Origin of the sequence: Ravibacter arvi (genome assembly GCF_039540405.1) — a bacterium.
Lineage (GTDB): Bacteria > Bacteroidota > Bacteroidia > Cytophagales > Spirosomataceae > Ravibacter > Ravibacter arvi.
In genome coordinates, this window is record NZ_BAABEY010000036.1 from 576,715 (window position 1) to 634,385 (window position 57,671).

Genomic DNA, 57,671 nt, shown 5'->3' on the forward strand with positions numbered 1-57,671 from the left:
TTTTCCGGTATTCTGTTTCACCCTGAATCGGGTAAAGTACCTGCGCGTCTCATCAAGGAGTTCCGCGGGAAAACAAGCGCCGACAAGTTTAACTTGAAAGGAGCTTCAGTTGATTCCTCCGTTTTCGTAGGAGCAGATCAACTCGAGGCTTTGATCGCCCTGAAGTCCAAACAGGAACTTTTGGGAGAAGTTATCGGTCTCCTCCAATCTCCGGCTCAGAATGTTATTTCTGCGTTGAAAGGTGGTGGAAACAAAATCGCTGGTATCTTGAAGACTTTGTCCGAGAAAGAGGAAGCATAACACAATTATTATTTTAAAAATTTCGTAATCAATTTAATCAAGAATAAAAATGGCAGATTTAAAAGCTTTCGCAGAGCAGCTTGTTAATCTTACAGTTAAAGAGGTAAATGAACTTGCTGGTATCCTGAAGGATGAGTATGGTATCGAGCCTGCTGCTGCTGGTGCTGTTGTAGTAGCTGGACCTGCTGGCGGTGGAGCTGGTGATGCTCCTGCTGCTGCTGCTGAGCAAACTTCTTTTGATGTAATTCTTAAATCAGCTGGTGCAGGTAAACTTGCTGTTGTGAAACTGGTGAAAGACCTGACTGGTTTGGGATTGAAAGAAGCTAAAGAACTTGTTGACGGAGCTCCGAAACCATTGAAAGAAGGAGTTGCTAAAGACGAAGCTGAAGCGCTGAAAAAGCAGCTTGAAGAAGCTGGTGCTGAAGTAGAAGTTAAGTAATTTTAGCTTTATACACCGTTTTTAGGGAATAGATCCTTCTTTTGGATCTATTCCTTATTGTGTTTTCAGCTAAAAACGTGTGTTTTTCCGGGAGTTCAGCTCCGCTTTCTGAAAACACTTTTCTTCATCGGGCCCATCCGAAACACTGCCTTGCTCGTAGAAAAGGACAGTAAAGGGGTGAGGTTCGATCCACTACGAGGCAAATTAGTATTCGGCGCCCTGCAAGCTGCGCGGGTCCGGATCATTTCTTTCAACCAAAAGCAATTTGGCCTTGGCTACAAAAACTTCACCCAGAAAAAATTTTGCCCGGATTAGGCCGGTCATTGATTATCCTGATTTTTTAGCCGTTCAAGTACAGTCTTTCAGGGATTTCTTCAGTTTGGACACGTCGGCGGAAAACCGTACCGACGAAGGTCTCTACAAAGTGTTTGCAGAGAACTTCCCGATCGCTGACTCCCGCGAAAACTTCGTACTCGAATTTGTGGACTACCTTCTGGAGCCACCGAAATATTCAGTTGACGAATCAATCGACAGAGGGCTTACCTACGCAGTGCCGTTAAAAGCCAAGCTGCGACTGATCAACAACGACACCGATAACGAAGACTTTGAAACGATCGAGCAGGAAGTGTTCCTGGGGAATATCCCGTACATGACCGAAAAGGGCTCGTTCGTTATTAATGGCGCCGAGCGTGTAATCGTTTCCCAGCTGCACCGTTCACCGGGTGTGTTCTTCTCCATGAGCAAGCACACCAATGGTACTAAATTGTATTCGGCCCGGATTATCCCGTTCAAAGGGTCCTGGATTGAGTTCTCTACGGACGTTAACAACGTGATGTACGCTTACATCGACCGTAAGAAGAAGTTCCCGGTTACCACGCTTCTGCGTGCCATAGGGTTCGGGTCAGATAAAGATATTTTGGATCTTTTCGGACTTTCGGAAGAGATTGACGCTACCAAGACCAACCTCAAAAAGGCCGTCGGCCGTCGCCTCGCTGCCCGGGTTTTACGTACCTGGACAGAAGACTTCGTTGACGAGGATACCGGCGAGGTGGTTTCCATCCAGCGGAATGAGGTTCTCCTGGAGCGTGACTCCGAGATCTCCGAGGAAGATATCAGCCTGATTTTAGACTCCGGCCACAAATCGATCATTCTTCACAAAGAGGATATGAACGTGGCCGATTACAATATTATATACAACACCCTCCAGAAGGACAGCTCCAACTCGGACAAGGAAGCGGTAGAGCAGATCTATCGTCAGCTCCGGAACGCGGAAGCACCCGACGAGCAGACTGCCCGCGAGGTAATCCAGAGCTTGTTCTTCAGTGACAAGCGTTATGATCTGGGGGATGTTGGCCGTTACAGGATCAACAAAAAGCTCGGTTCCGATACCAGCCTTGACGTGAGGGTTCTGACAACGGAGGACATTGTTTCCATCGTGAAATACCTGATCGGTTTGATCAACGCCAAAGCGGTTGTCGATGATATCGATCACTTGTCCAACCGTCGTGTGCGTACCGTAGGTGAGCAGCTGTACGCCCAGTTCGGCGTAGGTCTGGCCCGTATGGCGCGTACGATCAAAGAACGTATGAACGTTCGCGATAATGAGGACTTCAAGCCTGTGGACCTGATCAACGCGAGAACGCTTTCGTCCGTGATCAATTCATTTTTCGGTACCAACCAGCTCTCGCAATTCATGGACCAGACCAACCCGCTGGCCGAGATTACGCACAAAAGGCGTATGTCGGCACTCGGGCCCGGCGGTCTTTCGAGAGAGCGGGCAGGTTTCGAGGTTCGTGACGTTCACTACACGCACTACGGCCGTCTTTGTACAATCGAAACGCCGGAAGGACCTAATATCGGTTTGATTTCGTCGCTTTGCGTTTACGCGAAAGTGAACGGCATGGGCTTCATCGAAACGCCTTACCGCGTGGTGAAGGAAGGTGGCAAGATCACCAACGATATTGTTTACATGACCGCGGAGGAGGAAGATGGCCGTTACATTGCCCAGGCAGACGCTACGGTAGATGACGGTGGTACTTTCTCCGGAGATAAAGTGAAGGCGCGTTTTGAGGGCGATTTCCCGCTGGTAGAAGGCGAGCAGGTGTCCTTTATGGATATCGCGGCTAACCAGATTGTGTCCGTAGCGGCTTCGCTTATTCCTTTCCTGGAGCACGATGATGCGAACCGGGCCCTGATGGGATCCAACATGCAACGCCAGGCAGTGCCTTTGTTGCGCCCTCAGGCTCCTATTGTAGGTACCGGCCTTGAGAAGAGCGTGGCCATGGATTCACGTGCGCTGATCGTTGCGGAAGGCGAAGGCGTGGTTGACTTTGTCGACGCCTCGAAGATCGTTATCCGTTATGACCGTACCGAGGAAGATGACCTCGTGAACTTCCAAAGCGCAGTTAAAACGTACGACCTTGTGAAATTCCGTCGTACCAACCAGGATACCTGTCTTAACCTTCAGCCGCTTGTTCTGAAAGGTGAGAAAATCAAGGCGGGACAGGTGCTTTGTGAAGGTTATGGTACCCAGGGCGGCGAGCTGGCGCTAGGCCGGAACCTCCTGGTGGCGTTCATGCCGTGGCAGGGATACAACTTTGAGGATGCGATTGTGATTTCCGAAAAAGTGGTTCGGGATGACATCTTTACCTCTATCCATATTGAGGAATTCGAGCTGGAAGTGCGGGATACGAAACGTGGTGAGGAAGAGCTTACCGCTGAGATCCCGAACGTAAGTGAGGAAACCGTAAGAAATCTTGACGAGAACGGTATCGTCCGTGTTGGTACAGAGGTGAAGGAAGGCGATATCCTGATCGGTAAGATTACACCGAAAGGAGAATCGGATCCGACGCCTGAAGAAAAGCTTCTCCGCGCTATTTTCGGCGACAAAGCCGGTGACGTGAAGGATGCTTCGAAGAAAGCGCCGCCTTCTATGAAAGGTGTGGTGATTGATACCAAACTGTTTGCACGTCCTTCCAAAGAGGAGCGTTCCAAGCATAAGGATGAGCTGAAGGCACTCCTGAAGAAGTACAGCCAGGATCTTACTGCGGTAAGAGAGGTGATGATCGAGAAACTGTCGACATTGCTTGACGGCGCTACCAGCCAGGGTGTTAAGCACAAGTTCGGTAACGAGCTTTTGGCGAAAGGCGTGAAGTTCAGCAAGAAGAACATCACCGATGCCATATTCCCGAATGCCAACCCTTACCGGGATGAGAGTCAGTATGCTGTCCCTGAAGAAGTTAATATTCTTGCGGATATTCTTACTGACAACTGGACGGAAGATGCGCATACCAACAACCTTGTATCTGCTTTGGTACGCAACTACCTCGGCAGAAGGAGCGAGCTCATGGGACGTTTCAAACGCGAGCGTTTTGCCCTGGAGGTGGGTGACGAATTGCCGGCCGGTATTGTGAAGCTTGCAAAAGTATACATTGCCAAGAAGCGTAAGCTGAAAGTAGGGGATAAAATGGCGGGCCGCCACGGTAACAAAGGGGTAGTTGCCCGTATTGTTCGTGATGAGGACATGCCATTCCTGGAAGACGGTACGCCTGTTGACATCGTATTGAACCCGCTCGGGGTTCCTTCGCGGATGAACATCGGTCAGATTTACGAAACTATTCTGGCATGGGCCGGTCTGAAACTCGGACGTCGTTATGCGACACCTATTTTTGACGGCGCCTCAGAAGAGGAAGTAGAATCCGAATTGAAAGACGCGGGACTGCCCTCACTGGGCCGTACCCCGCTTTACAACGGTCTGACCGGGGAATTGTTCGATCAGCCGGTAACCGTGGGCGTAATTTACATGTTGAAACTGGGTCACCTTGTAGACGACAAGATGCACGCCCGTTCCATCGGACCGTACTCGCTTATCACGCAGCAACCGCTGGGAGGTAAGGCGCAGTTCGGGGGCCAGCGTTTCGGAGAAATGGAGGTTTGGGCGCTCGAAGCTTTTGGCGCATCACACATCCTCCAGGAGATCCTCACTGTAAAATCAGATGACGTAGTGGGTAGGGCAAAAGCCTATGAGGCCATCGTAAAAGGTGAAAACCTTCCGAAGCCGAGCATTCCTGAATCATTCAACGTATTGGTTCATGAATTGAGAGGTCTGGCACTCGAAATTACTTTGGAATAAGGCAAAGGTCCTTTTGCAAAACTGTAAAAGGACCGGCTTTTTCAACTGGTTTTAGTGATGGGGTGCGGGACGGACCGGCCGCTGGAAAGCGCCGGCCGGCAGGGGCACCCGGGTAAACATTCTTTTCGCAACAATTCAAAAGGATATGTCTTTTAAAAAGAATAAAAAGCTAAATAATGACTTCTCCAGTATCACCATCAGTCTGGCGTCGCCGGAATCGATCCTGGAAAGTTCATATGGCGAAGTAACCCAACCGGAAACCATTAACTACCGTACTTACAAACCCGAAATGGGCGGTTTGTTTTGCGAGCGGATTTTTGGTCCCGTGAAGGATTGGGAATGTCACTGTGGTAAATACAAACGTATCCGCTACAAAGGCATTATTTGCGACCGCTGCGGGGTTGAGGTCACCGAGAAAAAGGTGCGCCGGGAGCGTATGGGACACATCGAATTGGTGGTACCCGTAGCTCATATCTGGTATTTCAGAAGTCTTCCGAACAAAATCGGCTATCTTTTGGGAATGTCAACCAAAAAGCTTGACCAGATCATCTATTACGAACGGTATGTGGTCATCCAGCCGGGCGTGAAAGAGGAAGACGGGGTGAAGCAGCTTGATTTCCTGACTGAGGATGAGTACCTCGAGATTCTCGATAAACTTCCGCGCGACAACCAATTGTTGCCGGATGTTGATCCGAATAAATTTATTGCCAAGATGGGCGCCGAGGCATTGGAAATGTTGTTGGGACGTACGCAGCTCGACCAGTTGTCTTACGACCTGCGCCACCAGGCAGCTACTGACACTTCGCAGCAACGGAAGGCCGATGCGCTGAAGCGTCTGAAAGTAGTAGAGGCTTTCCGCGACGCCAATACCCGTATTGAAAACCGTCCTGAATGGATGGTGATCAAGATGGTGCCGGTAATTCCGCCTGAATTGCGCCCGTTGGTGCCTTTGGACGGCGGACGTTTTGCAACATCCGATCTTAACGACCTTTACCGTCGGGTAATTATCAGGAACAACCGTCTGAAGCGCCTGATCGAAATCAAGGCGCCTGAAGTGATTCTCCGGAACGAAAAGCGGATGCTCCAGGAAGCAGTTGACTCGCTGTTCGATAACAGCCGCAAAGTCAATGCAGTGCGTTCAGAAGGTAACCGTGCCCTGAAATCGCTTTCGGATATGCTGAAAGGTAAGCAGGGACGTTTCCGTCAAAACCTGTTGGGTAAGCGGGTTGACTATTCAGGTCGTTCTGTTATCGTCGTGGGTCCTGAGCTCAAATTGCATGAGTGCGGGTTCCCGAAAGATATGGCGGCCGAGCTGTTCAAGCCGTTCATTATCCGCAAACTTATTGAAAGGGGTATCGTTAAAACCGTTAAATCGGCGAAGAAGATTGTAGACCGCAAGGATCCTGTCATCTGGGATATTCTTGAAAATGTGTTGAAAGGCCACCCGGTATTGCTTAACCGGGCTCCTACACTTCACCGTTTGGGTATCCAGGCATTCCAGCCCAAGCTGATTGAAGGAAAAGCGATCCAGCTTCACCCGTTGGTTTGTACCGCGTTCAACGCTGACTTTGACGGTGACCAGATGGCGGTGCACGTGCCGCTTGGTCAGGAAGCCATCCTGGAAGCTTCTCTTTTGATGCTGTCTTCTCACAATATTCTCAACCCGGCCAACGGAGCGCCCATTACCGTTCCTTCGCAGGACATGGTGCTCGGGCTGTACTACGTGACCAAGGGCAGAAAAGGTTCGCCTGAAATGCCGGTTGCGGGAGAAGGGCACACCTTCTATAGCGGGGAAGAGGTAATTATTGCGATCAACGAAGGTAAAGTTTCCAAACATGCGCACATCAAAGTCCGGGCGGAAGTCCGGAACGAAGACGGTACGTTTGAAACCAAACTGATCGAAACCGTTGCCGGCCGGATCCTGTTTAACCAGGCTGTGCCGAAGGAGGTAGGTTATATCAACGAGCTGCTGACCAAGAAAAAGCTTCAGCAAATCATCGGGCACGTATTTAAACTGGCCGGCGGTGCGCGTACAGCTCAATTCCTTGACGAGATCAAGGAACTTGGTTTCCAGATGGCCTTCCGCGGCGGTTTGTCGATCGGGCTTGGAGATGTGATGATCCCGGCAGAGAAAGAAAAGCTGATTGCCGAAGCAAAAGGCGATGTGGACGTGGTATGGAGCAACTACCTCATGGGTCTCATCACCGAAAACGAACGTTACAACCAGGTGATCGATATCTGGACACGGGTTAACTCACGCATCACCGAAACGCTGATGAAACAGCTGGAAAGTGACCAGGGCGGCTTTAACTCCATTTATATGATGATGCACTCCGGAGCACGGGGTTCTCGCGAGCAGATCCGTCAGTTGGGTGGAATGAGGGGGCTTATGGCCAAACCTCAGAAGAACATCGGCGGCGGTGTTGGTGAAATCATCGAAAACCCGATTCTTTCAAACTTTAAGGAAGGTTTGGACGTATTGGAGTACTTTATCTCTACCCACGGCGCCCGGAAAGGTCTTGCTGATACGGCTTTGAAAACGGCCGATGCAGGTTACCTGACCCGTCGTCTCCACGACGTTGCCCAGGATGTGGTAGTAAACGAGGAAGATTGCCAGACACTCAGAGGTATCCAGATTTCGGCGCTTAAGGACAACGAGGACATCGTGGAGCCTTTGTCTGAAAGGATTCTGGGACGTGTGAGCGTGCACGATATTTTTGATCCGCTTACCAATGAGCTGATCGTAGAGAGCGGTGGAGAAATTACGGAAGAAATTGCGGCTACGATTGATGAAACAAGCATCGACACCGTTGAAATCCGTTCAGTACTTACCTGCGAAACGCGTAACGGGGTTTGCTCCAAATGTTACGGCCGGAGCATGGCAACTGCCAGGATGGTTGACATCGGAGAGGCAGTCGGCGTAATCGCTTCGCAGTCTATTGGTGAACCGGGTACACAGCTGACGCTTCGTACCTTCCACGTAGGGGGTACTGCTTCTAACATTGCAGTAGAAGCCAACATTAAGGCGAAATTCGACGGGTTGATTCACTTCGAAGACCTTCGTTTGGTAAAATCTACCAACGCAGAGGGAGAGGAAGTCGTTATCGTAATGGGCCGTTCGGGCGAGGTAAGGATTCTTCACCCCGAAACCAAGCAGCTGTTGATCGCCAACAACGTGCCTTATGGCGCTGTCCTGGCGGTGAAAGACGGGCAAATGGTTACGAAAGGGCAGGAGCTTTGTACCTGGGATCCTTATAACGCGGTGATTCTTTCTGAATTTGACGGGGATGTTTCTTTCGAAGCCATCGAAGAAGGAATTACTTATCGCGAGGAGTTTGATGAGCAAACCGGCTTCCAGGAGGCGGTAATTATCGAAACCCGGGATAAAACGAAAAACCCTGCCGTAGCGGTTAAAGGAAAGAGCCCGCTTCTGAAAGAGCAGACAGGCAAGTCTTATAACCTGCCGGTAGGCGCTCGTCTTGTTATCAAAAATGGCAGCAAGGTGAAAGCCGGACAGCCGCTGGCGAAAATCCCGCGGGTAGTTGGTAAGACAAGGGATATCACCGGAGGTCTTCCGAGGGTTACCGAGCTTTTCGAAGCGCGTAACCCGTCGAACCCGGCGACTGTCACCGAAATCGACGGCGTGGTATCGTATGGTGGCGTGAAACGCGGTAACCGTGAGATCCTGATCGAGTCGAAAGACGGTACGCAGCGCAGGTACCTGGTACCTTTGTCGAAGCATATCCTGGTTCAGGATGGCGACTTTGTGAAAGCGGGAGATCCGTTGTCAGACGGTGCCATTACGCCGGCCGATATCCTTTCTATCAAAGGGCCTACCGCGGTTCAGGAATACCTGGTGAATGAAATTCAGGAGGTATACCGTCTGCAGGGTGTGAAGATCAACGACAAACATATTGAATGTATCGTTCGCCAGATGATGCAGAAAGTTGAGATTATCGACGCTGGTGATACCAACTTCCTGGAAATGCAGCCGGTTGACCGTTGGGTGTTCCGCGAGGAGAACGATAAGGTTTTCGATCTGAAAGTGGTGGAAGATGCCGGGGATTCCGAAAGTCTTCGCCCGGGTATGATCCTCAACCTTCGCAAGCTGAGAGACGAAAACTCAAGCCTGAAACGTCGCGATCTGAAGATCGTGAAGGCAAGAGACGCCCAGCCTGCAGTTGCCCGCCCCACGCTGATGGGTATTACCCAGGCTTCATTGGGTACCGAGAGCGTTATGTCGGCAGCTTCCTTCCAGGAAACTACCAAGGTGTTGAGCGAAGCCGCTGTTCGTGGCAAGCGTGACGACCTGCTGGGTCTGAAAGAGAACGTGATCGTAGGTCACCTGATCTCGGCCGGTACCGGTATGCGTAAATACACCGAGCTGATCGTAGGCTCAAAAGAAGAGTACGAAAACCTGCAGGAGTCAAAAGAGAAATCTTCCCGCAAGAAGAAAGAAACTGTGTAGAAGCACCGCAGTTTTGAAATAAAATTTAAAGCCGGCTCTCGCAAGAGGGCCGGCTTTAAATTTATAACCGGATTATTTCAGGTCAATCAGCGCCGTTAAGGGCCGGTGGTCCGAGTAATGCACCGCGGGCGCCGAAACACTTTTTACCTGTTGCAACGCAGCGGGGCTAACCAGGATATAATCTATTGTTTTTGCAGGCAGCGTATCGGGGAAGGTCGGTGTTAGGGAGGTGTTTACGGACTGCAGATGCTGCTGCAATTGCTGTATTTCATCCGTATCAGGCGTTGCATTCAGATCTCCGGTAAATATGACCGGCAACCGGACGTCGGAAAGATATTGAAGCGTTTCTTTGACCTGCGACTGCCGGGTAGCTTTGTCGAACGCGGAATAATGCGCCGTTACAAAAAGGATTTTCTTTTCGCCGGGTAATTCAACCGTGGCGAACAACATCGAGACCGATTTCCCGTTCGGGCCTTCCTTTAAGAGCTGCAGCTTTTTGCTTTCCGTTTTTAATATCGGGTATTTTGAAAGTATCCCTAAACCGTAGGCGCCGCCCTGGTACGGAAAGTGCCGGATAAAGGCATAATGCATACCCGTGAGCTCAGCGAGTCTTTTCATCTGGTCTGTTTTCCCGGACCGCTCACACAAGCTGTCCACTTCCTGCAACCCCACTATATCGGGCTTCCTGCTGTTAATGAAGTGGCCCATAGAATCCAATGAACTTCGCTCATGTTTGTCTGCGCCGTGGTGTATATTGTAAGACATCACCTGCAGCTGCTGCGACCACCCTCCCGAAAATGACAGGCAGAACACAGCTATCATCAAATACGGTTGTAATATTCTCATTTTCTATCCCTTAGTTCCCGTTATTGGTTGCGCCATTTTCCCACCCGGGATTTTGAATAAGTTGCGGGTTCAGGTTGATAGCACCAATGGGGATGGGGTACAGGTATTGCTTAGGACCCCACACCTTTTTCGAATCATTGTTGGTATACCAGGCGAGATAGTATCCCTTTTTATCTCCGGCAGGATGGACCTGAATGATTTCCGCCGCAGGATTGGTACTCACCTTTACCTTGTACGGGCTTGCATTATTTGAAGTTGCAACCGCAGCTGCAAGACCCGCGTCATCCGTGTAGTATATTACATCGTGGGTCCCGTTATGATCGACATCCAGCGGCTGGTTAATACCCGGGATATACATACCTGTCCAGCTTTTTTTGAAAAGATCACCGCGTTTCCAGCGCCGGAGATCGTCGAAGCGGAATCCTTCAAACAGCAATTCAATGGCCCGCTCACGACGGATTTCAAGGATGACGGGGTCGGTGACATCCGGGAAATAGTATTCCTTCAAATAGTTGTCGACGACCAAAGGCTTGGACACGATTCCGCCCGTGATTCCGGCCCGCGCCCTGAGTGCGCCAATGGTTGCTGCCCAATCCTGGTCCGTAAGCGTTCCCTGCTCGGCTTTGGCCTCTGCATAATTAAGCAGTACCTCCCCCAACCTGATCAGTTGTATGGCATGTGTGCTCTCTGTCCGGCTGTCTCCGATGGTAGCGTCTACCGACAATTTAATTGGTTGATAGCCTAGCCGGGCATATCCGCTGAATACCGGCAAAGCAATATTTCCTTCCCGTATATAGCCCGGGTAGCGGAGTGACGACTTCAATCGTTCGTCCCTGTTCTGAAATTCTTCATAGAAATCTTCATACTGCCAGTTGGTACGGTTTGTGTAGGGCGTACCGTCTTTCTGGAGGTAGGTACAAACGAACGGTCGTATCAGGTTTATTCCCGAACCATATGTTTCCGAAGTCCAGCGCCAGTTGGCACTGTGCTTCACACCAAGCGAAGCATTGGCAGCAATTGCCAGCAATGTTTCGGAAACGGGGGGGACGTCACTGGTGAACAGTCCGCGGTAATTGCTATGCAGGCGCTTGCCTGATTCTTTCATGACTTTACCGGCGGCTTCCTCTGCGCGTTTCAGCCAGGTGTCTGCCGAAGTAGCGAGACTGAGGTTATGGTATTTCCGGAAAGTCCCTTCGAACAATGCGACACGCGATGCTAATGCATAAGCGGCCCATTTGGTTACCAGGGTACTTTGAGCGGCATCCGACGCCCGCACGATGTGCTCACCGGCAAACATCAGGTCTTCATATACTTTTTCCATGACGAGTTCACGCGAATCGCGGGCGCCATACAGAAGATCTTTTTCGCTGGGATCCAGCGGATGATCTATCCAGGGGACATCTCCGAAACGACGCACTTTTTCGTAGTAAAACCAGGCACGGAAAAAACGGGCCAGGCCGGTGTAGTCGTTTCTTACTTTTTCTGAAATGGCGGGATCCGTGTTGTTTAAAATGAAATAGTTCAGGTTTCTGAGCGGAGACCATTCATTCACATTCCAGCCACTGGAGTTGTTTTCGCTGAAAGAGTTGATGAGCGTGAACCCGGCAAGGGTATTGGTAGCGCCGTAATCAACCAATGATTGCTCTACAATTGCCTGTTCTGTGGCGTCAGGAAATATGTCGTAGAAGGACATGGAGTAAGCTTTCAGCCCTTCTTCGGAACTGAAAATAGCTTTTTTGTCGGTAGAAGTGACAACGGGCTCATCCATGGTACACCCGTAGGGTAGCGCAATCAGAAGTACTATATAGCCAATGTATTTTTTCATCTTCATAAAAATTGATGTGATAATGTGTCCCGATCTTCTCCCGGAAACACAATACTTAATTTTTTGTCGGCTGAGAAGTTGAACAACTTCAACCTCAAACCTCCCAGCTCAAACCTCACAACTCAAACCTCACAACTCAGAAAGTAAGTGAAATCCCCATTGAATAGGTTTTCAGGATGGGATAGCTGTTCCCGGCCCCCTGGTTATAATCTTTATTAAGGTCTGAGTCCGTATTTCCGACTGTCGAAGACACATCCATAAAGTCTTTTGTCCATTTATACAGGGGCGACCAGCTGGCCAGATTTTCACCGCTGAAATAAATCCTGGCATTTTTCAATCCGATTCCCGATATCCACGATGCAGGCAGTGAATATCCCAGCTGAAGGTTTTTCAGCCTCAAAAAGGAAACTCTTTGAAGATAGCGGTCGTTGGGCACGTAGTTGGTGTAGCCGAGCGCGCCGTTGTACTGCGCATAGCGCGGTAAATACGCGTCCCGGTTGTTTTCAGTCCAATAGTTGCCCAGGTGCCATGCAGGCATTTGATTGTAGCCCCGGTTGTACTGTCCCCAGAAGGCGCTTTCTGTTCCCGGGTACCAGTGCTGTCGGCCTATCCCATGTAAAAATGCGGAAAAGAAGAACCCGTTCCAATCGCCGCCCAGTGTAAAACTATACTGGTAGCGGGGCTCTGTGTTGCCTATAATGGTCATGTCACCCGGGTTGCTTAGTGTTTGCGCACCCTTGGTAATCATGTTGTCCGCGCTACCGTCCAGGTTGCGGATCTTTACGTCCCCAGCGCGCCAGACTGCATCGGCCGACGACTTAAAGATGGTGTTGATATAGGAATCAGGGGTCGGGTCTTCCTGGAACAGCCCGTCGGTACGGAAGCCCCAGAGCTCACCGATCACCTTGCCGTCGTAATAGTCGGTAAATCGTTTATCCGGGTTGTAATATTTATCAATCTTCGAAACGTAGTCGAAAAGAGCGGCGCGAACATGATATTTAAAGGGTTTCGAATCCAGGGTGAATTTGTCCTGCCAGTTGAGCGACAGTTCAAATCCTTTCGTGGTCATATCCGCATAGTTGCCTTTGGGAGAGGTTGCTCCGAAAATATCGGGTAATGTAGGCCCGGCAACGTACATATTTGTGGTTTTACGTACATAGTAGTCGCCGTTTAGCGTCAGTCTGTTACGGAACATGCCGAGATCGAGCCCGAAGTTTGCGGTTGTGGCTCTTTCCCAGGTAAGGCCGGAAGGGATTGGAGCCGGTACGCTGGTACTTTTGTTCAGGGCATTGTCAAGCACGCGCCCTGAGTTGCCTACACTTAATAATTCCAGAAACTGGTAAGGCGAGATGTTCCCGTTGCCCAGCGAGCCATAGGAAGCCCGGAACTTGAGATCGGAAACGAGGTTGCGGTTTACCTTCCAGAAAGATTCTTCGGTTATTCTCCAGGCGCCGGAAACCGACGGGAAGAAGCCCCATTGCTGATCTACCGGAAAGCGGGTAGAGCCATCGTAACGCCCGTTAATTTCCAGCAGGTAACGTTCTTTAAAGCCATAGTTGAGGCGGAAAAAAGCACCGGCGGTCTTCCACCGGGTGACAATCGCGCCGGGGATAATAGAGGCACCGGTCGCGAGCTGCACACTTTCCGCACTTTCGAGAAGCAGCTGGTTACGTTCGATGCTATTGGACTTGTAGTCCGAAGTTTCGTAATTCCAGCCTCCCATCGCTTTCAAAAAATGCTTTTGATCGAGTGTTTTTTCGAATTCAGCATACAGGTTAGAAGCGGTGTACAAAGTTCGCCCTGTCGACTCATAAATTATGCCGTTCAAATCTCCGGCATAAGAAGGAGCTTCTGCTTTTGAATTCTGATAATAGGGGACTTTCACCCGCTTCCAGAAATAGTCACGGTCATTGTATCGGTAGGTAAAGTCACCATTGATACGAAACGTGTTTTCAAAGAAACTGGTGTTGAAACCGGCGGTATTCCTAAACAGGTTTTGTTTGGTGTCCTGGTAGTTATTCCCTTCTATGAAGGCCGCCAGCGACGAAGCGCCACCGCGGGTGTAGGTGCCGTCGGGGTTATACATGGGCAATGTCGGGAAGGCCGAAACTTCAATGTAGCGCTGAATATTGGCACTGCGGCCTAAAGCCGAATAAGGCATGTGGTAATTGTTATTGGAAAACTCCATGTTGTTGGTCAGCGTCAGCCAATTGTAAGCTTTCAGCGAACCTTTTGCCCGGAGATTATACGACCGGTAGGTGTCGGGATCGAAATTGTATATTCCTCCGAAATTGTAGAAACGACCGGATAAAAGGAAATCGGACTTATCGTTTCCACCGGAAATACTCAGATTATGATCCTGATTGAGTGAGCGCTTTTTGAAAAGCTTGTTCATCCAGTCAAAATTGTCATAATACTCGTAGTCACCGTTCGGCAGTATTTCCGTTTTGGGAGCCGCGCCCGATGCTTTCCAGGCTCTCAGGCGTTCGAGCCAGTCGTCACTGTAAAACTGTGTGTTGTTGTTGATTGAAGTGGGCAAAGTTCCCTGTGTATTGTAATAGGATTCCCGGAAATGCTCCAGCCACGTGACCGCATCGGTCACAAATTCCGGCCGCTTTGCCAGCGACTGGCTCGAGAAATTGGTGGAGTAATTGACGGTAGTTTTTCCCTTTGTGGCGCGCCTGGTGGTAATGAGTACTACGCCGAAAGAACCCCGGGCACCATAAATAGCTGCGGAAGCCGCATCTTTCAACACACTGACGCTTTCGATATCATTGGGATTTAAAAAGGAGGGGTCGCCTTCCACCCCGTCGATCAGGACCAGTGCGCTTCCGCCCTGACCAATAGAGGTTCTGCCCCGGACGTTGAAAGACGCCGAGCGGGTGGGCTTGCCGTCTTCCAGGAAAAGATTCAGGTTGGGTACGGCGCCCTGCAGGGCTTGCGTGGTGTTGGCAATAGACCTGTTTTCGAAAACCTCTTTTCCTACTGCCTCAACGGCCCCTGTCAGGTTGACTTTCTTCTGTGTTCCGTAACCGACCACCACTATTTCCTCCAGTGACTTATCGTCTACTTTCAGTGATACCTTAAGGTTTGACGTTGATCCGACCGTAATCTCCTGAGACTGGTAGCCGACAAAAGAAACTACAAGTATAGCATTCTCGTCGGGGACCTGGATCATGAATACGCCTTCGGAATTGGTAATGGTTCCGCGTGAGGTACCTTTCAAAAGGATATTTACGCCGGGTAATCCTTCTCCTTTTTCATCCAGTACGGTACCATTCACAGTTCGTTCAGTTGCCAGCTGTATGGCCTCCGCTGCCTGGGTACCGGGGAAGAGCAGATCGCCGGAGCCTGGTAACGTACTTTGTATACGTATTGCGATTTTGCCGTTTATTACACTGTAACTGACGCGGTCGGGGAGGAACAATTCGTCGAGCGCTTCTGCTATTGTTTTCCCTTCGAACAGTACTGAAACCTTACGGGTTACGGGCAGCATCTTTGAGCTGTACACAAACGGAATACCGCTTTGTGTTTCCATCCGGTGCAGGATTTTTTTTATTTCGGTATTTTCCGCAGAAAAAGTGATTTTTTTTGACAACAGTTCCTGGGCTCCCGAAACATGCGCATACATGGCGGAAGAGCTGACAATAATAGCGAATAGATATAATAACGATATTCTCATAACCTTACCGATTGGTATTGCAAATACGTCTGTTTTTTTGATTGGTTTTGTCATATCAGATTATGATAGTTTTAACAAATACGATGCTGCCGGCCCGGAAGGGCGGAAAGAGCGAAGCAGATCTTTGAGTGCGGGAGAGGGCCGGTTGCCGGGTCACCTCTATGGTTCTTTTCCGGAGTGTAAAGTAGTAGTCAGTTGGATCATACGCATGAAATTTAGATTAGTATAAAAGAATGCTTTTACATCCGTCTCCTTTGAGATATACCTGGTCACCCCGCACTTCCATGGTGAGATTAAGGATGGCTGCTATTACCTCAAGTTTCGTATAAAAATTATCATCGTTCAGGTTGGCCGTCACAGGACAATCTGCGATTTGCGGGTTTCCCAGGTGAATGGTGACGCCGTAAGCATTACCAATTTTTTCGAGCACCTCTGCCAGTCGCGTTTCGTCAAATGTAAATGTCCCTTCTTTCTGATGGGCCCCTGACGACGGGGCGAGCATTTGGGGCTGGTCTACCAGCCCGACCACAAAGGATTCACTTGGTTCGCGGAAAACGACTTTTCTGTTTGGGGTGAGCACCACTTTTTCCGGCCGGGTTCGGGTACGGCCGGCCGTTTTTTCTACGGCAACTTTTCCACTGTGGACGGCAACTTCTATAGATCCGTCAGCCCCGCTTGTAATTGTAAAGCTGGTGCCAAGCACTTTTGTGCGTATATTTTTGCTATAGACAAGGAAGGGACGACCGGGGTCTGGCATGATGTCGAAAGTGCCCGTTCCCTCCAGGCGTACCAGGCGCTGCGCGGAATCAAAAGATGAGGGGTAGGCCAGGAGACTTCCGGGTTCCAGTGTGACGGTGCTGCTGTCTTTCAGCGTCAGGGTTAGCGGTTGTGTTTCATTATTCCTGAACGTGAGCCATCCTGACTGGTCGGCTTCGGAAAGCGCCCGGACAGGAGGTTGTTCAAAAATCTGTCGGCTCGAGAAGTAGCCGCCTATGGCTAACAAAAGAAGAATGGCGGCGGCGGCCAGCCTTAACCGGGTCGCTTGCCACCACCCGGCTACTGGTATAAGCGGCTTCTTTTCCGGAATATTTTGTCGCTGACTGAGGACAGCTTCCCAAATGCGCTTTTTTATCGAAGGATCTGACAGATCAACATCGTTATTTGCCGGCTCGTGGTCGATGGTGTTGAACCAGTAAAGCAGTATTTCCTTTTCTTCAGGCGTGCATTTGCCCGCTCTGTACTTTTCAATCAGTTGCGAAATACTTCGTAAGTCCATTGCAGAAGGCTCGGCGACGATGTTGACAGGTTTTCGGATGGAAGTCGTTTGAGAACAGTCCAACCCGCAAAGGAAATTGAAGTTTATTGGAAAGGTTATAACAATTTCGCGGAAATTCGATTACTAACTTGGTTATGTACCAAATGCTTCCCTAGGTCATAAGAAGCAGGATCACGGACGGGAGGAAATCTTTGAGGTAAAGCCGTAAGGTCCGGAGCGCATAGGCGATGTGATATTCTACCGTACGTTCGGACAGCTGCAGATGTGAAGAAATTTCCCGGACCGTCAGGAACTCGAACCTGTTCATGCGGAATATCTCCCTGGTTTTTTCGGGCATGTGGGCCAGTGACATCTGGATGGCGTCAGATAAATCCTGGAAGGCCAGGGAAGCTTCTGTCCCGGAATCTTTGTTACTGTTCTGGCGGCAGAAATATTCCCGGTGCTGGTCCCTTACGATCTGCGCCCTGATGGTGTCGAGGGCTTTGTTCCGCGCCAGCCGGAAAAGGTAGCCGCTCAGGTGCCGGATCTGCCGGGTTTCCCGCTTTTCCCAAAGATCCAGAAAGATTTCCTGGACAATTTCCTCCGCACTTTCCCGGCAATTAATTTTTGAAAAAACAAACTTCAAAAGCTTGTCCCAAAAAAGGTCGTAGATTTCCCGAAAGGCTTCCTCGTTGCCGACTGCGAGCAGGCGTACGAGACGAATATGTTGTTCGTCCGAATCTTTTACCTGGTGCAGTCGATTTTCAAAAGGCATCTGGAAATGTTGGATCTTCGCACTAAAATCTGATAAAAAACACAAACTTCCTATCCGGCAAAATATTATCCCGCAGGGAGGGTGCTCTGTTTGACGGCTTCTCTTCCGGGCCTGTTACCGGGTGTCCCAGGCCAGTTTTTTGCAGTTGGGGCGATAGGGCGTAATTATTAAATGGACAAATATTTTACTGCCTTATGTTCTATATTTGTTTCCTGAAAAAAAGGGCAATACTGTTATTTTAAATTAAGAGAGTGTTTTATGACACAGGAAAACGCGCAAAACGATCAACAAATTAATGTAGAGCTATCGGAAGACATGGCTGAAGGAGTTTACTCCAACCTGGCGATGATTGCCCATTCCAACAGCGAGTTTGTGCTTGATTTTATCCGTATGTTGCCGGGGGTACCCAAGGCTAAGGTAAAGGCCCGTGTGATCGTAACACCGGAACATGCGAAAAGACTGCTGGCTGCTTTGAAGGATAATATCCGGAAGTACGAAGATGCCTATGGCCCGATTCAGAACCGGAGTGAGGAGGAAGCAACGAATTTTAATTTTCCGATGAATTTTGGCGGTCCGGGCGGCGAAGCCTGATTGCCTACACTATTTCGACTGCCACGCCCATATCTTCGAGTTGTTTGGCAATTTTTGCCGGTATCCGGTCATTTGTGATAATACGGGAAACCGCTTCGAAACCGCATATTTTGCCGAATCCATGCTTTGAAAATTTGGAAGAATCGGCCAGGACGATTACCGATTCCGAGGCCCGGATCATCTTCTGATTGAGCCTGGCCTCGGAAATGTCGGTAGTAGTCAGGCCATGTGTGAGGTCAATTCCGTCCGCTCCGAGGAAAAGCTTGCTGCATACTACGTTTTCAAGAAACCCTTCAGCAGAGAACCCACTGACCGAACCTGCCGAATGGCGAATGCTCCCGCCGAGTTGAATAACCTCTATAAGGGGGTTCTGAATCAAAGAATGTGCGACGTATATAGATGAGGTGATGGCCGTGAAAGCGTGTCTGGTGACCAATTCCCGGGCGAGGGCCTGTAAAGTGGTTCCCGAAGCCAGGATAACGGAGTCATTCGGCGTTACGTACTTTGCTGCTGCCGCCGCTATCCGCGCTTTTTCCTCAGGATATAACAGTTCTTTTTCCCCGACATTGCGGTCCCGGATGTAAGGGTTCTGCCGTGAAGCCCCGCCATGGGTCCGGAAGAGTAACCCTTTCTCCTCCAATAAGCGCAGGTCTTTCCGTACGGTAACTGCCGATACACCGAAGATCTCTCCCAGCACAGGAACATCCAGGCTCTCCCGTTCCTCCAGCAATTTCAGTATTTCATTATGTCTTTGGGCGCTCGTCATAAGGCAATTAGGTGAAATAAATCGGAAATTATCGGATTAAAATGAAACCGAGGATATATCTTTGTGCAAGATAACGAAATAAAATGAAACAGTTCATTTCTGATAAAGGATCATATGATCAGTTTCGGCGCGAGCGGTTGCTGGCGCGGCTGGACGATGCCGGAGAATGGGATCTCGTCGTGATAGGAGGGGGCGCTACCGGCCTGGGCGTTGCGCTTGATGCCGTGAGCCGCGGGTACAAAACGCTGCTGCTGGAGCAGGCCGATTTTGCAAAGGGCACGTCCAGCAAAAGTACCAAACTGGTGCACGGCGGAGTTCGCTACCTGGCGCAGGGAAATGTTGATCTGGTAAGGGAAGCCCTCCACGAACGGGGACTTTTGCTGCGGAATGCGCCGCACCTGGTGAGAAACCAGACTTTTATTATTCCCAACTATGAATTTTTGAAGGGCCCGTTTTATTGGATCGGGCTGAAAATCTATGACCTGCTGGCAGGGCGTCTGTCATTCGGAAAGTCTGAATACGTTTCCCGGGACGAGGTACTCCGGAAGGTTCCTTCCCTGGTTGAAGCCGGTCTTTATAATGGCATACGGTACCACGACGGGCAATTTGACGACGCGCGGCTCGCGCTGAATGTGGCGCAGACCGTGGTCGAAAACGGCGGAGTCGTTCTCAATTATATGGGGGTAACCGGTCTGGTGAAGGACAGTACGGGCAAGGTAACCGGGGTAGCGGCGCGTGACATGGAAACCTCGCTGCAGTACGAATTCAAAAGTAAAGCGGTAGTCAATGCAACGGGCGTTTTCGTGAATGATATCCTGGAAATGGACGACCGGGACAAGCCGCCTCTCGTACGGCCGAGCCAGGGTGCGCATGTTGTGGTGGACCGGTCTTTTCTGAAGTCGGATGAGGCGATTATGATTCCTGAAACCAGTGACGGCCGCGTTATGTTTGCAGTGCCCTGGCACAGTAAGGTGATTCTGGGGACGACCGATTTGCCGGTGGGTGCCGTAAGCCTGGATCCCAAACCTATGGAAGAGGAAGTTGACTACATACTGGAAACCGCCGGAAAATACCTGGTTCGCCAGCCCCGGCGGGCCGATGTGTTGAGTATCTATGCAGGCCTGAGGCCGCTGGCGGCGTCGGAAGGCTCGGGCGCTGAACGGACCAAGGAGATTTCCCGCTCGCATAAGATCCTGGTTCAGCCAAGCGGCCTGGTTACCATTACAGGCGGCAAATGGACTACCTTCCGCAAAATGGGCGAAGATGCGGTTGAAAAGGTGATCGCAATAGCCGGGCTGCCGGCAGCTCCGTCAAAGTCGGCCGGTCTGCTCATTCATGGCGCCGGTCAAGGCGATGGGTCGCGCGGGATTCCACAGCCGGACGATGTATATGGAACAGACCGGGTATTGATCAATGAGCTGATCGCGGCGCGCCCTGATCTCGGGACGAAGCTGCATCCGGATTTTGAATTCAACCAGGCCGAAGTAGTGCTTGCTGTGCGTAACGAAATGGCCCGGACCATCGAGGACGTGCTTGCCCGCAGGGTCAGGATACTTTTTCTGGATGCGCAGGCTGCTATAGACTGCGCGCCCGTGGTCGCCGGTTTATTGGCAGAGGAACTCGGGAAAGATAATAGCTGGAAGGAGCACGAGCTGACCAGGTTCTTTGCGATTGCAAAAGGGTACCTGCTTACCGAAATGACTTTTGCCCCGCATGATTAGGTATAGCCGTTTTTCTGCTTATTAGTAGTGCGTTTCATCAATCTGCATTAATACTCTTACGAATGTCTCCGTTTACAGCTGAAATTATAGGTACTTTCCTGCTGATATTGTTGGGTGAGGGCGTAGTTGCCAACGTGGTATTGAACGATACCAAAGGGAATAATTCGGGCTGGATAGTTATTACAACCGCCTGGGCCCTGGCTGTGTATGTGGGTGTTGTGGTTGCCGGGCCTTACAGCGGCGCCCATCTCAACCCGGCGGTGAGCATCGGGCTCGCTGTTGCCGGTAAGTTTGATTGGGCCGCTGTACCCGCCTATATCGCCGCGCAATTTATAGGGGCGATGGGAGGAGCGTTTTTGGTCTGGCTGGTTTATCGGGATCATTTTTCGGTTACCCGCGACGGTCTTTTGAAGCGGGCCGTATTTTGTACTTCACCGGCTATCCGTAATTATCCCGTAAACCTGCTGAGTGAAATAGTCGGCACTTTTGTGCTTCTGTATGCTGTTTTTAGTTTTACCGATGCCAGCATTTCCGACACCAACCAGGTTGTAGGGCTAGGTTCGCTCGGCGCCATTCCGGTCGCCTTCGTAGTCTGGGTAATCGGCCTTGCCCTGGGTGGAACAACGGGCTATGCCATTAATCCGGCCCGGGATCTGGGTCCGCGGTTGGTCCATGCCTTGCTTCCGATCCCCGATAAGGCGGACAACGACTGGGGCTATGCATGGGTGCCGGTGCTCGGACCCGTGCTCGGTGCCATTACTGCAGCAGGCACCTGGGCTTTTCTGAATTAGCCCGGATTTATATTTTTGTCAATCATACACTTCTTTTTTTCCTGCCGGCCGGGTTTCTGTACAGGAATGGCCCGAATTATTCGTCTATCATGTTGTCGCTGGTATAGTACCCGTTCGGGTATTCTGAGGAAGCGGATTTATCTGCGGCGGCAACAATTCAATGGAAGAAAGAGCGGAGACAGGATTGATTAATAACGCACTTGTGTTTGATGGCTTATGGGATTCTTTTCGGAATGGAGATGAAAGGGCATTCGAAGAAATCTTTAAAACGTACTACCCGGTATTGAAGCAATACGGAATGCGCCTGGTCGGTGATGAAGCCGAAGTACAGGATAGCATCCAGGCCCTTTTTCTACAGATTTGGGACAGGCGAAAGTTCCTGGGACCGACTACCTCGATCCGGAACTACCTGCTTGCTGCCGTCCGGCGTTCCCTGTTAAAAAAAGCCGGCCGTATTTCTTCTCTGGATATTGACGACCACCTCGATTTTCATGCCGAGCTGTCGGTTGAGCATGCATTGATCAGGGATCATACCGAGTCGGAGAACGCCCGGTTGATCAGGGCAGCCTTCGACAGGATTCCTTCACGGCAAAAAGAAGCGATTTATCTGCGTTTTTACGAGGAGCAGGACTTCGACCAGATTTCCGGGATTATGAACATATCCACCCGGGCGGTTTACAAATTAATTTATAAAGGTCTTAACAGCCTTCAGAGCTACCTGAACCGGAAGCACATCGACCTTACTTATCTTTTACCGGTTCCGTTTTATCAATTGGCAGGCTGGTTTTAACCGGCGCGGGGATTCCCGGTCGGCTATAAGCCATGTCGTCGTCGTGCCGGCGGGTTTGAGAAATAAATTTTCTTTTAAAAAAAATAAATTTTAGAGGGTCACTAATTGCTTTCTCCAGCTTTATCCGGGTAAAGGACTATTCTGACATTTTTGGACAATCAAAAATACCTGGGATTCGAAGCCGCCGATTTTCTCCTCGACGAGGATTTTATGGCCTGGCGAAAGCGGCCTTCGGCGGAAGCCGAAGGCCGCTGGGAAACCTGGCTTTTGCTTTATCCGGAAAAACGTGGCGAGGTGGAGCAAGCCATAGAATTGTTTGAAACGCTCAGGATAGCCCCGGTATTTTCGCCGGAAGTCGTGCTGCTGGAACGGGAATGGACGAGGCTCAGGCGACGCATCCGCAGGGACAGACTATTGCGCCCGAAGGATGTGGCCGCATGGGTAAAGCGGAAATGGTGGATAGCTGTAAAGATTTTATCAATAACCTAATCTAATTGAGTGCCTATGCAACACCTTTTTTTACATGTAAGACGCTCGGTAAGGCGCTGTTATCAATGTGCGGTAACACTGTCGCTGCTGTGCGGAATGTCGGTAACGAAGCCTTTGAGCGCTGCTTCGTTAAACGGGAGCGCGAGCGGGCTGAAGCCCGGCTCCTTCGCCGCCGACGGCAATCGTTCCCCGCGGCCAGACTTAGTTTCAGAAGCGGCGCAGGTCGTTGTGACGGGTAAAGTCACCGACGACAAAGGCGAGTCGCTGCCTGGCGTCAGCATTCTTGAGAAGGGAACTACAAACGGCACGGCGACCGATAATGACGGGAACTTCAGGATTACTGTAGCTGACGCGAATGCTGTACTGGCTTTCAGTTTTATAGGTTTTGCTACCCAGGAGATTACCGTTGGAAACAGAACGGATATCTCGGTAAAGCTGGTGGCCGAAGACCGGTCATTGGACGAGATCGTAGTGGTGGGTTACGGAACCCAGAAAAAAGTTAATATGACCGGCGCCGTATCAGCGGTGAATTTTGATGAAAAGCTGACCAGCAGGTCTGTCGCAAATGTATCGTCCAGCCTTTCGGGCCTGGTACCGGGTATGGCCGTGTCGCAATCGAGCGGAATGGCCGGGCGCAACAGCGCAACGCTGATGATCCGCGGTCTCGGTACAGTGAACAACGCAAGCCCGCTTGTGGTAGTGGACGGTATGCCGGATGTAGACATCAACCGGATCAACATGCATGACATCGAGAGTATTTCGGTACTGAAAGACGCAACGTCGGCCTCTGTCTACGGATCTAGGGCTGCCAATGGTGTAATTCTGATTACTACCAAGTCCGGTAAAGGGCAGGAAAGAGCCAGTATCAACTATTCCGGTTCATACGCGGTGCAGGTGCCAACCAAAATGTACGAGTTCATGCCGGACTATCCGCGGGCGCTTACACTCCATCAAAGGGCGGCGCTCACAAGCACGCTCCGTTCGAACCTGCTGTTTCGTGACGGTACCATTGACCAATGGATGGCCATGGGCATGATCGACCCGATTCGCTACCCGAACACCGATTGGTGGGACATTATCCTTAGAAACGGGTCCATACAGAACCATAACCTGTCGGCTTCCGGCTCCAACGAGAAGTCCAATTTCTTTATTTCCCTCGGGACCATGGATGAAAAGGGGCTGCAAATCAATAACGATTTCAAACGTTATAATGCCCGATTCAACTTTGATTACAAGATCAATAAAACCATGAATGTCGGGGTGAAGTTCCAGGGGAACTGGTCGAAGATGACCTATGCGCTGGAAGACGGTTTTACCGACGATGACCCGCTCAATACCGCGGGATTTGATATGCAGGCCGCCATTGCGGGAATAACACCTTATGACCCGGTAACGGGTAATTTCGGCGGCGTAATGGCCTATAATGAAGACTTGCAGGCCTACAACCCCTATACGGTTTATGTTAATAACCTCACGCGGTTAAACCGGCAGGAGGCCAATTCCAACATCTTCTGGGACTGGACGCCTATTCCGGGCCTGACCGCCAGGTTGGACTATTCCCTGAACTATTTCAACCAGTTCAGGTACAATGCCAACATGCCGAACCGCGCCTATAATTTCCAGACCGGGAGCTTCACCAACCGGATCTACGTAGGCGAAAATGCCGGCGTCTCCAACAACACCGAAACCGGCTACAAAACCATGTTGACCGGTCGGCTGAATTACAATAGGTTAATTGCGAAGCACCACGAAGTGGGCGCGATGTTTGTATACAGCGAAGAATACTGGAACGAACGCTGGCAGGGCAGCTCCAGGAATGACCGGCTGCACCCGTCACTTCACGAGATCGACGCAGCGCTTACCGATATACAAACTACCAGTGGTCGGTCCCGGGCCGAAGGATTGCGGTCGTACATCGGGCGTTTGAACTATGCCGCCTTTGACAAGTACCTGCTGGAGGTAAACTTCCGGTACGATGGGTCGTCAAAATTCCTGACGGGGAATCAATTCGGCTTCTTTCCTTCGGCTGCTGTAGGCTGGCGGTTCACAGAAGAGTCCTTTCTTAAGGGCTTCACCGACCGTTTCCTGACCAATGGCAAACTGCGGGCTTCTTACGGGGCATTGGGGAATAACAGCGGTGTAAGCGAATACGAGCAGCGCGAAACGCTTGCGGCGAGTAACTATATGATCGGCGGAAGTATTTCCAAGGGGTTTGTGAACAAGAAAATGGTAAACAAGAGCCTGTCCTGGGAAACCACTTCGGTGTTTAACCTTGGCCTGGACCTGGGATTCTTCAACAACAGGCTGTCTGCGGAAATCGACTATTACAATCGCCTTACCAGCGGTATGAACCGCCCTTCCGAGATGTCGATCCACCTGACCGGAGCTTACGATGCTCCGCGCCGGAACATTGGTAACCTGAGAAACCAGGGCGTGGAGCTTAACCTGACCTGGCGTGATGCCATTGGGGACTTCGGCTACTCGTTCTCGCTCAATGCTTCGAAAAATGCGACCCGGCTGGAGAAATGGAACGAATTTCTCGCCAAGGGGTGGGTGTTCCTCGATATGCCTTATCGCTTCCTGTATACCTACGAAGATGCAGGCATAGCGCAGACATGGGAAGATATCTACAAGGCAACTCCGCAGGGCGCGTCGCCCGGTGATATCTTGCGCAAGGACGTAAACGGCGACGGCCGTATTGATGCCAATGACAAAGTGGCTGATCCGAAAGTACAAAGGGAAAGGCCTACTACCAACTTTGCGCTGAACTCCAATTTTTCGTACAAGGGGTTTGACCTGATGATCCTGCTACAGGGCGCAAGCGGGCGGAAGGACTACTGGCTGAACAACTACAACAACGTGAACTTTGCGACCCAGCGCTATGCTTCCGGTTGGGGGCATTGGAATAACCCGTGGAGCTGGGAAAACCGGGATGGCGCCTGGCCGCGCCTGGGTGGCAATGCCAACCGGGAAGAAACCCGGTTCTGGCTTGATGACATGAGTTACCTGAGGTTGAAAAACGTACAACTTGGATACAACGTTCCGAGAACGCTGCTTCAAAAATTGAGACTGAACCAGGTAAGGATATTTGCTTCCGCCGAAAACCTGTGGACCGCAACAAAGTTCCGCGGGCTGGATCCGGAAAAAGAGGGTCACAAAAGCGATATGTATCCGCTCAATAAGTCGTACGCGTTCGGGATCAACATTGGTATTTAGTCATTGAAATTTAGCCATGAGCTTTGAGGGGTCAGGTTTCAGCGGAAAGCGAGTCGACCCAAGGCTAACGCCCCATAGCTCACGCCTCAAACCTACTTGTACACATGATACATATAAAAATTAGTAAGGTCCTTTCGGTGGGTGCCCTGATATCGTTGATGGCCACCACATCCTGTGTGAACGACCTGCTGAACCAGGAGCCTACCACCGAGCTCGGCGCTAATGCCTTTTGGAAAACGGAGGCTGATGCCACCTATGCGCTGATGGGCGCTTATGCGGATATCCGTCCCCTTTTTGACCGGGACTACTATCTCGACGGGCACGGTGAATATATCAGGACGCGCGGTACCAGCGCGGTAGACGGGAACCTGCAGAAGGGCGGCGCCTATCACAACGGGAACTACAACCCGTCTGGTTATGGAGCGGGTTTCGATAAGATGTACCGTTATCTGTATGGCGGTGTCAACCGGGCCAACTATGTAATCGACAACGTCAACCTTATGCTGCAGACAGCAGCACCGGCATCTGTCGCCAACCTGGAGACAATCATAGGAGAAGCCAGGCTACTGCGCGGCATGGTTTATTTCAGGCTGATCTCGATGTGGGGCGATGTGCCCTATATTGCCAATGTCGTCAAAGACAATGCGGATGTAGCCAATATTACCCGCACGCCGATTGCCGAAATCAAAACCCGTGTTTACGAGGACTTTACCTATGCCTATGAGAAGCTGCCCGCGAAAGGCGCTGCCGCAGGACGCGCCGGGAAGCCCGCCGCTTTGGCATTCAGGGGAAAGCTTCAACTGTACTGGGCCTGCTGGAATCAATTGGGATGGCCCGAGTTGACCACTTTTACACCCAGCACCCAGGAGGCTGCTACTGCTTACGCCGGCGCCGCAGCTGATTTCAAGAAAGTAATAGACGATTTTGGCCTGGATTTGTTCAGGGGAGGAGAACCCGGTAATATCGATGTCCTCGGGAAGGCAGATATACTGCCCAATTATTACTACTTGTTTACCCCCGTGGCGAACGGCGACCCCGAAATGATCATGGCATTTAACCATGGCGGTATCGGAACCGGCCAGGGCGAAGAGCTGATGCGTGATGTATCGGGCCGGTCGCACGAAGGGTCGCAGGGGTGGACCATGCCCCGCTACGAAATCGCTGACCGCTACCAGTTGACCACGACGGGAGATTTTGCCCCGCCGCTGGTGCCGATGAACCCGACTACGGCCGGCGCGAGAACGGCGTTGAATTCTGCGATCAACCCGCAGAGCTATGCCAACCGCGACTACCGGATGAAGTCCTCCATCATGTGGGACTACGAAGTAAGCCAGGGTATGCTCTCGCTGCAGCCTACCTATATGGTGCCTTTTTTGTACCAGAGCTGGAATGTGCCGATAGACATCAACGGGGTTAAGGTAACTACCTATAATACCGACGGGAATAACTCCGGGTATGTATACCGGAAGTTCCTCCGCAATACCGCAGGACTGGGACGGAGCGAAGGAACCTACGCGTTTCCGGTTATGCGCCTTGCTGACGTTTACCTGATGTATGCGGAGGCTACCAATGCGATTGAAGGTCCCCGCGCGGATGCGATTGCGTTGGTCAACCGGGTCCGGCACAGAGGGAACCTTCCCGCGCTGAAACCCGATAAAACGGCGTCAAAGGAGGCTTTTTTCGCCGCAATTGAACAGGAGCGTATTATAGAGCTTCTGGGCGAAGGACACCGCGGGTTTGACCTCAGAAGATGGCGGGCAATCGAGAGGGTCTGGAACCCGCCCTACGGCGAAGGGGTCTGGCGTATTGACACCCACGGAGCGCAAAGACAACGCTACTTCCAGAACACTTCGGAGCGGGAATACGAGCAATGCTATATTTTCAGAATTCCGCCGGCAGAGCGGGACAGGAATCCGAATCTGACTCAGAATACGCCTTGGTTATAACAGAATTCAGGCAATGAAAGGGTGACGGAAAGGATGGGAAATCGGAAATCGGAAATCAGAAATCAGAAATCAGAAATCAGAAATCGGAAATCGGCTCATCCCTCACCCCTCATGGCTCAAACCTCTTTACACAAATGAACAATATACTTCGATATAAGGCGGGACTGGCGCTTCTTTTACTGGCAGTACTGTGGTACGGGTGCAAAAATGACTTCCCCGTAGACGAGGACGGCCTGCTGATTACCAGCCGGGCCGAATGCTACGTAAGCAATTTTGAATTGCTGGGAACGGATCATCAGACGGTCCGGACGAAAAACCCGGAAATTGATACCGTAGCGCAAACCATTAAAGTGGAGGTGTTTTATGGCACCGACCTCAAAAACCTGTACCCGCAGTTCACGCTGGTAACGGACGCCAAACTGGATCCGAAGATCACCGGGCCGGTAGACTTCTCGGACCTTTCCAACCCGAAGACCTATACGGTTGTGTCGGGCAATCGTAAGGTAAGAAAACCGTATACGGTGACTATTTCTGTTCAGAAACCGACTACTTCAAATTGATCCAAAGTGATGAAAAAGACAAAAAAACTGAAGAACGGGTGGTACGGTGCTGCACTTTTGTTTTTGTCCGGAGCGCTGATCCTATCCTGCAAAGACAAGGAATATGTGGCTCCAGTGGCAAAGACACAACTGCAGAATGATGTTATCAAGCGTTCTATAGGGCCGAATATAGCGGGCCTGAACATGGAGTTTGCCTATGCCATGGCGCTCGGCCCCGAGAAGGGAAAGCTTGTTTCCGCCAAAGTAGAAGCCACCATTCCGGGGGCTGAAGGTACTTTCCTGGAACACCGATCGTACTATACGGATGGAGGCGGTCAGGATGTCGGCGTGGCGGTCGGGGAACCGTCGGTTACGTCGGGTAACGTGACGACAGTGAACTTCTCAAAAGATACCAGCGCGGCAACCCTCCGGTTTTTCTACCGGGTACCCGAGGCTGCAAAGGGACAAGAGGTTTCATTTAAGTTTACAGCGACTGCCAGTACCGGCGAAACGGTTACCTATGACATGGGGCCCTACCACATTACGAAAATGGACATGCGGCTCGATATACCGGTTCAGGACAGCGTTGCAGCCTTTATTTCAATTGGTGAGCTACGTGTGCTGTCTCAGGAGGAAGCACAGGCCAATCCGGATAAAATTGACCTGGTGTACCTCTACCGGAGTATTCCCGGAATTACTTTCAATCATTCGTTGATTTCTCCGGGTGCTAATTCACCTTACCTGGCTGCCACCAATCTGCCGGCGGCAGCGAAGAGAATTTCTAAAGTGAGAAAGGTATGGGGACTCAGAGACCTCCATCTGGCCCGCGCCCAATTCGGCATCTTTATAGACGACCCGGATTTTGAGCAAATTGATCTGGCAGGTATGCCTGACCAGGCCATTAATATGCGTGCGGAATCAGGCGCCTGGGTAGAAACCGCCGATAAAAGCTACCGCGCCTACATTTATTTTAACTCCGTTAACAACGGCGGAAAGAAGGCCGTTGTGAGTGTGAAACGGTATAAAATGTAGATGATTGCCTTAAGATAATCCCCGGTGCATTTCCTGGCTGGTTCTGCACCGGGGATTTTTTTGTGCCGTGTAAAGACGGGACCGGCTGGCATTATTTTTATTTTTTTGATAACTTCCCTATAAGCTAAACCTCAATCGATGGTATGAAAGCCGTAGAAGTCTACCTGCCGCAGGACGTTGACAAATCTTTTATTGTTTTCCGTGAAGAGGGTAACTATTTCCCGGCTCCTTGGCATTACCATCCCCACTATGAGTTTGTGCTGGTTACCAGAAGCACAGGACGCCGTATGGTCGGTGACCACATTGGCTATTTTGATACGGACGACCTTGTATTTATGGGTTCGATGCTTCCGCATGTTTGGGTCAATGACCCGGTATATCTTCAGGAAAAGAGCCTGGACAGGGCCGATGCGCTCGTTATCCATTTTACGGAAGATTTTTTGGGCAATGGCTTCATGAACATCCCGGAAATGGCCGGCTTCAGGAGGGTTCTGAAGCTTTCGGAACGGGGCCTGGCGTTGCGGGGAAAAACCCGGAGCAGGCTCAACAGAATCATTAAAAAAATGCCTGCGATGAGTGGGCTGGAGCGGTTGTCATCGCTCCTTATCATTTTCGATATTATGTCGCGAACCAAGGAATATGATTTCCTGGCCAGCCCCATGTTTGTGCAGAATTTTCAGTACTCTTCGTCTGACCGGTTCCGGAAAATTTCAGGCTATATCATGGAGAATTTCAACAAGGACATCAGCCTTTCCGAAATCGCCTCGGTGGCGAATATGGGCGTGACAACGTTCTGCAATTTTTTCAGGGAGCAGTTCCGCGTCACGTTTGTCGAATATCTTACCACAGTCCGGATCGGGCACGCCTGTAAGTTGCTTGTAGACGAAGACAGAAGAAGTGTTGTCGAAATTGCCTACGAGTGCGGGTACAATAACCTCGCAAATTTCAACAAACAGTTTAAGAAGCTAAAGAAAATGACACCGACCGACTATCGCAAAGCCCTGGAGATCAGGTGGCGATAGCCGGCCGGTGCAATTCGGTATTGTGTGACGGTTTAAGCATTCAGCCCTCCATCCATCAGTATATTCTCCCCGTTTATATAGGCGCCTGCGTCGGAGCATAGCAGTACGACCAACCCTTTTATATCGTCATGGTTGGCCATCCGCTTCAAAGGCACTTTTTTACAATAGTTATCCAGGAATGCCTGCGGCTGGTTGTTGAAAAGGCCGCCCGGGCTGATGCAGTTGAATCTGATATTTTTCCCGGCGTTCATTTGAGCCATAAACCGCGTAATGTTGATGAGCCCGGCATTGTGAAAAAAATAGTCGGGCGGAAGGTCGCCCATATTGGTGGTGCCTTCATAATTGCTCAGGTCGGGACCGAACATGCCCATCATTGATGCTATATTGACCACGCTGCCGCCCCCGGTGTCGACGATAAGACGGGTCATTTCGCGAAGCAGGTCCATCATGCCGGTAGCATTGACCCGCATGGATTCGTCAAACTGCTCGATAGGCGCATTGTACCCTTTCATAGGGCGCGATACCGCGTTGTTGACAAAACCGTCGAGCCGCCCGAATTTATCCCGTATAAACGTTGCGATCTCCCGTACTGACGCGGCATCTCCCTGGTCTACCACGGCGGGATGGACGTCGAGGCCTTTTTTTTGCATTCCGTCTGCGGTAATGCGGGCCGATTCTTTGTCTCTTGAGGAGGTAATAACCGTTGCATCAGCTTCAGCAAGTCCTTCTACTATACATTTTCCGTAGTTACCGGATCCCCCGGTTACCAGTATTACCTTTCCTTTCAGGCTTAATAATTCTTTGACGTTCATTTTTTCTGAGTGCCGGGTTTCGGGCTTCCCTGCTTTAGATGGTATGGAAATAAACCGGTATTCCGCCATTGAAACGGCTTTGGTCGGCTGCTATGACGGTCCGCATCAGCGTTTCGGTTTCGGAAAAGGGGATTCTCGGCGCGCCTTCCTCAACCGACCGGATAAACTCGATCAGGTTGTCGCGGAACATGGAATAGGAGTTCCTGATATCGGCCAGCCGCCAGCCGTTCCGGCCAAAAAAGGATAACTGGAATGTTCCCGTAATGTCCTGGAAAAGATGCAGGGTGATTTGCGGGCCGTTTTCCAGCCGAATATGAATGATCTCTCTTTCCAGTTCGCCGATGTGCCGCACTGAAAGCGGGTTCGCCGTGCCTAATATGCTGAAAATGCCTTCCAGCAGGTGGATTCCATACTTTTTCCAGTCTTTTTTCCCGACCGCGGTCACCAGTTCCAGCTCCCCGAGTGCCGCCAGTTCCTGCTTAATAATACGTCCTTCATTGGCATATCGCATGGAGGAGCAGGACATCAGGAACCGGCCGGCGGCATTTTGAGCGGAAAACCATTCCAGGTCTGCTTGCGAATAGCACAGCGGCTTGTCTATGAAGATAGGAATGCCGGCTTCAATAAACGGCGCAGACATGGTTTTGTGATTTTCGGGGTCGTCCCGGGCCAATATTACGGCGTCGACTTCCCCGATCATGTCTTCCAGTTTTCCGACAATGTTTTCAATGCCCGTAGAACGTGCGATACTTTCTGAAATAGCCGTATCCTGCGACCACACATGCGTGACTTTCGCAGAGGGAAGCCCCAGCGTGTCGCGGTTGGCTTCCAGGTAGGCGGCTACGGCAGGGTAACCGACCCTGCTGATTTCCTCTCCGTCAAACCGGCCGTTGATTATGGCCGACCAGGAATACGGGTGAGCATTGCCCGGGCTCATGCCGATGATACCAATCTTGATCATATTTGTTTGTTTTTGAGGGGGTGAGGGGTGAGGTATGAGGGAAGGCTGACCCCTCACCCCTCATACCTCACCCCTCACCCCTATTTTAACCACCCCATTTTATCCCAATGATGCAGGTTAAGAAAATCGGGGTCGGGATAAGCGAGTTTCAAAAGCTGTTTGTGTTCGTTAACGCCGAGATCCGGATAGGAGGCGGTGACGAGGGCATCCTGAAGGTATTCCATTTTGTCGATTCCGACGAGTACGGAAGCTACTTCAGGAAACGAGAGGACAAACCGGGTCGCAAGGGCCGGCAGGTCGGGGTAATCGCCACCGGTAAACTGGCGGTAGCGGTCAATATATTGCTCTACTTCGCGAAGCGCGGGATGCAGGTTTTTGCCGCGGTCGCTCAGCAGGCCTTTTAAAAGAACGGAGCGGACGACAACACCGACTTTCTTTTCCCGGGCCTCTTCAAAGCAGGCGCCGTGACTCTGGTTCATCAGGTTAAATGGTAGTTGGATCACATCCCATTGCCCCGAGCGTATCGCCGTTGCCGTTTCTTCGGGAGTGTATACCGAAGCTCCTGTAGCCCTGATCACGCCCTTTTTCTTCAATTCAGCAAAAGCTTCCGCAATAAGCGGGCGGGATAGTATTTCCAGGTCTGCCTGGTGGAGCATATAGACATCTATATAGTCCGTCTGCAGGGCTTCAAGACTTTCGTGCAGCGAATTCTCTATAAAGGGTTTGAGAAGCGCATCCGGAGGAAGTGCGCCGCCTGCATCCCGAAAATGCCTGCATTTGCTGGCCAGTATCACCTCGTGACGGCGCCCGGTAAAGGCTTTGCCCATTATCTGTTCGCTGTTACCGTACAACCGTGCAGTGTCGAAAAAGTTGATGCCATTGTCGAGGGAAGTCTGCAGGAGGCGGATCGCGTCTTTTTCCGATGGATTTTCAGTGTTTCCGATACCGTAAGGCATACCGATTTCCACGCCTCCGAAAGCCACTTCGGACACTTCAAGGCCGGTGTTGCCAAGCGAGCGTTTTTTCATGATACCAATCCGCTTAGTTTTCGAGGTATGACGAATGTGGTCCGCGATCAACCGTGCCTTTGAATGCGCTAAGCAGGTCATGGCAGTAGTTCCTGAGGCCTACCACGTCGGCGCCGATACTGACAAAACGGTATCCCATATCAATGAGCTCCTGCAAGTTGCCCGGGCCTCCCACGGTACCTGCAAATTTCCCGTGGCGAACCGCTGTTTCAGCCACCCTTTTACGGGTCTCGATGAGCTTCGGGTGGTTCCATTCACCGGGAGCGCCGATCCCCTGGCTGAAGTCGCCGGGACCGAAAAACAACATATCGTAGCCGTCGAGTGCTGCAATGGCCTCAAGCTCTTCCAGCGGCTCAGGGTCTTCAATCTGCAGGATGACAAAGCGCTGCTCGTTTGCCTGGGTGAGGTATTGGTTGAAATCAACAGCAGTATAGGCGGCATCGGCGTTCCCGCCGTCAATGGGCCGCCGTCCTACCGGATGAAAGCGTACGGTGTCGACGACTTTCCGGGCATCTTCCAGGTTCATGACGTGCGGTACCATGATCCCGGCGGCATCCAGCTCCAGCGGGCGGATGTAGTCGCTGTAACTTCCGCGGGCCACGCGAACCAGGAGGTCCGAGTCGTGGGACTTTGTTGCCCAGACATTCCCTGCCAGCGTCGCCCAGTCCTGCCCGATATGTTCCTGGTCAACCCACACGCAGTCAAAACCCGTCAGCGCGGCTATTTCCGATACACGCGGATCCGAAAGATTGATTTTAAAGCAACTTACTGTTTCGCCGGCCCTGAGTTTTTTAAGAACGCGGCTTTCACGCATTTCCATTGGTTAAAGAGGTTTGAGCGGTGAGGTGTGAGGTGCGAGCTGGCGGCCATCCTGGCTTTTGGTGTCGCTTACAGCTGAAGCTTCAGGTCTCACGGCTATCTTGAAAAAAAGTTCTGTTTACTATTTTTTGTTGTTGCTTAGCCAGGTTAAATTTATCTATTCCAGGCGCTTGCCGTCTTCGCTGTAAATCGGTTTGATAAAATATAAAGCCGCGGCGCATACGACCAGTAACAGGGCGCCCACCTTAAACATCAGGCTCAGATCAATCTGGGCATCGCGGAGGGCGCCTCCGGCATACAGCCCGATCCCGCCGACCATACAACCGAAAAGATTCAGTACCCCGTAGCCGGTAGCCCTGTATCGCGGATCAGTGATCAGGCAGAGGATGGGCATCATGTTGCCATCTGTAAATACCCGCGTAAAGGCAAAGAGCATAAAGCCGCCTACGGCTATCGCCAATACCGATGCGGAGCTCGCAACAAAGATAGCAGGGGCTGCGATGCACAATCCCACGATCGGGAGGAGAATGCGCCCCCTCCGGTGGGTCCTGCTCCACCTGTCAGCCAGGACTCCGCCAACCAGCACGCCTACAAAGGAAGCCGCATGGAAATAACCGGTGGCGTACACACCGGCCATGGTTTGTGTCAAGCCGAACTGCTCCTTATAGTAAGTCGGAAGCCAGCCCGCCACGATCCACCCGACAACCCCCAAAAAACTCCAGAAGACCACTGCGAGCCAAAAGTACCGGTTGGCAAACAAGTGCCTGATCGCGTGAGAAAAGTTGACGCCGGCTGCCTTTTCCGGAACGTGGGATTCTTCCCGGTCAGATTTTGCAGGATCCTTCAAAGCAAGCAGCAACAGTAAAGAATAGCCGATTCCGATGAAACCGAATACGCTGAAAGCGTGGTTCCAGGAATGGTTTTCGGCCAGCCAGCCGCCTACAAACCCCAGGCTTTGCCCGGTCATGATGCCTGCCATGTGAATACTGTTAGCCAGCGAACGGGTAGTTCCCCGGTGATAATCCATAATCAACGCAAGTGCGGCAGGGATATAGCATGCCTCGCTGATCCCCATCAGGGCACGGGTTGCAAGCAATTGTTCAAACGTAGTGGCATAAGAGGTGAGCCAGGTGACGAGCGACCATACGAACAGGCTTACCAGGATGACCCGGCTCCGGTTGAAACGGTCGGCAAGAAAGCCGGCAACGGGGCTAAGCAGGCCATAGACCCAAAGGAAAATGGAAGTAAGAAGCCCGAATTGCGCATCCGTCATTGGAATTTCTTCCAGAATGGAGGACCGCATGGTGGTGATCATCATACGGTCAAGGTAGTTGAGACAGCCGACGACACATAGCATGGCTACTACGAGCCAGGGGTAAATAGCGGGTTTGGAGGTTAACGAAGTTGGTCTGGTCATAGGCGATGTAACTGCTTCTCCAAAGTGAGAATAAATAACTATTTCAGGTGCTCCGGTTTTCAGGCTTTTTTACCAACAGGTCCATCCTCCATCTACCGGCAGGTTATGGCCGGTCAGGTACGACGAGGCGTCTGACAGAAGGAAAGCCACAGCGCCCGCTATTTCCGAAGGCTGACCGATACGCCCCATGGGGGATTTTTCGGAGAGTCGCTGAATAAAATCCGGGTGCTCCCGCTGAACCGCAGGGTTAGGAAACGGTCCCGGTGAAATGCAGTTGCACCGTACGCCCGATTTTCCCCAGTGGACTGCCAGATAACGGGTCATTTGCACAATCCCTGCTTTCCCGACTCCGTATTCAACCGGGTTTTTGGTCATCGGCGCCTGGTATACTTCCGGATACGGCGACACCGCACCGTACATGCTTGAAAACAGTACCAGGCTACCGCTTCCTCTCTCTGCCATTGCTGTTCCTGCTTCCCTGGCCAGGAGAAAAGTGGAGGTGATCCCACCATGGTTGACGTCGTCAAAATCCTGTTCGGTTAAGTCCTCCATCTTTTTGGCGGTCGATGCGAAGGTCAGGTTGACCAGGCCGTCGGGCACACCGTGCTCCCGGATCTGCTCCTGGACAAAGGCGGTTGCTTTCGCTCCGTCGCGCACATCGAGTGACGCCGGTACTACAGCGGAAGGACGGCCAAGGGTTTGTACAAAATTTTCAGCGCGGCCCGGCAAATCCACGCAAAGCACCCGGCATCCCATTTCGCTTAACAGGGTCACTACCGATTGCCCGAGGTATCCGGCGCCGCCGAAAACCCAGACACTGCGATTTTCGAGGCTGAACGGCCGGGGAATTGTTTCTTTCATGAATATAACGGGTTTAAGCAATCAAGGGCAGGTTTTGGAAACCACGGCCTTATTTTATTTCGACGATCGTTCCGGCGATGTGCCTCAGGCCATTCTCTTTGTTGAAATAGTAAACGATGAGTACCCGGTTGCCATCGAGTTGCACCGGCCATGTATACCCGATATCCGTATTTCCGCCGTCTTCTCTCAGGGTAATTTCAGGTGCCGTGGCAAAATTGGTACATTCGGCATTGAGTATCCGGGCTCTGATCCCGTAAGGCTTGTGCCGGTACCCGTAGGTGATCAGCACCCGTCCGTCGGGGAGCTGCAATGCGTTCATCGGGTGGCCTTTGAAGCCCATCGACTGCCATTTAAATGTTTTTCCTCCGTCGGTGGATCTCGCTATAACGGCATTGTCCTCAAAGCCGGCGGTCCGCAGAAAGCCGACGATATCCCCTTTCGGGGTTTCAATAACAGACGCTTCGTTAAAAGATATCTTCGGGTCACGGGCAACTTCTCCGGTATATTCCCAGGTAAGGCCCTTGTCTTTGGACGTGATGAGGTAATTAGACGTCTTTTTTATGCTGTCGTGAGCGGCGACAATCCATAAGATCGTGCCGTTTTTTGCTTCGTATAAGGCGCCCCTGTTATAAGCCGGTGCTTTCTCGCCGTAGGCGTTGAAGTGGCGTTCGGGCTTGATATGGAGCGGGTAGTAAGGGCCTTGCCACGATTTCCCACCGTCGGACGATCTCACGAGGTAGCCTCCCAGGAAGATATACCCGCCTGCATCAAAATAAGGCTGTTTTAAGTTTGGAACCCCGTCAGGCCGTACCTGCTGCCAGCCGTAGCTGGTACAAAGTACTGTTCCGTCTCTTAACTGCAACATGCAGGGGTCCTGGGAGCCGCCGAATGCATGGGCATATATTAAGTCAGGTTTTTTTGTCCAGTTTTCCCCGTCTGTAGAGCGGACCGACACCAGGTAGCTGTTGTGGTCAACGTGGTTGTTCCCTTTTTCTCCGAAAATTCTCCGGTTGGGTGCCCTTCTGAAAGCCACCAGCAGTTCGCCGTCAGCCTTCCTGATGACCGAGGGGAACGAGCTGTAAAATGCGCTGTCCTGGTATATCATTACATCCTTAATCTTTTTTACGCCGGGCACCGCTGACGGATTTTGGGCGTAAACTTCCGGGAGGGAACACATGGCTGCTGCCAACGCAGCGATCTTCATTGAAAATTTCATTTAGGCGTGAGGTTTGAGTTATGAGCGATGAGACGTAACCTCACGCCTTATCGCTCATAGCTGTTAAAAAAAATAGTTATTCACTACGTAATTTCTCAAGCGGTACGCTGGCGGTATAGACCGCCGATTTTCCCTCGTGGCTTGAATAATAGACTACCCACAGCGTTTTCCCGTCAATCACCATTCCGGGGTAACTGGTATCGCCACCGCTGGGCAGCCCGATCTGCTTTTTTACTTTGCCGTTCAGATCGGTCACGAACAAAGCGGTGCTTGCTTTTTTTCCTTCGTGAAACCGCGACCCCATGACAAGCTCCTGGTCATTAAGAAAGACGAAATTCGGGCCGCCCAGCCTCCACGACAAGGTATTGTAAGTCCACTGCGTGTAAGGAGAACTGCTTGTGCCCAGGTAACCCATCCGGTCGTCGCCTTCGCGCCTGATCAGTATATACATCTTCCCGTTTTTGTCGAAACGGATGGTACACTCATTGGGCCTGCCTTTTACGTCCAGTTGTGTGACCCGCTCATAATGAATGCCATCAGTGGTTTTTACCAGGTGTGCCAGCCATTCATTCTCCCTGTTGCCGCTCTGGTACAGCACACCATAGCCTGCGCCCTTGTGCCAGGTAACACGCCATATCCAGTCGATTTGGGGTTGGATAACCGGGTCTACCTGCGCAACCTCCAACCGGGAAAAGGTTTCGCCCTTTTTATCGGATATCGATACGTAGGGCTTCAGGAAGGTGTACTTCCCATCCTTCCAGACGCCGGCAGCAAGTGTGACCAGCAGTCTCCCGTCGGGCATTTCTGATAGCCGTGCTTCCCGTACATCAATTCCGTCCAGCCTGAAAATAGTGACAGTTTCCCAATTGTTCATGTCTTTCGAGCGCATGACCCGCACGGTACCATCGTTTTCGTTCCCTACATGACTGGTACCTTCTCTGAAGGTAATGTAATAGTATTTCCTGTATTTGAACAGATCCGGGAATGAATTATGGTTCGACTTGTCCCATATTTTCTTGATCACAATGTCATCCTGGGCATTCAGCAGCTGTGCTGAGAAGATCAGGAGCAGTATATGGCAAATTAGTTTTTTCATTGTGGTAAAAGGGTTGAGCAATGAGCAGTGAGGGGTGAGCGGCAGTTTTATTCATTGACGGTCGTTCAGAGCTAATACCTCAAGGCTCATGGCCAGAGTAGCAGGATTATTGGTCTAGTAGCCGGAGTTTTGTTTTACATCGGGTTCCAGGCTCAGCACGGATGTGGCGATCGGGAACAGTTTCAGGTATTGCTTGTCTTTTTGTGTTTTCAGCGTGGGGACCAGCTCGAAAGCTTTATCGAACCTCAGCAGGTCCCACCACCTTTTTCCTTCAAAAGCCAGCTCAAACAAACGTTCCTGCAGGATGGCCTCATCGTTTGCCTGCTGTGTGCCGTTCACGAAGGCATGATTGGCGAAGGCTGCGCCGTATGCTCTTTTGCGCACTTCGTTTATCTCTGCCGAGGGGTCCTGGTTGAGGCCGTTCTTCGCTTCCGCTTTCATCAGTAGTACGTCGGCATAGCGGTAAAGGATTACGTCGCTGGCAAAAATCCGGTTGCCGGAGGTAACTACGCCGGTACCCTTGAGACAAACATTGGAATAATACGTACTGTCTCCTCCTGGATTGTAGGTATAAATATCAAAGTAAGTTCCCCGCTTGCGGGTGTCGTCATTGGTAAACTGGTTTCGTACCAGGTCCGACATGACCATAAGGCCCTGGCCGCCGCCTACCGGCAGCAGCAGATCTTTTGCTTTCTGGCTGATATTGGTGGGAACGGCTGAGCCAATGATCCACATGTGCCAGAAGTAATTTCCTCCTTCCAGTTCTTCATAGTGGATATTGAGGAGTGTTTCCCTGTTGCCTTTATTTGTATACCTGAAAATATCGGCAAAGGCAGGCAGAAGCTGAACGTCGGCAAGAGCCACCTGTTCGCAGGCATCGAGGGCGGCAGTAAAATCGGCGCTTCCGCCATTCAGCACTTTCGCGGTCCACAAATAGACATCCGCTTTGAACGCATAGGCAGCGGGTTTTGACCACATGCTTCGCAGGCCCGGGAAGCGGTTGTCGGGAAACAGCTGCAAAGCTTTCTCAATATCGTCCTTGACGAGCTTAAATACCTCGACAACCGGAGACCTTGGTTTTTGCGTTTTGCCCGGATCGGCATTTTCGGTCGGTTCGGTACGGATTACCAGGTCACCCCAGGTTTTTGCCATTGAAAAATAAACGTAGGCCCGCATGGCATAGGCCTGCGCCAGGATATTGTTTTTTTCGCTCTCGGATCTGAATGTAATGCCCGGTACATACTTAAGAAGCAGGTTGGCGGTATTGATTACGCGGTAATAGGCCGACCAGTCGGCATGTCCCGGTACGTCAGGGGTCATGGCGTTGTTGAACAGGGTATAGGTACCCCCGCCGTAAACTCCGCCTGTGTAGATTTCGCTTCTCTGATCGCCGGTTGTAAAAAGTGCTTCCGAGATGCCTCTCAGGTCGATGTACATCCCGACGAGAGCGCCTTTGGCGTCGTCTTCCGTTTTCCAGAAGGAATTGGTTGTAATTACGCTGGTCGGGTCAACATTCAGCGAGTCCGAGCATGACATGCTGAGGCCGGTCAGCACGGCACCAATAAAATATATATGAGTGAGTTTCATGGTGGTCAGCGTTTAATTTAGAATGAAATGCTTGCGCCAAAAATGTAGCTTTTGGGCATTGGGTAACGCCCGTCATCCCTTCCGCCTTCCTCAGGGTTCAAACCATCATAGCCTGTAAAATAATGCAGGTTGCTGCCGGTGGCACTCAGCCTGAGGCCGCTGATCCTGATTTTTTTCAAAAACTCGGAAGGCACGGAATAGCTGAGCGTCAATTCACGCAGGCACAGGAAATCTCCTTTCTGGTAAAAAATAGAATTTCCCCTGTCGCTTACACCGAAGAAATTATTGCGCTGTGTTCTTTCTCCGCCCCAGTAGTAGCGTGACTGCGTGGCGATATCACCGGGGTTCTTCCACGAATTGTCATATTTGTCTTTGGTAAAGCTGCCGTCCGAATAGCCGTTCATGTCCAGGAACAGTTTGCCGTAGTTAAAGATGGTATGCCCGGTGGTATAGTCCATTCTGACGTAGAGGCTGAAACCCCTGTATGACAGGGTATTGCTAAAGCCCCCGGTCCAAAGCGGATAGGTATTTCCCATGTATACCTGGTCGCGGCTGTCGATGCTTCCGTTTCCGTCTGCGTCATGGAATCTCACGTCACCCCCGTACTGCGTTTTATCGGCGCCTACTATATAAGTATAAACGGGGCCTTTGGCAGCGTCTTCGTCAGTGGCATAGATCGCTTCCTGCCTAAGGCTATACATGTCGCCTATGTTCCCGCCTTCCTGCAGGCCGCCCTTCCAGACATAGTCGCCGGCGGCTCCGTCCCAGACCAGGTCTCCGCCCACGCGGTTTCCGGGCGTTCCGTTGTCCGGCAGCTTCAGGATTTTGTTCCTGATCCGGGATGCATTGAGCGACGCTTGCCACTGCCAGGGAGCGCTTACGGGTAATAGCCTGGCGCTGATTTCCAGCTCAACCCCTTTATTTTCAAGACTGCCCAGGTTGGTTAGGATGCTGGCAAAGCCGGTAGACCGGGGTAGTGAGAGGCTTGTAATCAGGTTGTCGGTGCGGCGCCTGAAATAATCAAACAGCACGGAGACCCGGTTGCCGAATAATCCGGCGTCAAGGCCTACATCAAACGTTTTGGACTGCTCCCACTTCAGGTCCGGGTTGGGGAGCACGGTATTCTGTATGGCGGCCTGCCCATTGTACCTTGCGCCCACACTGTAAGCCCCCTGGGCCTGGAAGTCGGACAAACCGCTGATATTACCGTTCACACCGTAGCTCGTCCTCAGTTTCAGCGTGCTGAGCATTTTCGGGAGAGAAGTCCAGAATTCTTCATTGTGCAGATTCCATCCGGCCGACACTCCGGGGAAAAATCCCCATCTATAATTGTTTCCAAGGTTGGACGCACCATCATAACGGGCGTTGACCGAGAGCAGGTACTTCTCCCGGAAATCGTAGTTAATTCTCCCAAAATACCCGACTATGACCTGGTCGGAAATACTGCTATTGACGGAGGTCGGTTCTCCGGCGGCATTCAGCGTAGGGATGAGATCGGTGGAAGCCCCCCTGCCGGCGGCGCTTAAGCTGGCTTGTTGCCTGGAAAAGTAGGAAAGGCCCGCCTTTACATCAAAATTATGTTGATCCGAGATTGATTTTTTATACGACAATACGGCATCGGCCTGGTATTGGCGCCACCTTGAGTTGCTTGCGCTGGCATTGCGTGTGGTTACAAAAGAGGCCGGGCCGTTCCAGAAGGCGGGCTGGAAGCTATAGCCGTCATTGGAAGTATTGAAAAGGGAAACCTGCGGGTCAAAACTGAGCCCCGGCAATATTTCCCAACTGCCGCCCGCAGCGATAGTAAGGTTATCCAGGCTGTTTCTATTGACCATGGTTTTCATCTGGTACAGCGGATTGCCGATTCCGTTATTCGTTCCGGGGGCAAGCGTCCCGTCTTCAAAATAGAGCTTTCCGGTGGGGGCCAACCCGGCCGACCGGTAGAAAGTGATGGCAGTACTGAAGGCAGAGTTGCGCTGCTGTGAATTGGAATAAATGACACGCCCGAAGAATTTCAGGTTGTCGCGGACTTTTAAGTCCCCGTTCAGCTCGAAGCTCAACCTTTTGTAGCCGGTAGTGATGACCGTTCCGACATCGTCGAGGTAGCCCAAACCGGCATGAAAGGTGGCTTTTTCGGTACCGCCGGAAACGCTCAGGTGATGATTTTGAGAAATTCCCGTCTGGTAATTGAGCGCCTGGAAATCGTTGTCGGCAAACAGGAGTGTTTTGGATGGATCGGCGGGATCGGGCATACTCTGCCAGCCTTCCTGCAGCTTGTATTCGTTTTCAGGGGTTAAATATTGCAGCGAGAAGGCCGTGTTGTTGGTGAGGTCGTTACCGGTCCCGTATCCCATCGGCAGCGAGAGACGCTGAACGGCGCCGGCCCTGGTTTTGTCGGGCTCCTTGACGGCGCTTCCGCGGTTGAGCTCCAGGTACTGCCTAGCATTGACCAGGTCATACATTTTGCCCACTTTGGAAGTAGTATGATTAAAGGAGTAGGTCACCTGGGTCCTGCCTGCCTTGCCGGATTTGGTGGTAACAATTACAACGCCGTTTGATCCGCGCGCGCCGTATATGGCCGTCGAAGCCGCGTCTTTCAATACCTGGAGGCTTTCTATATCGTTTGCCGACAGGTTGTCGAGATTGGTCCTTATAATGCCGTCGACAATATACAACGGGGAGGCTCCGTTCGGATTGTTGATAGAGGTTCCGCCCCGCACAATAACCCTGGGTGCCGCTCCCGGCTGTCCGGAAGTACTCTGCACCCTTACGCCCGACAGCGCACCCTGCATGGCCGACGCCACATTGGAGAAGGGTACGTTTTCCAGTACTTTTTCATCGAGCTTGGTAATCGATGTGGTTACGGCATCCCGCCGTTGGGTACCGTACCCCACTACTACGATTTCTCTCAGTGAGGCGACATCGGCTTCAAGCTTCAGGTTAATCTCAGTTCTGTTTCCTACCTGTATCTCCCGGCTTTTGTAGCCGATAAAGGAAAAGACCAGTACGTCATCGGCGGAGCCCACCGAAATAGAGTACGCGCCATTTACATCCGTTGCGGTCCCGGTGGTGGTCCCTTTTACCTGGATATTGACGCCCGGCAATGCCTGATCGCTGTCATCAAGTACTTTCCCGGTAAGGGTCCTTGATTGAGCGAAGGCGGCATTTACCAAAAAACACATCACTGGAAGAAAAAACAGTTGTCTCCTCCAGTATGAACATGGTAGAGTTTCTTTTTCCATTGTCAGGGTTTATTTGATTTTATAAATTTTTAAGTGTACAAAACTAATTTTCAACGGGGCCTGCTTCCTCTACTATTGTATATATTTTCAATGCTTTTCTTCGGGTGTGGCGTATAGGTAACCCTGTGGGCCTCAGTTTTTTCCAGCAGACAGGCGCAACGGACCGGGACCGGCAATAAAAAATCCCCCGACGCTCAGCCATTCCGGCTAAGTATCGGGGGATTTTGGTGCCCTCCTAAAAAGTGCAGGAATATTACCGCGCCAGCAGCTCTTCGGTCAGGCGCTTTGTCTTGTAGATATATTTGAGCGCAGCGACGATCCCTCCGGTGTGAACCGAAACTGTTCTGTTGCCGGTATCAGGTGCGAAAATAAAGTAGCCGGTAAGGCTTTCCATATTTCCGTCAAAAGCCAGGCCTACTGCTTCCAGCTTGCTGTTAACCAGCGGGGAGCCGGAATTTCCGCCTACGATGTCATTGGTGGAAATAAAATTGACAGGTTCACGAAGTAATTCCGCCGGCGGATTTTTCCATTTCTCGGGGAGCGACCAGGGATAAGTCCCTTTGTGCGACAAAAAGCGGTCATAAAGACCGTAGTAGGTGGTGTTGGCAGGCGCTTTGGTCCCGTTGTACTCCACCGGCTTTACAACGCCGTCGCTGATGCGCAATGACATGGTAGCGTCAGGGGGAATTGCCGTGCCGTAGGCATCAAAAATCAACCTGCCAAGCCGGCCCTGGAGAAGCTCAAGCTTCATATAGGCATCGCGTGCAGCAAAGACTGATTTCATGTAGCGGGGCTGCGCAATAAGTGCCAGCTGTATAAACGGATCTTCAGAGGCCTCCAGGGCGGTCTCACCGCCGTCAATCAGTTTTTGTACGTAGGTGCTGTCTTTCAATTTTGACTGGGACAGCATCCATTCTGCCGCTTCGTCCGGAGATTTTTCATCCAGGGCGTACCGCAGGTAAATATCGGTCGGGCCGAGCAGGCTGAGCGCTTCTTCCAGGTGTGCAGCCAGGTAGCCTGACTCAATCTCCATTGATTTGGGTGTAAAAGCGCGGAGCATCTCTTTCAGTGTTGCCGCTCTCTGCGGATTTGTTTTCGAAATGGCCGCATAGTCAACCAATTGCTGCGCCAAAGTAAGCATCTCGCCTCTGAACAACGGGTTGGTCTGGAAAAGCATCAGTTCGTGCTGCGCTCCCCGGAGGACCTTCACGCTTTCAGAGATCTGATCCCAGATGGAATATTCGGCCGACAGCTTGGCGTCATTTCTCACCTTGGTTTTAAAATCGTTTTCAAAAGCTCTTTTCCTTGCCATCAGGTAGGGGTCACGCATTCCCTTCAACTGTCCGCTGAAGGACTTGACGCTGTTTTCAAAGCTGAAAACTTCATTGGCAATGCTGTCGCTTTTGGCCTTTTCATTGTAGGCTTCCAATACCGCTTTCCGGTTTTCAAGCACCTGGATCAGGTAAGGAAGTTTGTAATCCCGTTCCATTTCCAGTTCCTCAATCGTTTGAAGACGACCGGTGGTGCCCGGGTTCCCGATCACGAATACCGGCTCGTTTTCTTTGGCGCCATCCGGGTTGAATTTAAAATAATGAGTGGTTTTTAGCGGTTTTCCCGCGTCATCATACACCCGGAAGAAGGAAACGTCCAGGTTATAGCGGGGGTAGGTGAAATTGTCGGGATCCCCGCCGAAGAACCCCAGGTCCAGCTCAGGCATGAAAACCAGCCTGACGTCGTTATAACGCCTGAAGCCATAAAGCGAAAATTTTCCACCGCTGTACAGTGTTACCGCCTGTATCTCCAGGCCTTTCCATTCGGGCTTTTCGCCGTATTCTTTTACAATGTTTTCCAGGCCCTGATCCCGAAGGGTCAGTTTTTCGTAGTCATCCGCGCCCTGTTTTTCAATGTCCTGCACGCGGGCGGTTATGTCTTCAATCCTGACCAGCTGGTCTACAAACAGTTCGGGGACTTTCCTTTCGTCGCCCAGCTTGGTTGCATAAAAGCCATGTGCGCTGAAATCTTCGTCCTTTTTCTGAACGGCGGTACCTGACTCCCGTGCGCAGTGGTGGTTGGTCATTACCAGGCCGTCGGCAGAGACAAATGAAGCTGAACAATAGGTAGAGAACCGTAAGGCGGCTAGTTGCGCCTTTTCAAACCATGCCTTGTCCGTAGTCAGCTGGTAAGTTTCCTTGAGATACTCAACAGGCGGATTTTCAAAGGTCCACATCTTCCCCATATCAAACCGCCGGGCTTTTACTGTATCAAGTTCGGCCTGTTGAGAAAATGCCGGGTATATCCCTAAAAGGGAAAAACAGCCGGCAATGAACAAGGAGCGTTTATGTCTGATCATAGATTGTTCAGGTATTGGTAAAATGCTTTTGAGATAATATGCTTCTGCAATTGTTGTGTAATAGTTCGGCTAAGGTCGTAAATCGTTTCGGACAAACAATCGGTCGCTGCCGGGTCTACCGATCAGCGTGTAGTTTTTGTCGACGTAATCGGCCAATTCCGGGAAAGAGCGATAGGATTGCGTCAGTGTATCCTGCAGCCACAGGCTGTTGGGGCCGACCGCATCAATCAACACAGCGGGGCGTGTCCGCTCCAGGTCCCTGAGATAGCGGTCGCGGTAGGTCTCCTGCATAGGGTGTTTAAAGGCGGAACGGATGCTGTGGTTTTCGGCAACGCCCTGCGGGGCCTGGCACTCGACATAATATTGGCAATTCCACCCCCAAACCACCATATATTCTCCTTTGTTGAGGAACCGTGCGGCCTCCATACCCGTTGCCGTGAACGGAAGGCCACGGTTCAGGCCCGGGCCGGAAACAAAGCTGTTAAGGACGCCGTGCTGCCTCCAAAAAACGCCCACAGCCAATGCTACGCCCAGCAACGGCGGGAAAATCAACCGCATCCGGGTGTTGGCCGGGCTGATACCAGGGCCTGTCAACGAAGTCAGCAGGAGGCTGAAAGGCAGGACCAGGAACAACAGATAGTGTGTATAACCCGAACCGGTACGCAAAATCGCTACAAAGCTCATGACCAACAGGCCAATGCCGAGCCACCATACCGAACGGTTTCGCGGAACCTTCCGGTTTCCCGGTACCGTCAGCACCGGCCAGATGACAAGCGGGACTACTAGTATAAGCAGATCGGTAGCCCGGTGTGCCTCGCTAAACTGGAAGCGCAGGTTGTCAAAAAGCGTGGTGTCGTTTTTGTATTGAAAGTTCCCTTTGATATAAAAGGTGAAAAAGTCATTCAGGACGCCGCCGGCAAAGAACAACAGCAGGGCGGACGCACACGCAGCTGCGACCCCTCCGAACAGGGCCGCGAGCGCGCCCCGGTAGCGGAGCGTGGCGAGCCGGATGAGCGCATACAGACCTATTCCTGCCGCTAGCGGAACAGCCTGGATTTTTCCGAATGGCACCAGTGTGAGCAGCACGCCCAGGGCAAACATTTTTGCTTTTGCCGAACGATCGCTCACAAAATCGCCTGATACCAGCCAAACGCATGCGGCCAGCAGCGCAATCGGGAAATGTTCACTGCTGTAATGAACAAAATCGGGGGTCCTGGTAAAACCGTAAAACAGAACGACCGGGAATAATCCAAGTGCTGCCCGGTAGGGATCAAACCAGTTTTTTAGAGCTTTGAAAAGAAAAAACAGCGTAATCAGTACCAGCAGAAAGGCGCCTAGGTGTGCGGTCATATAATCGTACCGGCCCGTCAGCATCCCGACTATGGAGAGAAAATAGGAGGAAAGCGGACCACCCGTAGTGCCGTCTACTGATCGCCAGTATACGGGGTCAACGGCCAGTGTCATGGCTTGAGCAAGCATCTGGCTTTCGTCTACGTTGAGTTCCCGGTTGTAAACCAGTACCGGTAACCGGAGGACAAAAAGCAGGCAGGAAGCCAAAAAGAGAAACCGGTTCCCGGAAAAACCGGCAGATTTTGCCATAAAAAGCCATCCCCCCAAACTTACCGCCGCGACTAATGTCAGCAACTGGTAAATAAGGGGGAATGTGTCAAAGCCTATGGTCATGGCTTGGATCAGATAGCACTTCCGGCAAGGCGGGACGCGATACCATCATGAATCTGTACCAGGGTTTCTTCCAGGCCATACTCCCAGTTCCAGCCGGGATAGTGGCTCTTGAATTTATTAAGATCGCTGATGTACCAGATATGATCGCCTATCCGGTTGGTTTCGGAATAGGAGAAGTTCATTTTGTTGCCGGTAATTTTTTCACAAAGTGTGATGGCCTCCAGCATGGAACAATTGGCAAACCTTCCGCCGCCGGCGTTGTAAACTTCACCAGGGCGCGGGTTTTGATAAAAATGCCAGAACATGTTTACCAGGTCGTGGCTATGGATATTGTCCCTCACCTGTTTGCCTTTGTAACCGAAGATAGTGTAGTGGTTGCCGGTAATGGCACACTTCATCAGGTAAGCCAGGAAGCCGTGAAGCTGCGCTCCCGAATGGTTGGGGCCGGTGAGACAGCCGCCGCGGAAAATGCCGGTTTTCAGGCCGAAATAGCGGCCGTATTCCTGGACCATGATATCGGCAGCCACTTTCGATGCACCGAATACCGAATGCTTGGTATGGTCAATGCTGTGCTTCTCGTCGATACCGTCTTTGAAGTAGGGATGACTTTCGTCAATTTCCCAGCGGGTTTCCAGTTCTACCAACGGCAGGTAATTCGGGTTGTCACCGTAAACCTTATTGGTTGAAGTAAAGATGAATACCGCTTCCGGTGCATGGAGGCGCGTCATCTCGAGCAGATTCAGCGTGCCGGTCGCGTTGACGCCAAAATCAGTGAACGGCTCCTTGGCTGCCCAGTCGTGGCTGGGTTGGGCGGCGGTATGAACAATGATCTTTATATCCGAACCGTATTCCTTGAAAATCGGCTCCAGCTGCGAGGCTTCCCTGATGTCGACAGAGTAGTGTTTGTAGTTCGGAAGCGATTCTTCCAGGCGATTCCGGTTCCATTCAGTATTTCCGTCTTTGCCGAAGAAATATTGACGGAGGTTATTATCGATGCCTACAACGAGATCAAACTTGTCTGACAGAAAAGCGGCAGATTCACTCCCTATTAGACCCGCAGATCCGGTAACTAACGCGATGTTCATAAATTGGATTTTATTTATTTGTATGGGTGGCTCAGTGTGAATGAGTTCAATTCAAATACCGGCGCAATTTACGGAATTTAAGATACTAAATCATAATCATTTCCCGCGATTCTTTTGAACGACAACAGGCCTCTCACGCCTCATCCCTCACCCTTCAAATCTTTTTACCCGGATAAAATAAAGCGTCAGTATAATAATAGTAAGTTGCAGGGAATAGTCAATCAGTGCCGTCGAACCGGAAAATACATCGGCCGGTTGATAATATTTGGGCATTCCCGCCCGCCACCAGTAGGAGGGGTGAATGGTACATACCACGTTGTAAAGGAAAAACAGAAGCACTACTTTCCGGTTTCCAAAATCCAGGAAGGCCAGGGTAAGCGGCAACAGGAAAATAAACAGGTAGTTGCTGTAGGCGCTTTGCTGCACGATCATGAGCGTCGCGTACAACGTTATAAAGATCCTGGCGGCATGAACCTCGAATGGTTCGCTCCGCCGGTCCAGCGCGACGAGGCATCCGGAGAGAACGGTGGCCAGCAATCCAATCCAGTTCCAGAAGCCTTTTCCCATTCCCAGGTGGTTGAACATCCACGGGTTCAGCACGGAGACCAGGTTAGGCGCCCGGAGCGTATCGGCCTCCCCGATGGGTTGAAGGAATTCCGTACCGGTGGTGGCGTAAAGAATGGCGAGGCTGGCTGTGCCCACCAGCGCAAGCGGCCACAGGAACCCGATTTTGTTCTTTTCGATGAGGAAAAGCGGTACCAGGAACAAGACAAAAATCACTTTCGTGGTGAGTATACCCAGCGCCAGTATAAGGGCATATGCCACTGTACTGCCTGTTTTCCGCCGGACCAGCAGTGCCAGTACAAAAAACATCCAGATCCAGATATCCTCCTGGGCGCCAATGACACAGAGAATCAGCGATCCCGGCAGTAAAAAGTAAAGAAGCGCCCGGAAGAAAAGCTCGGACCGCGGTATGATTTTCTTAAAATAGGAGAGAGAGGCTAGGACAGCGACGGCCTCCAGGATGATCATCGTAAGCACCACCACGCGGGGGTTGGGCCATAGCCAGGCGCCCACTGCAAGCAGGTACGAGTAGAACGGGGAGTAGGGCGACCAGAAATCACGGTATACAAGCTTTCCTTCTGCGGCCTGTGTGGCCATCTGCCAAAACCCGTTTACATCGGAAGTAGGGTGGATGCCGAGCGCCAGAAAGACAATTGAAAAGGGTATCAGCCGGAAGAAAAAGCAAAGCAGGCCCACCCAGACCGGTGCGCTCAGGCCCTCCGCAAGCGCTGCAATGCGCTTTTTCTGGAACAATGCCAATCCCAGGAAGGCAAAACACAACAGGCAGATTGCAATCTTGGCCGCAATTACATTCATACCGGCGAGAAAGTTTGCGGGTGTACCACCCGTTTCCAGGCCTTCACTACAATCCAGACAAAGCACAGCACATTGGCAATTTGCAGACTGATGTCAAGCAAATGCCGGGGCTCGGCGAACATGGAGAATGTGAGGTAATCCGGCTGCCCGATGTAGACGTTTACAAACGGTTGAATAACCGTCAGCCAGCCGAGCGCCGTAACGACAAAAATGTCGGTCCATTGGGTCACCTCTACGAGTTCGAACACCACCACGACCAGGAATGCGATCACATAGGCGCCCGGTGCACTGGCCTGAAAAATCATCATGCCGCAATAAGAAAGGATAAAAAGACCTGGCAGGGTTTCGGCCAGGTGCCGTTCTCGTGATTTCCACGCAGCCAGGCAGGGCAGGAGAACCGTGAAAAACAACCCGACCCAGTTGACAAAGGTCGAATTGGTAGCGTCTATATGAACAAAAAATTCGGTCAAAGGCCTCGTAATCGAAAACAAATTCGGCGTCATGAGCTGTTCCGTATGACGGATGGGCATCAGGAACAAATCTCCTATCGTAAAATAGAGAAAGCCGACTACGGGAAGCCCTATGGCTGCCATGCTCAGCAACATTCTGACCGGTTTTTTTACAACCAGCAGAATGGCAGGCAGCAGGAAAATGAAAGTAACCTTGAGGGTTACCAGGGCGAGGGCAAACCAAAGTCCCAGGCCTGTTTCATAATTTTCGCGGTGGGCGCGCAGATAGCGCCACATCAGCAGGCCGATCCCCCAGAACCAGATTTCTTCCTGGCCGTCAATCATAATATACATGAAAGATGCCGGAAGGAGCAGGTACAGGAAGGCCAGCAAAAGGGCATTTTTTTTGACAGGCTTGTAAGTCCGGTAGGTGTACCACAAGATCACAGCCTCCATAACGACCATCAGCAGCACAATGGCGCGTGTATTGTGCCAGAACCAGAGGGGAATACTGATCAGGTAAGGGTACAGCGGTGCGTGATAGGACCAGAAGTCGCGGTAAACGAAATCCCCGGCTTTGGCATGTTCCGCTTTGTAGAAAAAAAACGGGACGTCCCCCCTGGGCTCGAAATTGAGCAGTACAAAAATACCGATCCACGGGAGTAGCCTGAGGAGAATAAACCCGGTCCAGAAGACGAGTACGTCGCTTTCCTTCTGCCATTTTTCAAAATACCGGGATTGCCAAAGCGCCAGAAATATCGCGGTGGTAAGTGCGGCGCTCAGGAGCAATTTGATATAAAAGACCGTAATGATGGGCATTTCGCTGGCGTATCAATGACATTTCATATCCGAACTTATGCAAGCTGAAAAATAGAGCTCGGAGATGCGCAGATTACTTTACTGCCACAAATATAATGGTTCGTTTGAATGCCGGAAGGGTATTTGTTATCGGGGAAGTGATTCAAACCGCGCTTTATAGCTTCCGGTTGCCGGCCGCCGAGTTGCACATCCAGCCAAAGACCTATATTTTTGATGGAACTATTTTTAGATCGAATTAGGAAAATGCTTTAGTTATGACTTCCAATCAAGCGAACCAAGGACCTGTCTTTGATTTTTCAGACGAGCAGCTGGCGGTAAGGGATGCAGCGCGCGATTTTGCCCGGACCTATCTTTTGCCCGGGGTTATAGAAAGGGATGAAACCCAGACTTTCGATCGTGAACTGCTGAAAAAAATGGGGGAAATGGGTTTTCTGGGAATGATGGCATCTCCTGAATTTGGCGGCGGAGGCCTGGACACGGTTTCGTATGTGCTGGCAATGGAAGAAATTGCCAAAATAGATGCATCCGCAGCGGTGATTATGTCGGTCAATAATTCGCTTGTGTGCTGGGGAATCGAAAAGTATGGATCTCAGGCGCAGAAAGAAAAGTACCTGAGCCGCCTTACCGGTGGCGAAATCATCGGCGCTTTCTGTCTATCCGAGCCGGAAGCAGGGTCTGATGCCACCTCGCAGCAGACAACCGCAAAGGACTTCGGCGATCATTATCTCCTTAATGGCACCAAAAACTGGATCACCAACGGCAATACCTCCGGGGTTTGCCTGGTAATAGCCCAGACCCACGAAGAAAAAAAGCACCACGGGATCAATTGCCTGCTCGTGGAAAAAGGGTGGCCTGGGTTTTCGGTTGGCCGGAAGGAAAATAAAATGGGGATCCGGGCTTCAGATACGCATTCGTTGATGTTTTCGGACGTAAAGGTGCCGAAAGAAAACCGTATCGGGGAAGACGGGTTTGGTTTTAAACTGGCCATGAGTACACTCAACGGCGGCAGGATCGGTATTGCGGCGCAGGCATTGGGTATCGCATCGGGCGCTTTTGAGCGCGCCCTCGATTATGCCCGGCAGCGTAAGGCCTTCGGGAAAACGATCTTCGAACACCAGGCCATCCAGTTCAAACTTTCTGAGATGGCCATGCGCATAGAAGCGGCAAGGCTGCTCATTCTGAAGGCCGCAGTTTTGAAGGACCAGGGAAAGGATTTCGTGAAAGAAGCCGCGATGGCGAAATTATTTGCATCGGAAACTGCCATGTGGGTAACTACCGAAGCCGTGCAGATCCATGGCGGGTACGGATACGTAAAAGAATACCATGTCGAAAGGATGATGCGAGACGCCAAAATTACGCAGATTTACGAGGGTACCTCCGAAATTCAGAACCTGGTGATCGCCAGAGCGTTAATTTGATGGAGTTATTTGATATTTTATTGGGCTTTGGCCGGAACTTTATTCCCTGGTTCAGGTAGAAAACAAAAAAAAATCAATTTTTTTTAAACCAAGAGTTGTATTGGTTTTGTACAATTTATTAGTTTTGTACAAATTTAATTAATTTTGTAATACTGTTTGTTACTTTCAGCCAACGGTTAAGAACATGGAAGATTATAATAAGATCATAGAGTCCCTCGGAGTAAAATTTGTGAGAGCTCGTAACATCCAGATACTTCAGCCCATTACGATTAGAAATTTCTATGACGTACAGAATTCACTGACCATTTTGTATGATGGTGAAGTGTCTTTTGGCGACGAGGAACCGGTTAAGATCGATAAGGGAGACATGCTGTTTATTCCTGGAGGGAAGCATGCGACGGTGACGTACGGAAACAAGGCGCTGGCCAAGCCGGTAAGCAACGAGGAGTTCATGACCAACCGCGATGTTTATTTCCAGGCGATTAATGAGCCGAGCCAGATTGGTACCCTCAGCAACTCTTTCGGGTTGATCTCGTTCGAAGCGAAAGTATTTGATACGGTGAACTTTTTTACCTCGCTGGACATACCTCCTTTCGTAATCAAGTACAGCGAGAACATTGCCCAGACCATCAACCAGATCCTGAGCGAGGATATGACCGATACTGCCGGAAAGGGGCGTATCATTAAAATCAAAACTGAAGAGGTCGTAATTGAAATCATCAGGTACATCCTGGAAAACAAGCTCTTTGTTGAGCAGCTTGTAACCAATAGTACCTATTTCAAAGACCCGCGCCTCATCGATATCTTTGCCTATATCAAAGACAACCTGGGCGGTGATTTGTCTAATAAGGTACTGGCCAATGTTGCCAACGTTTCCGAGGATTACGTAGGACAATACTTTAAAATGCTGACTCAGATTAATCCCCAGGATTATATCGAATACCAGCGCATGGAAAAGGCGGTAGACCTGCTGCGAACCTCGAAGAAAAGCATCCGGGCCATCGGCTCTGAGGTGGGTTATAAGGACACAGCCTATTTCTGCCGTCGTTTTAAAATGATGTTCGGGATTCCGGCAGGCAAAATGCGCCGCCGCGAGTCGCTGATGAATGTTTAAAACGCGATACATAATTTGACTGAGAAAGGGTACATGAAAGTGTACTCTTTTTTTTAACACCTCTGGATGAAATCGATTGCTGTTTATTGCGCTTCAAGTTTTGGCGCGCCGTTGTATACGCAGGTGGCGTATGACGTGGGGAAGACGCTGGCGCAGCGCAACGTCCGCGTGATCTACGGCGGAAGCACAGCCGGCTTAATGGGAAAAGTTGCCGATGCCGCCCTGGAAAACGGCGGAAGCGTTGTGGGGGTTATCCCCGACTTCCTGAGCAAGCTGGAATTAATGCACCCCGGCCTCTCGGAAATCCATGTGGTAGAAACGATGCACCAGCGAAAGGCCAAGATGGTGGCACTGTCTGAAGGAATTCTCGTTCTGCCCGGCGGCTACGGCACACTCGATGAGTTGTTTGAAGTGCTCGCCTGGTCCCAGCTCAGGATATTTAACGGACCCGTGGGGATATTGAATGTAAACGGGTTCTATGACCTGCTGCTCGCCCACTTGGACAGGGCGCGGGAAGAACAGTTTTTGCGATCCGAAAACCGCGATTTGATCAGGGTCGATGATAATTTGGAAGGTTTGTTGATGCAAATGGATAAATTTGTTCGTTAACAGGGAAGGGGGGAGATCGGGAGTCGGAGATCAGAAATCGGAAGTCGGAAATCAGAAATTAGAAATCGGGAATGGGAAATCAGGAAGTGAAGACCGGAGGTCAGCTGCCCGGACGGGCCGATTTCGGACCTCCGATTTCCGACTTCCCAATTTAAACACATAAGCAATTGATGATACGCAACGCAACGGCGCTTTTGGTGATATGGATGGGGGCCGGTTTCGGGTTGGTAAAGGGGCAGTCGGCCAACCAGCCGGAACTCCTCGGAGAAGCGGTGAACTCGGATTATAATGAAATAGGCCCGGTGATTGCACCGGACGGAAAGACGCTCTATTTCTCGAGAATCAGCCACCCGCAAAACGCCAACGGCGAGAACGGAAGCCAGGACATCTGGTACACCGAGTTTCGCAACAACAAGTGGACCAATGCTGTCCGCATGCCCAACATTGTTAACAAAGACGTGTACAATTCGATTTACAGCATCACCCCCGACGGGAATACGATTCTTCTGAAAGGGTCCTACGTAAAAGGCGTCTATCAAACCCGTGGTTTTTCGGTCAGCAAAAAGGTCAGGAGAACCTGGAGCGTCCCTGAAACGATTGAAATACCCGATTATGAAAAAATGAGCAAAGGTGAATTCGACTGCGGATTTTTATCCAACGACGGAAAAACCCTTGTCATGTCGTTCAGCGACAAAAAGAAAGGCCGTAACGATGACCTCTACGTAAGTTTCAAAGATAAGGATGGGAAATGGAGCAAGCCCCAGAGCCTCGGACCCGACCTGAATACTCCCGGACACATGGAAACCACTCCATTCCTCGCCGCGGACGGACTTACCTTGTATTTCTCAAGCGACCGCCCGGGCGGATTAGGGGGTAACGATATTTATTCTTCGAGGCGCCTCGATGCCTCCTGGAGAAAATGGACAAAGCCGGTTAACCTGGGGCCTTCCGTAAATACTCCCGGGTTTGAAGGATACTATACCGTAGCTGCGGCCGGCGATTACGCTTACTGGTCAAGCAATAATGCGGGAAGCACAAAAAAAGGCGACGTCTTCAGGTTGTCCCTGCAAAAGCCCAAAGCTCCCGATTCAACCGGTGCGGCGACCGGGCAGCCGGTCATTGCCGAACAGAAGGACCTGACCCGGCCGGATCCGGTTACGATGCTTTCGGGCAGGGTGCTGGACAGCAAAACCGGAAAGCCCGTGGAGGCTATGATCGTCTTTAATGAGTTTCCCAGCGGCAGAGAGGCCGGAACTGCTACCACAGATCCCGAAACAGGGGCCTATAAGTTTACATTGCCATACGGCGCCAAGTATACCATGCGACCCGTAGCGCCCAACTTCGTGGCGGAATCGGAGTTAATAGACCTGACGGATGCCGGGGTGGCTTCAGCCAGGAAAAAAGATTTGCTGTTGAGCAGCCGGACACCGGAACTACCCGATTCGTCGGCCAGTGCCGCACCGCCGGTTGTGGTAGCCGCGAACCCTGCCGGCAAAGCAGGCCAGGACAGTACCCGTGGCGATACAAACGGCGACGGGCGCATTGCGAAGCTGGATTCGGTGAGCAAGCCGCGGGAGCAGCCGGTACCGGCCGGTAATGCGGATAAAACAGGTGCCGGAGACGGCAAGACAGCCGCCGTTGATACTACTCAAAACCGGTCTTACCAGGAAGTTGACAAAACGCTGAAGGTGGTGGCGATAGAAGTGGGCGGCGTGGTACGTCTGAACAATATCTTTTTTGAAACGGCCAGTGCCCGGTTGAGGGGAGAATCTAAAATGGAGTTGGATCAGATGGTTCAAACCATGAAAGAGCACCCTACCATGCGGGTAGAACTTGGCGGGCATACGGATAACGAAGGCAGTGAGTCGACCAACCTGAAGTTATCGCAGGGCCGCTCCAATGCCGTGAAGGCATACCTGTTACAAAACGGGATAGCGGCTGACCGGGTAACAAGTGTCGGCTACGGCGAAAGCAAGCCCGTGGCAGGCAATGAAACTGCAGAAGGGCGCCAGGCCAACCGGCGGGTAGAATTTACGATTATACAGAAATAAGGAACGGGGGGCTAGCTAACCACTCCCCCGTTCCAGATAGAACCTTTTTCAGGTGACAGGAAGGTGAGGCTTCCGTCCCTGTCTTCCGCCATTAAGATCATCCCCTGGCTTTCCATGCCCATCATTTTCCGCGGTGCGAGATTGGCCAGGTAGAGGACTCTTTTCCCCACAATGTTTTCCGGGGCAAAATGCTCCGAAATACCGCTGAGAACGGTTCTCGTTTCGATTCCGAGATCTACCTTCAGTTTCAGCAGCTTTTTGCTCTTGGGGACTGCCTCTGCTTCCAGGATGGTAACGACGCGTATATCCAGTTTCGAGAAATCGTCAAATTGTATGTCTTCTTTTACCGCAGGCACAACTTTTCCGGCCAGTAAGTTTTGCGCCCTGGCTTCATGCAACTTTGCAATCTGCGTTTCAATTACCGAATCCTCTATTTTTTCAAAAAGCAATCCGCCTTCCGCAAGAACCGTCCCGGCCGTAACCAGGTCGAGTTTGCCGGCATCGGCCCATTTTGTGCCCGTAAGCCCAAACTGCCGGTTGATCTTTTCGGCGGTAAAAGGCAATACCGGTTCGGAAACAATGGCCAGCGCGCCGGTAATCTGGGCGGCAATATTGAGGATAGTCCCTACTCGCCCAGGGTCGGTTTTGATCACATGCCAGGGTTGCGTGTCGGCCAGGTATTTGTTTCCCAGCCTGGCGAGATCCATGATCAGACTGGTTGCTTCCCTGAAGCGATAACTTTCTATCGCGTTTCCTATTCTTTCGGGGAAGGCTGCCAGCTCCCTGAGCACCTCGGCGTCTGCCGGTTCGCCGACACCGGCTACGGGGACCTTTCCTTCGAAGAATTTCTGGATAAGAACGCTAACCCGGTTGACGAAATTCCCGTAAATCCCCACCAACTCGCTGTTGTTCCGGGTCTGAAAATCGTTCCAGGTAAATTCACTGTCCTTGGTTTCAGGGCTGTTCGCCGTGAGTACATAGCGAAGCACATCCTGCTTGCCGGGCAGGGCGCGGAGGTATTCGTGCAGCCACACCGCCCAGTTCCTGGACGT

The 57,671-nt window shown here is 51.3% G+C and carries 40 protein-coding genes (2 of these 40 only partly in view); 18 read left to right on the plus strand and 22 right to left on the minus strand.

Annotation, left to right across the window (positions count from 1 at the left end):
* The 4 genes from rplJ to rpoC all read left to right on the plus strand — a co-directional run.
* Positions 1–300, plus strand: partial view of a 50S ribosomal protein L10 gene (rplJ, locus tag ABD852_RS22090; protein WP_345032897.1) — the 3' portion only. The gene continues 237 nt to the left of window position 1, outside the view; only the last 300 of its 537 coding nucleotides appear in the window; its start codon lies beyond the left edge, outside the window; the stop codon is at positions 298–300.
* A 49-nt stretch (positions 301–349) separates the two neighbouring features.
* Positions 350–739: a 50S ribosomal protein L7/L12 gene (gene rplL / locus ABD852_RS22095; protein WP_345032899.1), complete on the plus strand. Its 390-nt coding sequence runs from the start codon at positions 350–352 to the stop codon at positions 737–739.
* Between the two features lie 265 nt (positions 740–1,004).
* The gene (rpoB, locus tag ABD852_RS22100) at positions 1,005–4,871 is read left to right on the plus strand and encodes a DNA-directed RNA polymerase subunit beta (RefSeq protein ID WP_345032901.1); all 3,867 of its coding nucleotides are present in this window, start codon (positions 1,005–1,007) and stop codon (positions 4,869–4,871) included.
* Positions 4,872–5,016: 145 nt separating this feature from the next.
* A complete protein-coding gene (gene rpoC / locus ABD852_RS22105) occupies positions 5,017–9,339 on the plus strand; it encodes a DNA-directed RNA polymerase subunit beta' (RefSeq protein WP_345032903.1) in 4,323 nt (1,440 codons plus the stop codon).
* 72 nt (positions 9,340–9,411) lie between these two features.
* Here rpoC and ABD852_RS22110 read toward each other — a convergent pair whose 3' ends face one another.
* The 5 genes from ABD852_RS22110 to ABD852_RS22130 form a co-directional block, all read right to left on the minus strand.
* Positions 9,412–10,161: an endonuclease/exonuclease/phosphatase family protein gene (locus tag ABD852_RS22110; RefSeq protein ID WP_345032904.1), complete on the minus strand. Its 750-nt coding sequence runs from the start codon at positions 10,159–10,161 to the stop codon at positions 9,412–9,414.
* A 34-nt stretch (positions 10,162–10,195) separates the two neighbouring features.
* A complete protein-coding gene (locus ABD852_RS22115) occupies positions 10,196–12,010 on the minus strand; it encodes a RagB/SusD family nutrient uptake outer membrane protein (protein ID WP_345032906.1) in 1,815 nt (604 codons plus the stop codon).
* A 136-nt stretch (positions 12,011–12,146) separates the two neighbouring features.
* On the minus strand, positions 12,147–15,692 hold the full coding sequence (locus ABD852_RS22120) for a SusC/RagA family TonB-linked outer membrane protein (RefSeq protein WP_345032908.1): 3,546 nt from the start codon (positions 15,690–15,692) through the stop codon (positions 12,147–12,149).
* Positions 15,693–15,912: 220 nt separating this feature from the next.
* Positions 15,913–17,031, minus strand: a complete 1,119-nt coding sequence (locus tag ABD852_RS22125; RefSeq protein WP_345032910.1) for a FecR family protein — start codon at positions 17,029–17,031, stop codon at positions 15,913–15,915.
* Positions 17,032–17,119: 88 nt separating this feature from the next.
* Positions 17,120–17,722: an RNA polymerase sigma-70 factor gene (locus ABD852_RS22130; protein WP_345032911.1), complete on the minus strand. Its 603-nt coding sequence runs from the start codon at positions 17,720–17,722 to the stop codon at positions 17,120–17,122.
* Positions 17,723–17,980: 258 nt separating this feature from the next.
* On the opposite strand from ABD852_RS22130, the gene ABD852_RS22135 reads away from it, so the two are divergent.
* Positions 17,981–18,313 carry a DUF3467 domain-containing protein gene (locus ABD852_RS22135; protein ID WP_345032912.1) on the plus strand — a complete coding sequence of 111 codons (333 nt, stop codon included), beginning with the start codon at positions 17,981–17,983 and terminating at the stop codon, positions 18,311–18,313.
* 4 nt (positions 18,314–18,317) lie between these two features.
* Here the strand turns inward: ABD852_RS22135 and ABD852_RS22140 are convergent, their stop codons facing one another.
* Positions 18,318–19,079, minus strand: coding sequence for a DeoR/GlpR family DNA-binding transcription regulator (locus tag ABD852_RS22140; protein WP_345032913.1), 762 nt, complete (start codon positions 19,077–19,079; stop codon positions 18,318–18,320).
* Between the two features lie 83 nt (positions 19,080–19,162).
* Here ABD852_RS22140 and ABD852_RS22145 point away from each other — a divergent pair, with 83 nt between their 5' ends.
* The 9 genes from ABD852_RS22145 (at position 19,163) to ABD852_RS22185 (ending at position 30,625) form a co-directional block, all read left to right on the plus strand.
* Entirely contained in the window at positions 19,163–20,800 is a 1,638-nt protein-coding gene (locus ABD852_RS22145) for a glycerol-3-phosphate dehydrogenase/oxidase (RefSeq protein ID WP_345032914.1), read from the plus strand.
* A 62-nt stretch (positions 20,801–20,862) separates the two neighbouring features.
* Positions 20,863–21,591: an MIP/aquaporin family protein gene (locus tag ABD852_RS22150; RefSeq protein WP_345032915.1), complete on the plus strand. Its 729-nt coding sequence runs from the start codon at positions 20,863–20,865 to the stop codon at positions 21,589–21,591.
* Between the two features lie 160 nt (positions 21,592–21,751).
* Positions 21,752–22,381 carry an RNA polymerase sigma factor gene (locus ABD852_RS22155; protein ID WP_345032916.1) on the plus strand — a complete coding sequence of 210 codons (630 nt, stop codon included), beginning with the start codon at positions 21,752–21,754 and terminating at the stop codon, positions 22,379–22,381.
* 150 nt (positions 22,382–22,531) lie between these two features.
* Positions 22,532–22,870 carry a hypothetical protein gene (locus ABD852_RS22160; RefSeq protein ID WP_345032917.1) on the plus strand — a complete coding sequence of 113 codons (339 nt, stop codon included), beginning with the start codon at positions 22,532–22,534 and terminating at the stop codon, positions 22,868–22,870.
* Between the two features lie 15 nt (positions 22,871–22,885).
* The gene (locus tag ABD852_RS22165; protein ID WP_345032918.1) at positions 22,886–26,086 is read left to right on the plus strand and encodes a SusC/RagA family TonB-linked outer membrane protein; all 3,201 of its coding nucleotides are present in this window, start codon (positions 22,886–22,888) and stop codon (positions 26,084–26,086) included.
* A 104-nt stretch (positions 26,087–26,190) separates the two neighbouring features.
* Positions 26,191–28,032: a RagB/SusD family nutrient uptake outer membrane protein gene (locus ABD852_RS22170; protein WP_345032919.1), complete on the plus strand. Its 1,842-nt coding sequence runs from the start codon at positions 26,191–26,193 to the stop codon at positions 28,030–28,032.
* A gap of 134 nt (positions 28,033–28,166) precedes the next feature.
* Positions 28,167–28,592 (plus strand): hypothetical protein, encoded by a 426-nt coding sequence (locus ABD852_RS22175; RefSeq protein WP_345032920.1) that lies wholly within the window; start codon positions 28,167–28,169, stop codon positions 28,590–28,592.
* Between the two features lie 9 nt (positions 28,593–28,601).
* Positions 28,602–29,603 carry a DUF4466 family protein gene (locus tag ABD852_RS22180; RefSeq protein WP_345032921.1) on the plus strand — a complete coding sequence of 334 codons (1,002 nt, stop codon included), beginning with the start codon at positions 28,602–28,604 and terminating at the stop codon, positions 29,601–29,603.
* 143 nt (positions 29,604–29,746) lie between these two features.
* On the plus strand, positions 29,747–30,625 hold the full coding sequence (locus ABD852_RS22185; protein ID WP_345032922.1) for an AraC family transcriptional regulator: 879 nt from the start codon (positions 29,747–29,749) through the stop codon (positions 30,623–30,625).
* A 32-nt stretch (positions 30,626–30,657) separates the two neighbouring features.
* On the opposite strand, the gene ABD852_RS22190 is transcribed toward ABD852_RS22185, so the two are convergent.
* From ABD852_RS22190 to ABD852_RS22260, 15 genes are all read right to left on the minus strand, one after another.
* Positions 30,658–31,437 carry an SDR family oxidoreductase gene (locus tag ABD852_RS22190; RefSeq protein WP_345032923.1) on the minus strand — a complete coding sequence of 260 codons (780 nt, stop codon included), beginning with the start codon at positions 31,435–31,437 and terminating at the stop codon, positions 30,658–30,660.
* 34 nt (positions 31,438–31,471) lie between these two features.
* Positions 31,472–32,398 (minus strand): Gfo/Idh/MocA family protein, encoded by a 927-nt coding sequence (locus ABD852_RS22195; protein WP_345032924.1) that lies wholly within the window; start codon positions 32,396–32,398, stop codon positions 31,472–31,474.
* An 80-nt stretch (positions 32,399–32,478) separates the two neighbouring features.
* On the minus strand, positions 32,479–33,426 hold the full coding sequence (locus ABD852_RS22200) for an aldo/keto reductase (protein ID WP_345032925.1): 948 nt from the start codon (positions 33,424–33,426) through the stop codon (positions 32,479–32,481).
* A gap of 13 nt (positions 33,427–33,439) precedes the next feature.
* Positions 33,440–34,246, minus strand: a complete 807-nt coding sequence (locus ABD852_RS22205; protein ID WP_345032926.1) for an HpcH/HpaI aldolase family protein — start codon at positions 34,244–34,246, stop codon at positions 33,440–33,442.
* 156 nt (positions 34,247–34,402) lie between these two features.
* Entirely contained in the window at positions 34,403–35,662 is a 1,260-nt protein-coding gene (locus tag ABD852_RS22210; protein ID WP_345032927.1) for an MFS transporter, read from the minus strand.
* A 69-nt stretch (positions 35,663–35,731) separates the two neighbouring features.
* Entirely contained in the window at positions 35,732–36,523 is a 792-nt protein-coding gene (locus tag ABD852_RS22215; RefSeq protein WP_345032928.1) for an SDR family oxidoreductase, read from the minus strand.
* A 49-nt stretch (positions 36,524–36,572) separates the two neighbouring features.
* Positions 36,573–37,739 carry a sialidase family protein gene (locus ABD852_RS22220; RefSeq protein ID WP_345032929.1) on the minus strand — a complete coding sequence of 389 codons (1,167 nt, stop codon included), beginning with the start codon at positions 37,737–37,739 and terminating at the stop codon, positions 36,573–36,575.
* Between the two features lie 76 nt (positions 37,740–37,815).
* The gene (locus tag ABD852_RS22225; protein ID WP_345032930.1) at positions 37,816–38,835 is read right to left on the minus strand and encodes a hypothetical protein; all 1,020 of its coding nucleotides are present in this window, start codon (positions 38,833–38,835) and stop codon (positions 37,816–37,818) included.
* A gap of 114 nt (positions 38,836–38,949) precedes the next feature.
* Positions 38,950–40,422: a RagB/SusD family nutrient uptake outer membrane protein gene (locus ABD852_RS22230; RefSeq protein ID WP_345032931.1), complete on the minus strand. Its 1,473-nt coding sequence runs from the start codon at positions 40,420–40,422 to the stop codon at positions 38,950–38,952.
* Between the two features lie 17 nt (positions 40,423–40,439).
* Positions 40,440–43,601 (minus strand): SusC/RagA family TonB-linked outer membrane protein, encoded by a 3,162-nt coding sequence (locus ABD852_RS22235; RefSeq protein ID WP_345033166.1) that lies wholly within the window; start codon positions 43,599–43,601, stop codon positions 40,440–40,442.
* Positions 43,602–43,914: 313 nt separating this feature from the next.
* Positions 43,915–46,011 carry a S46 family peptidase gene (locus ABD852_RS22240; protein ID WP_345032932.1) on the minus strand — a complete coding sequence of 699 codons (2,097 nt, stop codon included), beginning with the start codon at positions 46,009–46,011 and terminating at the stop codon, positions 43,915–43,917.
* Positions 46,012–46,080: 69 nt separating this feature from the next.
* The gene (locus ABD852_RS22245; RefSeq protein ID WP_345032934.1) at positions 46,081–47,694 is read right to left on the minus strand and encodes a hypothetical protein; all 1,614 of its coding nucleotides are present in this window, start codon (positions 47,692–47,694) and stop codon (positions 46,081–46,083) included.
* A gap of 8 nt (positions 47,695–47,702) precedes the next feature.
* Entirely contained in the window at positions 47,703–48,779 is a 1,077-nt protein-coding gene (locus tag ABD852_RS22250; protein WP_345032935.1) for an NAD-dependent epimerase/dehydratase family protein, read from the minus strand.
* Between the two features lie 147 nt (positions 48,780–48,926).
* Positions 48,927–50,159, minus strand: a complete 1,233-nt coding sequence (locus ABD852_RS22255) for a hypothetical protein (protein ID WP_345032936.1) — start codon at positions 50,157–50,159, stop codon at positions 48,927–48,929.
* Positions 50,156–51,427, minus strand: a complete 1,272-nt coding sequence (locus ABD852_RS22260; RefSeq protein ID WP_345032937.1) for a hypothetical protein — start codon at positions 51,425–51,427, stop codon at positions 50,156–50,158. The genes ABD852_RS22255 and ABD852_RS22260 overlap by 4 nt, the downstream gene beginning before the upstream one ends.
* A 254-nt stretch (positions 51,428–51,681) precedes the next feature.
* Here ABD852_RS22260 and ABD852_RS22265 point away from each other — a divergent pair, with 254 nt between their 5' ends.
* From ABD852_RS22265 to ABD852_RS22280, 4 genes are all read left to right on the plus strand, one after another.
* Positions 51,682–52,845, plus strand: a complete 1,164-nt coding sequence (locus ABD852_RS22265; RefSeq protein ID WP_345032938.1) for an acyl-CoA dehydrogenase — start codon at positions 51,682–51,684, stop codon at positions 52,843–52,845.
* A gap of 184 nt (positions 52,846–53,029) precedes the next feature.
* Positions 53,030–53,959 (plus strand): helix-turn-helix domain-containing protein, encoded by a 930-nt coding sequence (locus ABD852_RS22270; RefSeq protein WP_345032940.1) that lies wholly within the window; start codon positions 53,030–53,032, stop codon positions 53,957–53,959.
* Between the two features lie 66 nt (positions 53,960–54,025).
* Positions 54,026–54,568 (plus strand): LOG family protein, encoded by a 543-nt coding sequence (locus tag ABD852_RS22275; protein WP_345032941.1) that lies wholly within the window; start codon positions 54,026–54,028, stop codon positions 54,566–54,568.
* Between the two features lie 170 nt (positions 54,569–54,738).
* A complete protein-coding gene (locus ABD852_RS22280; protein WP_345032943.1) occupies positions 54,739–56,619 on the plus strand; it encodes an OmpA family protein in 1,881 nt (626 codons plus the stop codon).
* Between the two features lie 11 nt (positions 56,620–56,630).
* Here the strand turns inward: ABD852_RS22280 and metG are convergent, their stop codons facing one another.
* Positions 56,631–57,671, minus strand: the 3' portion of a protein-coding gene (gene metG, locus ABD852_RS22285; RefSeq protein WP_345032944.1) for a methionine--tRNA ligase. 1,023 nt of this gene lie beyond the right edge of the window; 1,041 of the gene's 2,064 nt are visible here — the last part of the coding sequence; its start codon lies beyond the right edge, outside the window; the stop codon is at positions 56,631–56,633.

Coding starts and splice junctions, on each gene's coding strand:
- rplL (WP_345032899.1), top strand. CDS start 350: ATGGCAGATTTAAAAGCTTTCGCAGAGCAGCTTGTTAATCTTACAGTT.
- rpoC (WP_345032903.1), top strand. CDS start 5,017: ATGTCTTTTAAAAAGAATAAAAAGCTAAATAATGACTTCTCCAGTATC.
- ABD852_RS22110 (WP_345032904.1), bottom strand. CDS start 10,161: ATGATAGCTGTGTTCTGCCTGTCATTTTCGGGAGGGTGGTCGCAGCAG.
- ABD852_RS22115 (WP_345032906.1), bottom strand. CDS start 12,010: ATGAAAAAATACATTGGCTATATAGTACTTCTGATTGCGCTACCCTAC.
- ABD852_RS22120 (WP_345032908.1), bottom strand. CDS start 15,692: ATGAGAATATCGTTATTATATCTATTCGCTATTATTGTCAGCTCTTCC.
- ABD852_RS22130 (WP_345032911.1), bottom strand. CDS start 17,722: ATGCCTTTTGAAAATCGACTGCACCAGGTAAAAGATTCGGACGAACAA.
- ABD852_RS22135 (WP_345032912.1), top strand. CDS start 17,981: ATGACACAGGAAAACGCGCAAAACGATCAACAAATTAATGTAGAGCTA.
- ABD852_RS22140 (WP_345032913.1), bottom strand. CDS start 19,079: ATGACGAGCGCCCAAAGACATAATGAAATACTGAAATTGCTGGAGGAA.
- ABD852_RS22145 (WP_345032914.1), top strand. CDS start 19,163: ATGAAACAGTTCATTTCTGATAAAGGATCATATGATCAGTTTCGGCGC.
- ABD852_RS22150 (WP_345032915.1), top strand. CDS start 20,863: ATGTCTCCGTTTACAGCTGAAATTATAGGTACTTTCCTGCTGATATTG.
- ABD852_RS22155 (WP_345032916.1), top strand. CDS start 21,752: ATGGAAGAAAGAGCGGAGACAGGATTGATTAATAACGCACTTGTGTTT.
- ABD852_RS22165 (WP_345032918.1), top strand. CDS start 22,886: ATGCAACACCTTTTTTTACATGTAAGACGCTCGGTAAGGCGCTGTTAT.
- ABD852_RS22170 (WP_345032919.1), top strand. CDS start 26,191: ATGATACATATAAAAATTAGTAAGGTCCTTTCGGTGGGTGCCCTGATA.
- ABD852_RS22175 (WP_345032920.1), top strand. CDS start 28,167: ATGAACAATATACTTCGATATAAGGCGGGACTGGCGCTTCTTTTACTG.
- ABD852_RS22180 (WP_345032921.1), top strand. CDS start 28,602: ATGAAAAAGACAAAAAAACTGAAGAACGGGTGGTACGGTGCTGCACTT.
- ABD852_RS22185 (WP_345032922.1), top strand. CDS start 29,747: ATGAAAGCCGTAGAAGTCTACCTGCCGCAGGACGTTGACAAATCTTTT.
- ABD852_RS22190 (WP_345032923.1), bottom strand. CDS start 31,437: ATGAACGTCAAAGAATTATTAAGCCTGAAAGGAAAGGTAATACTGGTA.
- ABD852_RS22195 (WP_345032924.1), bottom strand. CDS start 32,398: ATGATCAAGATTGGTATCATCGGCATGAGCCCGGGCAATGCTCACCCG.
- ABD852_RS22200 (WP_345032925.1), bottom strand. CDS start 33,426: ATGAAAAAACGCTCGCTTGGCAACACCGGCCTTGAAGTGTCCGAAGTG.
- ABD852_RS22205 (WP_345032926.1), bottom strand. CDS start 34,246: ATGGAAATGCGTGAAAGCCGCGTTCTTAAAAAACTCAGGGCCGGCGAA.
- ABD852_RS22210 (WP_345032927.1), bottom strand. CDS start 35,662: ATGACCAGACCAACTTCGTTAACCTCCAAACCCGCTATTTACCCCTGG.
- ABD852_RS22215 (WP_345032928.1), bottom strand. CDS start 36,523: ATGAAAGAAACAATTCCCCGGCCGTTCAGCCTCGAAAATCGCAGTGTC.
- ABD852_RS22220 (WP_345032929.1), bottom strand. CDS start 37,739: ATGAAATTTTCAATGAAGATCGCTGCGTTGGCAGCAGCCATGTGTTCC.
- ABD852_RS22225 (WP_345032930.1), bottom strand. CDS start 38,835: ATGAAAAAACTAATTTGCCATATACTGCTCCTGATCTTCTCAGCACAG.
- ABD852_RS22230 (WP_345032931.1), bottom strand. CDS start 40,422: ATGAAACTCACTCATATATATTTTATTGGTGCCGTGCTGACCGGCCTC.
- ABD852_RS22235 (WP_345033166.1), bottom strand. CDS start 43,601: ATGTGTTTTTTGGTAAATGCCGCCTTCGCTCAATCAAGGACCCTTACC.
- ABD852_RS22240 (WP_345032932.1), bottom strand. CDS start 46,011: ATGATCAGACATAAACGCTCCTTGTTCATTGCCGGCTGTTTTTCCCTT.
- ABD852_RS22245 (WP_345032934.1), bottom strand. CDS start 47,694: ATGACCATAGGCTTTGACACATTCCCCCTTATTTACCAGTTGCTGACA.
- ABD852_RS22250 (WP_345032935.1), bottom strand. CDS start 48,779: ATGAACATCGCGTTAGTTACCGGATCTGCGGGTCTAATAGGGAGTGAA.
- ABD852_RS22255 (WP_345032936.1), bottom strand. CDS start 50,159: ATGAATGTAATTGCGGCCAAGATTGCAATCTGCCTGTTGTGTTTTGCC.
- ABD852_RS22260 (WP_345032937.1), bottom strand. CDS start 51,427: ATGCCCATCATTACGGTCTTTTATATCAAATTGCTCCTGAGCGCCGCA.
- ABD852_RS22265 (WP_345032938.1), top strand. CDS start 51,682: ATGACTTCCAATCAAGCGAACCAAGGACCTGTCTTTGATTTTTCAGAC.
- ABD852_RS22270 (WP_345032940.1), top strand. CDS start 53,030: ATGGAAGATTATAATAAGATCATAGAGTCCCTCGGAGTAAAATTTGTG.
- ABD852_RS22275 (WP_345032941.1), top strand. CDS start 54,026: ATGAAATCGATTGCTGTTTATTGCGCTTCAAGTTTTGGCGCGCCGTTG.
- ABD852_RS22280 (WP_345032943.1), top strand. CDS start 54,739: ATGATACGCAACGCAACGGCGCTTTTGGTGATATGGATGGGGGCCGGT.